Annotated in this window: 54 protein-coding genes (2 of these 54 running past the window's edge); 23 read left to right on the top strand and 31 right to left on the bottom strand. The window is 70.4% G+C overall.

Annotation, left to right across the window (positions count from 1 at the left end; genetic code table 11):
- Window positions 1–839 carry the 3' portion of a substrate-binding domain-containing protein gene (locus H2041_RS11295; RefSeq protein ID WP_293412690.1) on the top strand. Its footprint begins 193 nt before the window's first position, so the window shows 839 of its 1,032 coding nt (coding positions 194–1,032); its start codon lies off the left edge, out of view; its stop codon occupies window positions 837–839.
- Between the two features lie 32 nt (window positions 840–871).
- Window positions 872–1,621: an A24 family peptidase gene (locus H2041_RS11290; protein WP_293412688.1), complete on the top strand. Its 750-nt coding sequence runs from the start codon at window positions 872–874 to the stop codon at window positions 1,619–1,621.
- Here H2041_RS11290 and gspN read toward each other — a convergent pair.
- The 15 genes from gspN to H2041_RS11215 form a co-directional block, all read right to left on the bottom strand.
- The gene (gene gspN / locus H2041_RS11285; RefSeq protein ID WP_293412686.1) at window positions 1,618–2,340 is read right to left on the bottom strand and encodes a type II secretion system protein N; all 723 of its coding nucleotides are present in this window, start codon (window positions 2,338–2,340) and stop codon (window positions 1,618–1,620) included. The genes H2041_RS11290 and gspN overlap by 4 nt on opposite strands.
- Window positions 2,337–2,804: a type II secretion system protein GspM gene (gene gspM, locus H2041_RS11280; protein ID WP_293412684.1), complete on the bottom strand. Its 468-nt coding sequence runs from the start codon at window positions 2,802–2,804 to the stop codon at window positions 2,337–2,339. The genes gspN and gspM overlap by 4 nt, the downstream gene beginning before the upstream one ends.
- Window positions 2,804–3,913 carry a type II secretion system protein GspL gene (gene gspL, locus H2041_RS11275; RefSeq protein WP_293412682.1) on the bottom strand — a complete coding sequence of 370 codons (1,110 nt, stop codon included), beginning with the start codon at window positions 3,911–3,913 and terminating at the stop codon, window positions 2,804–2,806. The genes gspM and gspL overlap by 1 nt, the downstream gene beginning before the upstream one ends.
- Window positions 3,910–4,890 (bottom strand): type II secretion system minor pseudopilin GspK, encoded by a 981-nt coding sequence (gspK, locus tag H2041_RS11270; RefSeq protein ID WP_293412680.1) that lies wholly within the window; start codon window positions 4,888–4,890, stop codon window positions 3,910–3,912. The genes gspL and gspK overlap by 4 nt, the downstream gene beginning before the upstream one ends.
- Complete coding sequence (gene gspJ, locus H2041_RS11265; protein WP_293412678.1) at window positions 4,887–5,468, bottom strand: type II secretion system minor pseudopilin GspJ; 582 nt, start codon at window positions 5,466–5,468, stop codon at window positions 4,887–4,889. The genes gspK and gspJ overlap by 4 nt, the downstream gene beginning before the upstream one ends.
- On the bottom strand, window positions 5,465–5,839 hold the full coding sequence (gspI, locus tag H2041_RS11260; protein WP_293412676.1) for a type II secretion system minor pseudopilin GspI: 375 nt from the start codon (window positions 5,837–5,839) through the stop codon (window positions 5,465–5,467). The genes gspJ and gspI overlap by 4 nt, the downstream gene beginning before the upstream one ends.
- Entirely contained in the window at window positions 5,823–6,314 is a 492-nt protein-coding gene (locus tag H2041_RS11255; RefSeq protein ID WP_293412674.1) for a GspH/FimT family pseudopilin, read from the bottom strand. The genes gspI and H2041_RS11255 overlap by 17 nt, the downstream gene beginning before the upstream one ends.
- Window positions 6,289–6,735 carry a type II secretion system major pseudopilin GspG gene (gspG, locus tag H2041_RS11250; RefSeq protein ID WP_293412672.1) on the bottom strand — a complete coding sequence of 149 codons (447 nt, stop codon included), beginning with the start codon at window positions 6,733–6,735 and terminating at the stop codon, window positions 6,289–6,291. Before gspG ends, H2041_RS11255 begins: the two co-directional genes overlap by 26 nt.
- 22 nt (window positions 6,736–6,757) lie before the next feature.
- Window positions 6,758–7,966 (bottom strand): type II secretion system inner membrane protein GspF, encoded by a 1,209-nt coding sequence (gene gspF, locus H2041_RS11245; RefSeq protein ID WP_293412670.1) that lies wholly within the window; start codon window positions 7,964–7,966, stop codon window positions 6,758–6,760.
- Window positions 7,953–9,458, bottom strand: coding sequence for a type II secretion system ATPase GspE (gene gspE / locus H2041_RS11240; RefSeq protein ID WP_293412668.1), 1,506 nt, complete (start codon window positions 9,456–9,458; stop codon window positions 7,953–7,955). Before gspE ends, gspF begins: the two co-directional genes overlap by 14 nt.
- A gap of 1 nt (window position 9,459) precedes the next feature.
- On the bottom strand, window positions 9,460–11,505 hold the full coding sequence (gene gspD, locus H2041_RS11235) for a type II secretion system secretin GspD (RefSeq protein ID WP_293412666.1): 2,046 nt from the start codon (window positions 11,503–11,505) through the stop codon (window positions 9,460–9,462).
- Window positions 11,502–12,317 carry a type II secretion system protein N gene (locus tag H2041_RS11230; RefSeq protein ID WP_293412664.1) on the bottom strand — a complete coding sequence of 272 codons (816 nt, stop codon included), beginning with the start codon at window positions 12,315–12,317 and terminating at the stop codon, window positions 11,502–11,504. The genes gspD and H2041_RS11230 overlap by 4 nt, the downstream gene beginning before the upstream one ends.
- Before the next feature lie 174 nt (window positions 12,318–12,491).
- A complete protein-coding gene (locus tag H2041_RS11225; protein ID WP_293412662.1) occupies window positions 12,492–15,086 on the bottom strand; it encodes a TonB-dependent receptor in 2,595 nt (864 codons plus the stop codon).
- Between the two features lie 71 nt (window positions 15,087–15,157).
- Window positions 15,158–16,618 (bottom strand): hypothetical protein, encoded by a 1,461-nt coding sequence (locus tag H2041_RS11220; RefSeq protein ID WP_293412660.1) that lies wholly within the window; start codon window positions 16,616–16,618, stop codon window positions 15,158–15,160.
- Window positions 16,619–16,914: 296 nt separating this feature from the next.
- Window positions 16,915–17,724, bottom strand: a complete 810-nt coding sequence (locus H2041_RS11215; protein WP_293412658.1) for a potassium channel family protein — start codon at window positions 17,722–17,724, stop codon at window positions 16,915–16,917.
- A gap of 243 nt (window positions 17,725–17,967) precedes the next feature.
- Here H2041_RS11215 and H2041_RS11210 point away from each other — a divergent pair, with 243 nt between their 5' ends.
- Together H2041_RS11210 and otsA are read left to right on the top strand one after the other, a co-directional pair.
- Window positions 17,968–19,161 (top strand): mechanosensitive ion channel domain-containing protein, encoded by a 1,194-nt coding sequence (locus H2041_RS11210; RefSeq protein ID WP_293412656.1) that lies wholly within the window; start codon window positions 17,968–17,970, stop codon window positions 19,159–19,161.
- Window positions 19,161–20,558 carry an alpha,alpha-trehalose-phosphate synthase (UDP-forming) gene (gene otsA, locus H2041_RS11205; RefSeq protein ID WP_293412654.1) on the top strand — a complete coding sequence of 466 codons (1,398 nt, stop codon included), beginning with the start codon at window positions 19,161–19,163 and terminating at the stop codon, window positions 20,556–20,558. The genes H2041_RS11210 and otsA overlap by 1 nt, the downstream gene beginning before the upstream one ends.
- A gap of 7 nt (window positions 20,559–20,565) precedes the next feature.
- On the opposite strand, the gene H2041_RS11200 is transcribed toward otsA, so the two are convergent.
- The 3 genes from H2041_RS11200 to H2041_RS11190 form a co-directional block, all read right to left on the bottom strand.
- Window positions 20,566–21,816 (bottom strand): SLC13 family permease, encoded by a 1,251-nt coding sequence (locus H2041_RS11200; RefSeq protein ID WP_293412652.1) that lies wholly within the window; start codon window positions 21,814–21,816, stop codon window positions 20,566–20,568.
- Between the two features lie 104 nt (window positions 21,817–21,920).
- Window positions 21,921–22,418, bottom strand: coding sequence for a RidA family protein (locus H2041_RS11195; RefSeq protein WP_293412650.1), 498 nt, complete (start codon window positions 22,416–22,418; stop codon window positions 21,921–21,923).
- 42 nt (window positions 22,419–22,460) lie between these two features.
- Window positions 22,461–24,041 (bottom strand): FAD-dependent oxidoreductase, encoded by a 1,581-nt coding sequence (locus tag H2041_RS11190; protein ID WP_293412648.1) that lies wholly within the window; start codon window positions 24,039–24,041, stop codon window positions 22,461–22,463.
- Window positions 24,042–24,253: 212 nt separating this feature from the next.
- Between H2041_RS11190 and H2041_RS11185 the strand changes: the two genes are divergently transcribed.
- Window positions 24,254–24,907, top strand: a complete 654-nt coding sequence (locus tag H2041_RS11185; protein WP_293412646.1) for a 2-hydroxychromene-2-carboxylate isomerase — start codon at window positions 24,254–24,256, stop codon at window positions 24,905–24,907.
- Here the strand turns inward: H2041_RS11185 and putA are convergent.
- Window positions 24,904–27,984: a bifunctional proline dehydrogenase/L-glutamate gamma-semialdehyde dehydrogenase PutA gene (gene putA / locus H2041_RS11180; RefSeq protein WP_293412644.1), complete on the bottom strand. Its 3,081-nt coding sequence runs from the start codon at window positions 27,982–27,984 to the stop codon at window positions 24,904–24,906. The genes H2041_RS11185 and putA overlap by 4 nt on opposite strands.
- Before the next feature lie 105 nt (window positions 27,985–28,089).
- Between putA and H2041_RS11175 the strand changes: the two genes are divergently transcribed.
- Complete coding sequence (locus tag H2041_RS11175; protein ID WP_293412642.1) at window positions 28,090–28,551, top strand: Lrp/AsnC ligand binding domain-containing protein; 462 nt, start codon at window positions 28,090–28,092, stop codon at window positions 28,549–28,551.
- 7 nt (window positions 28,552–28,558) lie between these two features.
- On the opposite strand, the gene H2041_RS11170 is transcribed toward H2041_RS11175, so the two are convergent.
- Together H2041_RS11170 and H2041_RS11165 are read right to left on the bottom strand one after the other, a co-directional pair.
- Window positions 28,559–29,035, bottom strand: coding sequence for a hypothetical protein (locus H2041_RS11170; protein WP_293412640.1), 477 nt, complete (start codon window positions 29,033–29,035; stop codon window positions 28,559–28,561).
- Window positions 29,032–29,628, bottom strand: coding sequence for a response regulator (locus H2041_RS11165; RefSeq protein ID WP_293412638.1), 597 nt, complete (start codon window positions 29,626–29,628; stop codon window positions 29,032–29,034). Before H2041_RS11165 ends, H2041_RS11170 begins: the two co-directional genes overlap by 4 nt.
- A gap of 386 nt (window positions 29,629–30,014) precedes the next feature.
- Here H2041_RS11165 and H2041_RS11160 point away from each other — a divergent pair, with 386 nt between their 5' ends.
- From H2041_RS11160 to H2041_RS11105, 12 genes are read left to right on the top strand one after another with little or no spacing between them, the layout of a single operon-like run.
- Window positions 30,015–31,967: a methyl-accepting chemotaxis protein gene (locus H2041_RS11160; RefSeq protein WP_293412636.1), complete on the top strand. Its 1,953-nt coding sequence runs from the start codon at window positions 30,015–30,017 to the stop codon at window positions 31,965–31,967.
- 44 nt (window positions 31,968–32,011) lie between these two features.
- A complete protein-coding gene (locus H2041_RS11155) occupies window positions 32,012–32,308 on the top strand; it encodes an STAS domain-containing protein (RefSeq protein WP_293412634.1) in 297 nt (98 codons plus the stop codon).
- On the top strand, window positions 32,305–32,670 hold the full coding sequence (locus H2041_RS11150) for a response regulator (protein ID WP_293412632.1): 366 nt from the start codon (window positions 32,305–32,307) through the stop codon (window positions 32,668–32,670). The genes H2041_RS11155 and H2041_RS11150 overlap by 4 nt, the downstream gene beginning before the upstream one ends.
- A 50-nt stretch (window positions 32,671–32,720) precedes the next feature.
- Entirely contained in the window at window positions 32,721–35,198 is a 2,478-nt protein-coding gene (locus H2041_RS11145; RefSeq protein ID WP_293412630.1) for a chemotaxis protein CheA, read from the top strand.
- Window positions 35,199–35,200: 2 nt separating this feature from the next.
- Complete coding sequence (locus H2041_RS11140) at window positions 35,201–35,668, top strand: chemotaxis protein CheW (protein ID WP_293412628.1); 468 nt, start codon at window positions 35,201–35,203, stop codon at window positions 35,666–35,668.
- Entirely contained in the window at window positions 35,665–36,555 is an 891-nt protein-coding gene (locus tag H2041_RS11135; protein WP_293412626.1) for a protein-glutamate O-methyltransferase CheR, read from the top strand. Before H2041_RS11140 ends, H2041_RS11135 begins: the two co-directional genes overlap by 4 nt.
- The gene (locus H2041_RS11130) at window positions 36,552–37,589 is read left to right on the top strand and encodes a chemotaxis response regulator protein-glutamate methylesterase (protein ID WP_293412624.1); all 1,038 of its coding nucleotides are present in this window, start codon (window positions 36,552–36,554) and stop codon (window positions 37,587–37,589) included. Before H2041_RS11135 ends, H2041_RS11130 begins: the two co-directional genes overlap by 4 nt.
- Entirely contained in the window at window positions 37,589–37,978 is a 390-nt protein-coding gene (locus H2041_RS11125) for a response regulator (protein ID WP_293412622.1), read from the top strand. The genes H2041_RS11130 and H2041_RS11125 overlap by 1 nt, the downstream gene beginning before the upstream one ends.
- Window positions 37,975–38,532 carry a chemotaxis protein CheD gene (locus H2041_RS11120; RefSeq protein ID WP_293412620.1) on the top strand — a complete coding sequence of 186 codons (558 nt, stop codon included), beginning with the start codon at window positions 37,975–37,977 and terminating at the stop codon, window positions 38,530–38,532. The genes H2041_RS11125 and H2041_RS11120 overlap by 4 nt, the downstream gene beginning before the upstream one ends.
- Complete coding sequence (locus H2041_RS11115) at window positions 38,532–38,912, top strand: hypothetical protein (RefSeq protein WP_293412618.1); 381 nt, start codon at window positions 38,532–38,534, stop codon at window positions 38,910–38,912. The genes H2041_RS11120 and H2041_RS11115 overlap by 1 nt, the downstream gene beginning before the upstream one ends.
- 9 nt (window positions 38,913–38,921) lie before the next feature.
- A complete protein-coding gene (locus H2041_RS11110; protein WP_293412616.1) occupies window positions 38,922–39,518 on the top strand; it encodes a response regulator in 597 nt (198 codons plus the stop codon).
- A complete protein-coding gene (locus H2041_RS11105) occupies window positions 39,515–40,003 on the top strand; it encodes a hypothetical protein (protein ID WP_293412614.1) in 489 nt (162 codons plus the stop codon). The genes H2041_RS11110 and H2041_RS11105 overlap by 4 nt, the downstream gene beginning before the upstream one ends.
- A 70-nt stretch (window positions 40,004–40,073) precedes the next feature.
- Here H2041_RS11105 and H2041_RS11100 read toward each other — a convergent pair whose 3' ends face one another.
- From H2041_RS11100 to H2041_RS11080, 5 genes are all read right to left on the bottom strand, one after another.
- Complete coding sequence (locus H2041_RS11100; RefSeq protein ID WP_293412612.1) at window positions 40,074–41,216, bottom strand: hypothetical protein; 1,143 nt, start codon at window positions 41,214–41,216, stop codon at window positions 40,074–40,076.
- 11 nt (window positions 41,217–41,227) lie between these two features.
- Window positions 41,228–41,635: a Zn-ribbon domain-containing OB-fold protein gene (locus tag H2041_RS11095; RefSeq protein WP_293412610.1), complete on the bottom strand. Its 408-nt coding sequence runs from the start codon at window positions 41,633–41,635 to the stop codon at window positions 41,228–41,230.
- A gap of 97 nt (window positions 41,636–41,732) precedes the next feature.
- Window positions 41,733–42,179, bottom strand: coding sequence for a hypothetical protein (locus H2041_RS11090; RefSeq protein WP_293412608.1), 447 nt, complete (start codon window positions 42,177–42,179; stop codon window positions 41,733–41,735).
- A complete protein-coding gene (locus H2041_RS11085) occupies window positions 42,176–43,207 on the bottom strand; it encodes a phosphotransferase family protein (RefSeq protein WP_293412606.1) in 1,032 nt (343 codons plus the stop codon). The genes H2041_RS11090 and H2041_RS11085 overlap by 4 nt, the downstream gene beginning before the upstream one ends.
- Window positions 43,207–44,481, bottom strand: a complete 1,275-nt coding sequence (locus H2041_RS11080) for a cytochrome P450 (RefSeq protein WP_293412604.1) — start codon at window positions 44,479–44,481, stop codon at window positions 43,207–43,209. Before H2041_RS11080 ends, H2041_RS11085 begins: the two co-directional genes overlap by 1 nt.
- 189 nt (window positions 44,482–44,670) lie before the next feature.
- Here H2041_RS11080 and H2041_RS11075 point away from each other — a divergent pair, with 189 nt between their 5' ends.
- The 4 genes from H2041_RS11075 (at window position 44,671) to H2041_RS11060 (ending at window position 49,246) form a co-directional block, all read left to right on the top strand.
- Window positions 44,671–45,756 (top strand): hypothetical protein, encoded by a 1,086-nt coding sequence (locus H2041_RS11075; RefSeq protein ID WP_293412602.1) that lies wholly within the window; start codon window positions 44,671–44,673, stop codon window positions 45,754–45,756.
- 68 nt (window positions 45,757–45,824) lie between these two features.
- On the top strand, window positions 45,825–46,769 hold the full coding sequence (locus H2041_RS11070) for an alpha/beta hydrolase (RefSeq protein WP_293412600.1): 945 nt from the start codon (window positions 45,825–45,827) through the stop codon (window positions 46,767–46,769).
- A 113-nt stretch (window positions 46,770–46,882) separates the two neighbouring features.
- A complete protein-coding gene (locus tag H2041_RS11065; RefSeq protein WP_293412598.1) occupies window positions 46,883–47,851 on the top strand; it encodes a MoxR family ATPase in 969 nt (322 codons plus the stop codon).
- A gap of 18 nt (window positions 47,852–47,869) precedes the next feature.
- The gene (locus tag H2041_RS11060; protein ID WP_293412596.1) at window positions 47,870–49,246 is read left to right on the top strand and encodes a VWA domain-containing protein; all 1,377 of its coding nucleotides are present in this window, start codon (window positions 47,870–47,872) and stop codon (window positions 49,244–49,246) included.
- 52 nt (window positions 49,247–49,298) lie between these two features.
- Here the strand turns inward: H2041_RS11060 and H2041_RS11055 are convergent, their stop codons facing one another.
- Entirely contained in the window at window positions 49,299–50,087 is a 789-nt protein-coding gene (locus H2041_RS11055; RefSeq protein ID WP_293412594.1) for an SDR family oxidoreductase, read from the bottom strand.
- The gene (locus tag H2041_RS11050) at window positions 50,084–50,410 is read right to left on the bottom strand and encodes a nuclear transport factor 2 family protein (protein WP_293412592.1); all 327 of its coding nucleotides are present in this window, start codon (window positions 50,408–50,410) and stop codon (window positions 50,084–50,086) included. Before H2041_RS11050 ends, H2041_RS11055 begins: the two co-directional genes overlap by 4 nt.
- 71 nt (window positions 50,411–50,481) lie before the next feature.
- Here H2041_RS11050 and H2041_RS11045 point away from each other — a divergent pair, with 71 nt between their 5' ends.
- Window positions 50,482–50,889 (top strand): helix-turn-helix domain-containing protein, encoded by a 408-nt coding sequence (locus H2041_RS11045; RefSeq protein ID WP_293412590.1) that lies wholly within the window; start codon window positions 50,482–50,484, stop codon window positions 50,887–50,889.
- A 20-nt stretch (window positions 50,890–50,909) separates the two neighbouring features.
- Here H2041_RS11045 and H2041_RS11040 read toward each other — a convergent pair whose 3' ends face one another.
- The 3 genes in view from H2041_RS11040 to H2041_RS11030 are tightly spaced (at most 57 nt apart) and all read right to left on the bottom strand, a layout consistent with a single transcriptional unit that may run on beyond the window.
- A complete protein-coding gene (locus H2041_RS11040; RefSeq protein WP_293412588.1) occupies window positions 50,910–51,842 on the bottom strand; it encodes a hypothetical protein in 933 nt (310 codons plus the stop codon).
- Window positions 51,843–51,899: 57 nt separating this feature from the next.
- A complete protein-coding gene (locus tag H2041_RS11035; RefSeq protein WP_293412586.1) occupies window positions 51,900–55,226 on the bottom strand; it encodes a carboxyl transferase domain-containing protein in 3,327 nt (1,108 codons plus the stop codon).
- A gap of 14 nt (window positions 55,227–55,240) precedes the next feature.
- On the bottom strand, window positions 55,241–55,583 hold the 3' end of the coding sequence (locus H2041_RS11030) for a xanthine dehydrogenase family protein molybdopterin-binding subunit (RefSeq protein WP_293412584.1). Its footprint extends 1,838 nt past the window's final position; 343 of the gene's 2,181 nt are visible here — the last part of the coding sequence; the start codon falls outside the window, past its right edge; it ends in the stop codon at window positions 55,241–55,243.

The raw sequence follows: 55,583 nt of genomic DNA, 5'->3' as shown, positions 1-55,583 counted from the left end.
GCATCAAGCTCTTCTGCAGCGGCGTCGGCGACAACTTTCCCGACATCGCCAACGCCTCGCGCCGGATGACCGCCGCGGAGTTCGACACCTGCCGGGCCAACGGCGTCAACGACATCGTCGAGATGAAGGTCGGCTTCGACGGCATCGTCATCGCCGCCGACCGCAATGCGCCGACCTATCAGTTCCGCCTGCCGCACCTCTATCTCGCCCTCAGCGCCAAGACGCTGCGCGGCGGCCAGTTCGTCGACAATCCCTACACGAACTGGAACGAGATCGGTCCGGGCCTGGCCGACAACCGCATCCTGGTCTACGGCCCGCCGCCCACCTCGGGCACCCGCGACGCCTTCATCGAACTGGGCATCGAGGCCGGCGCCCTGACCTTCCCGACCGTTCAGGCGCTGAAGGCGCGGGACGAGGACGAGTTCAAGCAGACGACCCATCCCCTGCGCCGCGAGGGTTGGGTCGATGCGGGCGAGAACGACAACGCCATCGTCCAGACCCTGACCAAGACGCCCGGCGCGCTCGGCGTCTTCGGCTATTCCTTCATGGAAGAGAACCAGGACCAGGTGAAGGCCATGCCGATCGACGGCGTCGAGCCCACCGTGCCGACCATCGCCGACGGCTCCTACCCGCTCTCGCGCTCGCTCTACATCTACGTGAAGAAGGCCCATGTCGGCGTGACCCAGGGCCTGCAGGAGTTCGTCAACGAGTTCGCCTCCGACGCCGCCACCGGCCGCGGCGGCTATCTGCAGGGCCGTGGCCTGATCCCGCTGCCGGCCGACCAGCACGAGGCCATGAAGAGCGTCGCCTCCGGCATGACGCCGATGCGCCGGCCCTGACCGGCGTCTGAGCCAGGCGAGGCGGCGCACCCTTGTCCGATCTCGCCTGGCTGATCCTGCCCGTCCTGATCGGCCCCTTCGTCGGCAGCTTCCTCGGCCTCGTCTCGGTCCGGCTGCCGCGGGGGCTTCCGGTCGTCTTCGGGCGCTCGGCCTGCCCCGGCTGCGAACGGACGCTCGGCCCCCTGGACCTCGTTCCGATCGCGTCGTTCATCCTGTTTCGTGGGCGCTGCCGGACCTGCGCCGCGCCGATCCCGCGGCGCTATCTGGCGCTTGAGCTCGCCTGCCCGGCGCTGGCGCTCTGGGCCGGCCTGGCCCATCCGGGCGCCGAAGGGGCCCTGGGCGCGCTCTACGCCTGGCAACTCCTGCTGCTGGCCCTGCTGGACGCCGAGCACTTCTGGCTGCCGCGGCTGCTCACCCTTCCCCTGATCGTCACGGGCCTCGCTGCGGCGTCCCTGGCTGGCGCCGGGGCCCTGGCCGACGCCGCCCTCGGCGCGGCCCTGGGCTTCCTCGTCCTGGCGCTGATCGCCTGGCTCTACAGACGGCTGCGCCGACGCGAGGGCCTGGGCGGCGGCGACGCCTATCTGCTGGCGGGAGCCGGCGCCTGGTGCGGGGCCTGGGCCCTGCCGACCATCATGATCGCGGCCTCGCTGAGCGGGCTCGCCGCCGTGCTCATCCTGCGGCTGATCGGCCGGCCCGTGGCGGGCGACCAGCCCGTGCCGTTCGGCGTCTTTCTGGCCCTCGGGGGCTGGCTCGCCTGGCTTTACGGTCCGCTCGGCCTCTAGCGGCCGAGGCGCCCCGCCTGGGTTCGGCTGTAGCCGTCGAGACCGCGGACATAGCCGGCGTCGGTCAGCACCGCATCGAGCTCCGGCCGCGTGGTGCGCAGCGTGGTGGTGAGCTGGTAGGCGCCGTCCGGGCGGACGATCAGATCGGCCTGCACATCGACGCCCTCGGCCTGCCCGGAAAGCGGCAGGCGCACCGCCCCGTCGGCGCAGGCCGGCGCGCCGCTCAGGACGAGCCCCGGCAGGGGCGCGCCGTCGAGGGCGAGTTCGCTCAGCCGCACCTGGCCGCCCGCCCTGCGACAGGCTCCGCCGAGGACATCGAGGCTCAGGTCCGAGAACTCCGCCAGGCCGGACAGGGGGAACTGTGGCGCGAGCGCCGAGGTGGGCGCGGTGAGATCCATGTCGTGGAAGGCTGCGCCCTGCGGCGCCAGGCGCAGCGTCCCCTTCGCCTGGTCGGCCGAGAAGCCCAGATGAACGCGGCCGATCAGCAGCGTGAAGGGGTTGAGCCCCAGGCGGACCTCGCCGAGGGGCAGGTCTCGGAAGCTGGCGCCCTGCAGACGGCCGCGCCAGACCGTGCCGCTGACGCTCTGGGCGGAAAGGCCGGCGGCGGCGGCGCGTTCGCCGAGAACCAGGCTCAGAGGCGCGGCGGCCAGGAGCGCCAGGACGGCGGCCAGGGCGAAGAGGCCGGCCAGGGCGCGGCCGTCCAGCCGCTGCGGGCTCATGGGGCGGCCCGCACGAAGGTGGCGTCGAGGTCGAGGACGCCGCCCTCGCCCTTCACCAGGGTCAGATGGCGGGCGGCGACCCCCTGCTCCCGGGCCAGGAAGGCGAGCCAGGGGAGGATCGACGTGCTGGGACCCGACACCACCGCCTGGACCCCGCCCTCGGCCGCCTCGACGCGGACCACCTGCAGGCCGGCGACGGCCGCCGTGTCGGCGACGACACGGTCCACCGGTCCGGCGGCGGACGATGCGGACGGCGCCTGTCCCTGGGCGGCGACACGTTCGGCCACCGCGTCCACCAGGGCCTCGTCCGCCCGCGCCTGGGCGAGGTGATCCCGCGCCGATGCGGCCGCCGCCTGGAGCGGCGCGGCGACGCCGAACCAGAGCAGGAAGCCTGCGACCAAGGCGCCCATGACGCCGAGCAGCACCTGTTCGCGCCGAGAACGGCCGTTCCACCAGTCGCGCATCAGCGGGCTCCCAGAATGATGTCGGCGACCACGCGGTCGCCCTCTTCGCGCGAACCCTCCTCGCGCATGGAGAGCCCCTCGGCCTGCAGGGCCTGGGCGAGGGCTTCGGTGTCGGAATAGGCCGCCAGGCTGACCGCCGCGCGGGCCGTGCCGTCGGGCATGATGATCAGGCTTTCGAGCTGCGCCTGGTCGAGCGGCTCCAGCGCGCCGAGCAGGATGGCGGCCAGGCCGCTCGCGCCGCCGCCCTGTCCCACCATCGCCTGGGCGAGCAGGGCTTCGGCCTGGACGGCGACGTCGGTGACCTCCGCCCCCTCGGGCAGCAGGGCGGCGAGCTTGGCCTCCGCGCGGGCCTCGGCGCGCTCGGCGCGGATGTGGAAGGCGGCGGCCTGGGCGCCCCAGATGACGAGGGGGCTCAGCAGCACGGCGGCGGCGAGCGCGGCCACGCGACGGAAGTCCCGCCAGCCGAGCTCGGCCTGCCGCTTCGGATCGAAGGCGCCCTGCAGCAGGTTGACCGCCGGGGCGCCGGCGGCCTCGGCCAGGGCCCGCTCCAACGCCGGCCCTTCCAGGCGCGTCTGCGGACGGTCGGCCGCCACCGCCGCGACGAGATCGGGCTCGCCGCTGAAGGCGAGGCGCGCGCCTCGCACCGCCACGGTCTCCTCGAAAGCCGCCGTCAGGACCGCCTCATCGTCCGGCGGCGCCGGGAGCGCCAGGCAGTCGGGGATCACCACCTCCGGCGAAAGGCCGTGCAGGCGCGCATGGTCGAGCCAGGCCTGAAGCCGACGGGCGGCGATGACGGCGCAGGGCCGCAACCCCTCGGCGTCCGCCGGACCGACGGCGGCGTGGGCCCCCTCAGGCGCCGCCAGCTGATCCTCCAGCGCGGCCAGCGCAGCCCCGCGCGCCTGGGCCTCGCTTCCGGCGCGCAGGGGCAGCCAGCGGACGAGCACCTCGGCGCCCGGGATGACGAGCACCGTGCGCAGCGGGGCGAGCGCCGAACCGTCCTGCACGGCGAGCACGCCGCGGCCGACGACCGAGCCGAGCTCGTCCAGGATCAGATAGGCGGGTTCAGCCTCCGGCGTGTGGCCGGCGATGACGATGCGGGTTCGGTTCATTCGTCGTAGGTCCATCGGCGGGCGGTCAGGCGGACCTGGCCGGAGGTTTCGACCTCGAAGAGGCCGCTGGCGACCACCTCGGCGTCGAGATAGTCGACCTGCGTCTGCAGGGCGAAGAAGCGCGGGCGGGCGGAGACCTGGAGCTCTCCGTCGAGGGGGATGTGTTCCCGCATCGCCGGTTCCTGCCAGAAGCTCGTCTGCGTCCAGCCTTCGGCCGGACGCCCCTCGATCAGGCGCGCCCCGGCCGAGGGGCTGAGCGCGCCCTTGGTGAGCATGGTGATCAGAACGCCCTGTTCCGGGGTCAGCGTGTTGACGTTCACCGGCGAGAGGTCCGTGGTCGGCAGGGCGCAGACCCAGGGCCGCATGCGCGCATAGGCCTCCGGCGTGAAGCCGCGGATGGCGCGCAGTTCGCTCGCCTCAGCCAGCAGGGTTCCGCCGGTGCGGTAGCCGGCCTCGCCGTCGAGATAGGCTGCGTCCTCCGCCCCGCCGGCCTCGCGAACGGCGTCGGAATCGATCCAGTCCGTCAGGGCGGCGGCCAGCATCTCCGCGTCGCGCGGAGCGAAGCGCAGGCCCTCCAGGAGGGCGCGGAACTGCTCGGCGCCGGCGGGGCGGGCGGAGAGTTGCTCGCCCACGCCCTGTACGACGCTGTTCAGGTTGAAGCAGGCGGTGGCGTCGCTGATCCTGGTCTGAATCAGCCCCTCCTCCACCGGGAAGCTGTAGGCCCGGCCGTTCCAGCCGCCGGCGGCCGTGATGCGTTCGGGGGAGGCGCGCAGCAGTCGCTCCACCTGTTCGCGCGCCAGGGCCTCGGCGCCGAGCGCGTACCAGCGGGCCTGGCCCACCGCCTGGGCGTTGGCCGTGCGGCGCAGGCCGAAGCGGATGTCGTCCAGCACCACGGCGGCGAGCGTCGCCAGCACCGCGACGAGCAGCAGGACGGTGAGCAGGGCCACGCCCCGTTCGGCGGCCGGACGAGTCCTCACGACAGGGCCCCCGGCAACAGGACCACCTGGGTGATCTCGCCGAAGTCCTCCAGCTCCATGGTCAGGCGGATCGCCTGCGGCAGGGGTTGGGTTGGCGTGCCGGCCCAGGCCGGCGCCCACTGGCCGCGCGAATAGAAGTCCACCTCGGCGCGGCGCACGCCGCGCAGCAGCACCTGGGGTTCGCCCAGCGGGGCGCCGTCGAGCGCGGCGCGGGCGCGGCGTTCGAGCCGGTCGCCCTCCAGCTCGTACTCGACATATTGCATGGAGGCCCGCGGCGCGGCGTCGGGATTGTCCCAGCCGCGGCGGGTGAAGGCCAGAAGCGGCGTTCCCGGCGCTTCGCCCCCCGTCAGCGCCCGGCCGGCCGCGCCGTCGGCGGTGCGGGTGCGGCGGTCGGCCGCCTGTTCCAGGTCGGCCTTGATCAGGGCCCGGGCGCTCTGCAGGGCGGCCAGCTCGTCCATCCGCTCACGGACCACGGCGCGATTGTCGGCGGCGAAGCCCAGCACCGCCACGCCCGCCGCCGAAAGCAGGCTGAAGATGGCCAGCGCCACCAGCATCTCCACCAGGGTGAAGCCCTTCATGCGCCCCCCCGGAAGACGGTGACTTCCGCCGCCACCTGGCGCTCGCCTTCGGCGGCGACCTGGACGTCGATCCGCAGCAGTCCCTCGGTCGCCGTCACCGTGCGCCGCCAGAGCCAGTCGCGATCGCCCAGCCGCGCGGCGCCGTCCTCCTGGCCCAGCGTCGGCGGCTGCGGCGAGATGAGCGCCTCGATGGCGGCGTTCTCGGCGACCATGGCGGCCAGGGTGCGCGTCTCGACCACCTGGGCCGTCCGCGTGTTCTCGCCCGCCAGGTTCAGGAGGGCGAGCACGGCGAGGCTGAAGACCGCCAGCGCCACCAGCAGTTCGATAAGGGTGAACCCCCGATCGGGGGCCAGGTCAGCGGCTGGGCGCATCGATCCGCACCTCGCCGGTTTCGCTCACCGCCACCCGCATGCGCTGGTCGGCGCGGGAGACCGTCACCTCCGCGGGCTCGGCCGCGCCGGTGGGGTCGAAGCGCACGCCGTCCCGGCCGTCCAGAGCCGTCAGGCGGGCGGTGACGCCGTCGTCCCAGCGGTGGGCCTCGAACGGGTCTGCGGCCAGCGCTTCCCATTCGCCGCGGCGCAGGGTGCGGAAAGCGTAGCCCTCCCCGTCCACCTGCACCTCGACGGCGCGGTTGGTCAGCAGCGCCTCCTCGCGCGCCCGCTGCAGGCGCACGGCGAAGGCCTCGGCCTCGCGGCGCACCTCGCCGCGGCCGTCCGGCGCCGTCATCACCACGGCCGCGCCCAGGAGGCCGATGATGACGAGCACCACCATCAGCTCCACGAGGGTGAAGCCGGCCTCCGAGCCCTGGCGCGGACGCGGCTCAGTTCCAGTTGCCGATGTCCGCATCCTCGCCTTCGCCGCCCTTGGCCCCGTCGGCGCCGAACGAATAGACGTCGAACCGGCCGCGCTCGCCGGGATAGGCGTACTGATAGGGATTGCCCCAGGGATCGTCCGGCAGGCGGCGGATATAGCCGCCGTCGCGGTAGCGCTCGGGCCGCGACAGGCCGGCCGGCGCCTGGACCAGCGCCTGCAGCCCCTGGGCCGTCGTCGGATAGGTCAGCATCTCCAGCCGGTAGGTCTCCACCGCCTGCTCGAGGGTGGAGATGTCGGCCTTGGCCTTTTCGCGCATGGCGCGGTCCTGGCTCGGCAGGACATTGATCATGACCACCGTGGCCAGGAGGCCCAGGATCACGACCACGACCATCAGCTCCACCAGGGTGAAGCCGGCCTCGCTGGCCGGACGGGTGCGGATGTCGCGACGGGTCATGCTTACTCCTTGAATGACGCGCCTAGCCGAAGGCCAGGGTGTTGATCTGCAGGATGGGCAGGAGGATCGAGAGCACGATCACCGCCACCAGCCCGCCCATGAGGACGATGATGGCGGGCTCCAGCAGGCTGAGGGCCACGGCCGTGAAGGTGGCGAACTCCCGCTCCAGATATTCCGCGGCGCGGCCCAGCATCAGGTCCACCCGGCCGCTGTTCTCCCCGCTGGCGGCCATGTAGACCAGCAGCGGCGGGAAGACGCCCACCTTGCGCATCGCCGCCGACAGGCTGCCGCCCTCGCGGATCATCTCGGCCATGTCGAGGGTCGCCTGGCGCAGGACACGGTTGTGGACCGTGGGAGCGGTGATCAGAAGCCCCTCCAGGATCGGCAGGCCGCTGGCGATCATGGTCGAGAGCGTGCGGGCGAGCCGGGCGGCGTGAAGGTCGCGGATCAGGCGCCCGATCAGGGGCAGGCGCAGCAGGGCGGCGTCGGCCCGCAGACGGATCTCCGGCCGCCGCAGGGCCTGGGCGGCCCCGAAGCCCGCGATGACCAGCAGGGCCAGGATGACGAGGCCGTAGCTGCGCACCGCATCCGACGCGCCGATCACCACCCGGGTGAGCAGCGGCAGGGTCTGGCCCATGGATTCGAACTGGTCGACCACCTTGGGCACCACGAAGGTCATCAGCGCCAGGACGACCAGCAGGGCCGTGACGGCGAGCACCGCCGGATAGATGAGCGCGGCGGTGACCTTGCTCTGGGCCTCCTGGTCACGCTCGAGCAGGTCGGCGAGGCGTTCGAGGATGGACGGCAGCGAGCCGGAGCTTTCGCCCGCCGCCACCATGGCGCGGTAGAGCGGCGGGAAGGCCCGGCCCTCGCGCCCCATGGCGTCGGAGAGGCGATAGCCTTCCAGCACGCCGGCATGGACGGCGTTCAGCGCCCGGCGCACGGCGGGCTTCTCGGCCTGGGCGGCGATGGTGCGCAGGGACTCCTCCAGCGGCGCCACGGCGATCAGGGTGGCGAGCTGCCGGGTGACGAGGGCCAGCTGGCGCGTGTCCAGCCGCCCGCCCAGCACCGGCGCGGCGGAGGACGGACGGGCGGCGCCGGGGCTGACCTTCACCGGAGCCAGGCGGCGGCGCTCCAGCGTCTCGCGGGCGGCGGCCTCGTCGGGCGCCTTCAGGCTGCCGGTGCGGGTGCGGCCGGCCAGGTCGAGGGCGACATAGTCAAAGCTCGCCATGGCCCGCCGTCTCCTGGCGCGTCACCCGCAGCGCCTCCTCGACCGTCGTCAGGCCTTCGAGCACATAGGCGCGCGCCTCGCTGGACAGGGTGCCGCCGCCGGCCGCCTGGGCGGCCGCGGCGATGTCGTCCTCGCCGGCGCTCTCGCTGATCAGGCGGCGGATGCGGTCGTCCACCCGGATGGCCTCATAGACGCCGACGCGGCCGGCATAGCCGGTCTGGCCGCACTGGGCGCAGCCCTGGGCGCGGAAGAGCATCTGGCCCTCGGCGACACCGGCGAGCCTCGCCGTCGCGGCGTCCGCCGGTTCGGCGCGGCGGCAGTGGGGGCAGAGGCGGCGCACCAGACGCTGGGCGATGATGACGCGGATCGTGGAGGCCAGCAGGAAGGGCTCCACCCCCATGTCGCGCAGGCGCGTGACGGCGCCCGCCGCGTCGTTGGTGTGGACGGTCGACAGCACCAGATGGCCGGTGAGGCTGGCCTGGACGGCGATCTGGGCGGTCTCCACGTCGCGGATCTCGCCGACCATGACCACGTCCGGATCCTGGCGCAGGATGGCCCGCAGGCCCGCGGCGAAGGTCATGCCGACCTTGGCGTTGACCTGGGTCTGACCGACGCCCGCCACGGCGTATTCGACCGGGTCTTCGATCGTCAGGATGTTGCGGCTGGCGTCGTTCAGGCGCGTCAGGCCGGCATAGAGGGTGGTGGTCTTGCCCGAGCCCGTGGGCCCGGTGACCAGGATGACGCCGTTGGGCTCGCGCAGGGCCGCCTCGAAGGCCGAGAGCACCGCCGGGCGCATGCCGAGCTGTTCCAGCGGAATGCCGGCCTGCTCCTGGTCGAGGATCCGCATCACCACCCGCTCGCCGGCGCGCGAGGGCAGGGTCGAGACCCGCACGTCCAGCGACCGGCCGCCGAGCGCCAGCGAGATGCGGCCGTCCTGGGGCACGCGCCGCTCGGCGATGTCGAGCCTGGCCATCACCTTGATGCGGCTGACGATGAGCGGGGCGAGCCGCGGCGACAGGCTGAGCACCTCGCGCAGCACGCCGTCGATGCGCAGGCGGACGAGGAGCGCCGTCTCGAACGGCTCGATATGGACGTCGGAGGCGCCGCGGCGGATGGCCTCGGCGATGACGCCGTTGATGAGGCGGATGATCGGCGCGTCGTCCTGACTGTCCAGCAGGTCGGCGGCGGCGGGGATGTCTTCGGCCAGGCTGTCCAGTCCGCCCGGCATGTCGAGGTCGTCCGCGCCGGAGGCGGCCAGGCCGTCGCCCGCATAGGCTTCCGACAGGCGACGTTCGAACTCGGTGCGCCCCAGCGGCTCCACCCGGAGCGGCCGGCCGAGCGCGCGGCGCGCCTCGGTGAGCGCCAGCGGGTCGGCGCCCTCGCGCAGGCCCACGCGCGCGGCGCCTTCGGACGCCTCGTCGACGCCCAGCAGGACCACGCCGTGCCGCTTGGCGAAGCCGTAGGGCAGCAGCGGATGGACGGGGGCGGTCATCTCAGTTCGCCGTCGGCGGCGCGGGCGGCGGCGGGATCGCCGGGGCGGCCGTCACGGGCTCCGCCTGCATGTAGTCGCGGACGAGAGCGTCGAGGTCGCTGATCCCGTCGGGACTGCGCGAGAGCTCCTGGCGACGGATGTAGTCATAGCGCGGCGCGGTGACCGCCCGGGCCGAGGCGGCGCTGTCGATGATGGTCGGGCGGATGAAGACCATCAGGTTGCGCTGCACATTGGCGCGGGAATTGGAGCGGAAGAGGTTTCCAAGCACCGGGACGTCGCCCAGGATCGGCGTGCGCTCCACCGTCACCCGCTCGTTGCGGTCCAGGAGCCCGCCCAGCACGACGATGTCGCCGTCGTCCACGGCCACGGTGGTTTCGATCTCGCGCTTGTCGAGGATGAGCTCGTTGAAGTCCTCGCTGACCGGCCCGGCGATGGAGGAGACCTCCTGGCGCAGGAAGAGCGTGATGGCCCCGCCCGCGTTGATCTGGGGCTTCACCTCCAGCTGGATGCCGACATCCTGGCGCTGCACCGTGCGGAAGGGGTTGGTGTTGGCGTCGCCCAGCACCTCGCCCGTGGTGATCGGGATCTCCTGGCCCACCAGGATGGTGGCCTCCTGGTTGTCGAGCGTCATCACCGAAGGCGTGGAGAGCAGGTTCGAGGTCGTGTCCGTCTTCACCGCATTGATGATGAAGCCGAAGATGGCGTCGTCGTTCTGGCCGTAACCGCCGGCGATGATGCCGCCAGCGCCCAGGAGGGAATCGAGGGCGGCCTGGCGCAGGCTCTGGAGCGCCGCGGAATCCTCGTCCAGTTCGCCCTCGGCCGCCGCGGCGGCGCCGAGGGTCAGCAGGTTCGGCGCAGTGTTCGAATAGTTGGTGGCGGCGAAGGGCACCGAGGAGCCGTTCTGGCCGGCGATGGCGAGCTGGACGCCCAGAGCCTTGGCCGCGTTGTCGGACAGCTCGACCACGATGGCCTCGACCAGCACCTGCCGGCGGCGATTGTCGAGCTTGCGGATCACCTCCCCCAGGACGCGCTGGGTCTCGGGGTCGGCGGCGATGATGATGGAATTGGCCCCGGGATAGCGGGCGATGTTGGCGCGCCGCCCGCCGCCGCCGGCCGTGGCCGTCTGGCCCTGCCCCGCCGCGGCGGCCGCCGCCGGCGCGGCGGACGCCTCGCCCTCGCCGCCGGCCGGCGTCACGGCCTGGCCGACGAGTTGCTGCAGGACCGGCACCAGCTGTTCGGCGTCGGCGTGCTGGAGGTTGATGACGCGGACGTCGCCGCTGGTTTCGGCGCGGCGGTCGAGGTCCTCGACCACCGACAGGATGGGGCGGACGGCGTCCGGCTCGCCGCGAAGGATGAGCGAATTGCTGCTCTCCACCACGACGACCGAGACGATGCCGTTGCGGGCGTTGGGATCGGCCCCGGGCGGGTTGAGCAGCTGATTGACCACGCCGGCCATCTCCCGCGCCGAGGAGGATCGCAGCGTCACCGTCTCCGTCAGCGTCCGATCGGTGTCGATCTGGCCGAGCAGGCTGCGGATGCGCGCCAGGTTGTCGGCATAGTCGGCGACGACCAGCAGGTTGCCGCGGGGACTCGGCATGACCACGCCCTGGCGCCCGATCAGGGGCTTCAGCGTCTCGGCGGCCGAGGCCGCGTCGATGCTGCGCAGCCGGAAGACCTGGGTGGAGAAGCCGTATCCGCCGCCGCCCGACAGGCTGGAGGGCTGGGCCGCCGCCCCCTCCTCCGGCGTGATGCGGTAGACGCCGGCGCCGGCCGGCACGGCCACCAGGCCGTTGGCGCGCAGGGTGGAGAGCATCACCTCGAAGAGCTCCGTCCGCGACAGCGGCTCCTGGCTGGTGATGGTCACCTTCCCCTGGACCCGCGGGTCGATGATGAAGGTCTGGCCGGTGGCCCGGGCCACGTCCTGGATGAAGACGCGGATGTCGGCGTCCTGCAGGTTCAGGATCTGCTGCTGAGCATAGGCGGGTGCAGGCGGCAGGCTCGCGCCTGTGGCCGTGACGAGGGCGAGGGCGCAGATCAGTCGTTTCACGGGGCAGTCATCCGCAGGCGTGTGGTCATGACCTGGCCGCCCCGCTCGTAGCGGAGGTCGACGTGGCCGGCCGAGGCGAGGATGTCGGCGAGTTCGCCGACGCGTTCGGGGTTGAGTTCGGAGCCGTCGACGGCGAGCAGCACGTCGCCCGGCTGGAGGCCCGCACGGGCGAGGATGGCGCTCCCCTGTGCGCCGCGCGCCATGACGGCGTAGCCGGCCGGGCGGCCGCCCTGCATGCGCGGGGTCAGCGTCATGGCCGCGCGCAGCTGAGCGCCGGTGACCGCCGCCTGGCTCTCGCCCGTGGCCGCAGCCGGAGGCGGCGGCGGAGGAGGAGCCGCGCCGTGCGTCGCGCCAGGGACCGGAAAGCTCAGGCGCCGGGCGCCTGCGCCCTGTCCCAGCATCACGTGGTCGGCGGCGACGGCGGCGAGGGTCAGGCCGCCCGGCAGCCGTTCGCCGACGGTGTAGAGCCGCTGCTCTCCGCCGGCTGCGCCGATGATGGCCGAGCCGCCACCGGGACCGCCGGTGCGGACGCCGAAGAGCTGGAGATCGCCTTGCGGGGCGGCGTCCGCGGCGGCGGCGGCCGCCAGGCCCTGGCGGAAGAAGGGATCGAAGCGGGCGAGGATGTCGGTGTCAGCGGCGGTCGTCGGCGCGGTGACGGCGGGGGCGCCGAGGGGCCCCGGCGGCGGGGCGGCGAGACTCCAGGCCAGGCGTGCGGCCTGGACGCTCAGGACCACGACGAGGGCCACCTCCGTCACGGCCAGGATCGTCCGGGGCCGAACGGAAACGCCGCGGATCACGGCGGGAAGGTTCACGGAGTTCTCCGAAGTCCCGAGGATCAGGTGGGACGCCAAAAGGGCGCGCCCGCCGGGAGTTCATGTAAACTTTCAGTGACAAACGGATGACAGCGGCCGGGTTTGGAGACGCTTCGCCGCACCTGTCCGAAAATAATCCGGGGACGGCGCATTCGCCGCCCCCGGAGCGACCCGTCAGAAGCGGGTGGAAACGCCGACCGAGAAGGAGCGGCCGAGGTCGTAGGTGTTGTTGTTCACGCGGCCCGAGCCGAGTTCCTGATACTCCTCGTAGTCCTCGGCCAGCAGGTTGCGGGCCTCGAAGGAGAAGGTCAGGTCGTAGCCCATGACCGGGACCATCTTGCGATAGGTGAAGTCCACGATCGTGCCCGGATCCTGATAGAGGTCGGGCTGGCCGGGACGGCCGCGGGCGGTGATGCGCTCGCTGGCATAGGCCACCAGGAGGGTCGCCTGGGACTGGGCGACATCGTCCTCGAAGCCGAACTGCAGGTTGGCCAGATGCTCGGACTGGCCTTGCAGCTGGCTGCCGTCGGTCACGTAGTCTTCGGCCGGACGGGAGGCGCCGCCGCCCGCCAGCGGGAAGACCACGTCGCCCGAGTCCACCTGCACTTCGGACTTGGAGTAGGTGTAGTTGGCCTGGATCAGCCAGCGCTTGTTGGCGAGCCAGGGCGTGTCGACGACGGGCTCGAAGACCTTCTTCACCTCGGCCTCGACGCCGTAGAGCATCGCCTTCGGGGCGTTGATGTAGGTCTGCTGGACCGTCGCCCCGGCCTCGTTGACCACCGACTCGATCGGCTTGTCGATGTCCTTATAGAAGGCGCCGAGCGTCAGATACTGCTGGTTGGCGAAGTACCATTCGTAGCGGGCGTCGATGTTCAGAAGCTCGCTGTCGGTCAGGTACGGGTTGCCGATGAACAGGCGGTCGTTGTCGGGGTCGAGGTACTGTTGCGGCGCCAGTTCGCGGAACTGCGGACGGGCGATGGTCTTGGACGCGCCGAAGCGCAGCTGCATGTCCTCGTAGAAGTTCCAGGTCACCGTCGCCGTCGGCAGCCAGTAGGCGTTTTCCAGCGGATCGGGAACCGCCGGGCTGGAGGCGCCGAACAGGTCGATCGGCGTCACCGACTGGGTGGCGTCTTCGTAGCGGACGCCGGCCGCCAGGCGGACCAGTGGGAAGATCTCGGCGTCGGCCTGGATGTAGGCCGCCTTCGTCTCCAGCGCCGCCTCGTAGGCCGCGGCCCCTTCGGCGCCGGTGGTCTCGCGGATCACCAGACCGTCCGGCCGGATGTTGTAGTCCGACAGCAGGAAGTCGACGCGCTGCATCTGCTCGGCGAGCGACAGCGAGTTGTTCAGCGCCAGGAAGCGGAACTCGCGGGCCTCGGCGTGGCGGTCGTTGTCCATATAGGCCACGCCGCCCGACAGGATCACCTCACGCACGCTGGACAGCGGCAGGGTGTAGGAGAGGTCGAGGCCGGCGCTGAGCACCGAGTCCTCGACTTCGCTGAAGCGGGTGTAGTTCTGCTCCTGCGAAGCGTTGTGCAGATAGACGCCGTTCACCAGGCGGTAGCGGATGCCCTTCTCGTAGGGGGCGTCCCGCGAGGTGCGGGCGAAGGCCGTGCGCCAGTCGACCTGCAGATCGCCGAACTCGTGCGCGCCGGTGAGCTGGGTGTTGATCAGGGCGCGCTCGAACCACTCGGTGTAGTCGTCGCGCACGTCCGCCCCGGCCAGTTCGTCGTAGCCGGCGCGCGAGCGGGCTTCCTTCGTGGTCGAGTGGACGTAGAGGTTGGTCCAGCGGATCTCGTTCTGACCCCAGTCGAGGCCGACGCCGAGCAGGCCGTTCAGCACAACGTCGTTCTGGGTGGAGACGTAGTCGTAGTCGGTGCGGACCTCGAGATCCGAACCCTGGACGATGCCTTCCTGCTGAACGCCGTGCCGGGTGCGCCAGGAGTTGTCGAAGCCGGCGACGGCGACCACGCCGAGCGAACCCCAGCCGAGGTCGACCGAGGTGCCGGCCGAGACGTCGATGGAGTAGTTCGGGTCGATGCTGGAGGAGCGCTGCAGCAGGTTCAGCGGCGCATTGACGAAGGACTGGCCGATGTCCTGGAGCTCTTCGTCGGTGAAGTTGGAGCTGTCGACCCGCAGACCGCTGCGCAGCGCCAGGTCAAGCTCGTCCGGGGTGTCGCGCGTGCCGTCGTCATAGCCCGTCCAGTCGGTGTCGGAGCCGTAGTAGACGAGGCCGTCGTCGAAGGTGGTTTCGGTGTTGCCGCCGACGCTGAAGCCCAGGGACACGAAGGGCTCGTAAGGCACGGCGACCGTCTGCAGGTCGATCACGCCGCCGCCGAACTCGCCGGAATAGGCGGCCGAGTAGGTCTTCTGCACCGTGGTGCCGGCCAGCACGTTCGACGGGAAGAGGTCGAGCGGCACGACGCGCTGCAGCGGCTCGGGGCTCGGCAGCGGCGAGCCGTTCAGCAGGGCCGAGGAATAGCGCTCGCCCAGGCCGCGGACATAGACGAAGCGGCCGCCCACGACCGACAGGCCGGACAGGCGGGTCAGGGCCTCGGCCGCCGTATCGTCGCCCTGCCGTTGCAGGTCGTCGGCGGTCAGGATGGTGGCCACTTCGGCCGTTTCGCGCATGACGTCGGGGATGTAGCGACCCCGGACGACCAGTTCCTCGACCTCGGTCTCAGACCCTTCCGTCTGAGCAAGGGCGGTCTGCGGCGCAAACAGCGCCGTCGTCGCGAGCAGCATCGCGCTCAGGGAAAGGGAGATCTTCATGTTCGCAGCCCTGTGGGAATCGACGTGGACGAGATCGGGCGGCGGGGACGATCCCCGCCGCCCGAGAGCCGTCAGCAGGACGAGCCGGACGTCAGGCCGCAGGTCCAGCCCTGCCACCAGGTGTCGCTCGAGTTCCGCACCGCGCCGATGTAGGTGGTGTTGGTGAAGAAGGACGAGATCGAGGTCAGGTTCGCGGCCGGGACCGCGTTCTCGTTCGCGCCGTTGATGAAGGTGCTCGTCAGGGTCGACGTGCCGTTGGCGGTGTTGTTCGCACCCGCCGCGAAGATGGCCTGGGTGGCCGTCGCGCCGACGTTGGAGTCGTCACGGAAGGCGACCGGGCAGGAGAAGAACACCGAGTTGAACGAACCGGTGGTGTTCGTGTCGTCGATGTCGAGGCAGGCCGCCGTCGTGCCCGAGGCCGTGAAGACCGAGTTGGCGAACACGTTGTTGGTGCCCGAGTTCATGACGATCACGTCCGAAGACCCGCGGCCGACCATGGTCACGTTGGCGAACTTCGGATTGGAGGCCGGGGTCCGGTTGGAGCCGGAGGCCTCGTTGCCGCGGTCGCCGCCGTTGGCGCGCTGGACGACGATGGCGAACTGGATGGCGCCGTTGAAGCCGACGTCGGTGTCCATGCTGTCGTCGTCATTGCCGGTCAGCACCAGGTGCTTGGCGTTCACGGTGCCGCCGAACCACTCGATGCCGTCGTCCGACGAGTTGTGGACCTGGATGTAGTCGAGCAGCGTGCCCGAGCCGACGCCGGCGAAGGTGATCCCGTTCAGCTCGTTGTTCGGCAGGATCTGGAAGCCGGAGTGCTGGACGCGGACATACTTCATCACGCCGCTGTTATCGGTGGCCGAGTTGCCGCCGTAGAAGGCGTTCGTGCCTTCGACCTGGGCTTCGCAGTTGGCCGTGCCCGGGGCGGTCGTGCCGGGGCAGTTGGAGATCGGCGCGCGGCCCAGGACGACGAGGCCGCCCCACTGGCCGATCGAGTCGACGCCGGTCGTGCCCTCGACGCTCTGGCGGCTGGTGAAGACGATCGGCTGGGCCGAGGTGCCTTCGGCGTAGATCTGCGAGCCGCGGTTGACGACGATGTAGTCGAGACCGGCCGAACCGAAGAGCTTCACGCCCGGCTCGATGGTCAGCGTGCCCTTCACCGCGCCGGCCTTCGGCGCAGCGGCGTCGCCGCCCATGTCGTCGCCCACGTCCACGCGGCCGCTGATCGAATAGATGGTGCCCGAGCGCAGCGGAACCACGAGGTTGCCGGTGATCTTGGCCGGCAGCTGGCAGTTGCGCAGGGTGTTGTTGGCGATCGTGCCGACATTGGTGAAGCCGGTCGGGCAGTCGCTGGCCGCCGAACCCGAGCCGCCCGAGCCGCCGCCGCTGCCGCCGCCCGAGCCGCCGCCGTTCGACGGCGGGAAGGCGCCCTCGCCGGGCGAAGCCACTTCCGACGCGCCGCCGCCGCAGGCCGCCAGGGCCATCGCGCTCAGCGACATGATCAGAAGGTTTCTGAGATTGGTGGTGCCGGTCATCTTGCTCTCCGCCGTGGCGATGAAATTCGCAGGCGCCGGCCAGTCCCAAGTCTCCCCCGAGACCTGAACGCCCGCTTGCCCGAGGTCCTTCTAGGTAGCCTCCGTGACAGGTCGGGAACGGTTGTGTGACAGTTCCTTGCAGCCGCGGTTGTGCGGCGCCTGAGCAACGCTACGGTCTAACCGACTGTTTTTCGGTCGTTTTTATCCGCGCCGGAGCGAGGCGAGCCGAGAACAGCGTTCTCCGTTCGGGGCGTTTGAATTGGGGAAGGCCGAAATTTGTCCGGCCGTTTCCGCCCTCAGGCCTCGTCGTTTGGGATGTTGAGAAGCGCCCCGCAGGCCTTGCAGTGCACCGCGTCCGGCTCGTGTCGCATCAGGCCGCAGACGTGGCAGGCGAACCGCACCTTGTAGGGCCGGAAGAGCGCCTGGGCGAACCGCACGAACAGGGTGATGCCCGCGATCATGATCACGATGGAGATCAGACGCCCGCTGACTCCGGGCAGGATGATGTCGCCATAGCCGGTGGTCGTCAGCGAGGTGACGGTGAAATAGAGGGCGTCCACATAGCCGCTGACCCCGCCGTCTTCGCCCACATAGATGGTGTAGACGAAGCCGGTCGCGACGAAGACGAAGGTGATCAGGGTGGCCGCCGCCCGGATCACATCCTCCCATCGGGTGTCGTCGAACCGGTGACCGACCGTGTCCCAGAAGAACTCGCTGTTGAACAGGGTCCAGATCCGCAGCACGCGCAGGAAGGCGAGGTTGATCAGGACCGTCGGCAGCAGCAGGGTGAGGAGCACGAACAGGTCGACCATGACGATCGGCCGCCGGATCCAGTCCTTGACCGTCCGCCAGGCCAGAGCCCGGGCGGCGAGGTCGGTGGCGAGGATGGCCGCCACGGCCAGGTCCAGCGGCAGGAAAAGGCGCGAATCCCGCAGGAAGGGCGCGGCGATGAAGAAGGCGATCAGCGCCAGGTCCACTCCGATCACCGCCAGACGGAAGCGGACCGCCTGCGGCGACTCCCCGTGATAGAGGGCGCGCAGCTTGGCGCGGAACCGGCGGAAGGCGCGGGTCCGGTCGGGCGTCTTTCGGAGTTGGTCTGAGGTCAAGCTGCTTGTCCGCCAGGCATCGGTTTCGCCGCCGTCGCACCCGCCCCCCGATCCGGTTCACAGCTTGGTGAGCCCGGGGCGAGCCGCGTCAGGGCCGTGCTAGCTCTAAACGAGCGGCCCTGAGTTGCTGAACCAAAAACGCGCGCGAGCCATTCTGGATCGTGGCTTCGCCGTAGGCGCGCCGGCCTCGTGCGGCCGCGCCCTCGCCGGCCAGCCCGCGCCAAATCGGAGGAGAGCCGTCCCTTGGACACGACCACCGCCAGTGAAACGATCATCTCCAGCGTACGCGAGAGCTGGGTCGCCCTGATCACCCTTGGCCCCGCCGCCCTGGCCCTGAACGTCGGCCTGTCGGTCCTGGCGGTGGCGATCGCGATCGCACTGGGCGTCCTGGCGCGCCGGCTGCTGCGGCAGGGCGCTCGCGCCGTGCCCGGGCCGGCCGATGCGGAAAAGACGATCCGCACGCGGCGCGTGGCGACCCTGGCGTGGAACGTGGTCGAGGTGGCCCTGGTCCTCGCCGCCCTGGTGACCCTGGCCGGGATCTGGGGCTTCGACGTGCTGGGCTGGCTGTCCGTCGGCCTGGGGCAGCAGATCGTGGAGGCCGCCATCCGGATCGCCATTCTCGCGGTGGCGACCTTCGCCGCCGTGGAGCTGGCCAGCCTGCTCATCAACCGGCTCCTCCAGCGGATGGCGCACAGCCGCGAGGGCCAGGTCCGCCGGACCGCCCAACTGAACACGATCGGGCCGCTGCTGCACGGCGTGGCCAAGGGCGTGATCATCATCGTCGGGGGCATGATGATCCTGGCCGAGGTCGGCGTCGCCATCGGGCCGTTGCTGGCCGGCGCCGGCGTCGTCGGCCTGGCCGTGGGCTTCGGCGCCCAGACCCTGGTGAAGGACTTCCTGACCGGCATCTTCCTGGTCGCCGAAGACATCGTCGCCGTGGGCGACGTGGTGGACATCAACGGGGCCAGCGGCGTGGTCGAGCAGATGACCATGCGCACCATCCGGCTGCGCGGTCTGGACGGAACCCTGCACGTCCTGCCCTATGGCGAGGCGCAGGTGATCCACAACATGACCAAGACCTTCTCCTATCACGTGGCGGAGCTGGGCATTTCCTACGAGTCCGACATCGACAAGGCGTTCGAGGTGATGGCCCAGGTGGTGGAGGAGATGCGCGCCGATCCGGCCTTCGCCGACAAGATCCTCGAACCCCTGGAGATCATGGACGTGCTGTCCCTGGCCGACAGCGGCGTGGTGCTGCGCGGGCGGATCAAGACGGAGCCGGGCGCCCAGTGGGGCGTGGGCCGCGCCTTCAACCGCCGCATCAAGCAGGCGTGGGACGCCGCCGGGATCGACATCCCCTACCCGCACATGCATCTCGTCCTGCCCCGCGGGGGCGTCGGGGGCGGAGAGCCGCCGCGCGCGGCGGCGAACGGCTGATGGGACGCCTGATCGTCATCTCCAACCGCGTCAGCCCGCCGAGCGATGTGGGCGGCGGAACCCAAGGGGGGCTCGCCATGGCGCTGGCCGCCGCCTTGCGCGAGCATTCCGGCGTCTGGTTCGGCTGGAGCGGCCGCACCACGGAGACCTATACGGGCCAGGTGGGCGTCCAGAGGGCCGGGGGCGTGACCGTCGCCACCATGGACCTCGAAGAGCAGGACATCGACGAGTACTACAACGGCTATGCGAACAAGACGCTCTGGCCGCTGTTCCACCACCGCGTGGACCTCACCGCCTACGAGCGTTCCTTCGGCGAAGGCTATGCGCGGGTGAACGCCCGCTTCGCCGAGACCGTCCTGCCGCTGATCGAGGACGGCGACTTCGTCTGGATCCACGACTACCACCTGATCCCGCTCGCCCAGGAGCTGCGCAAGCGCGGGGTGAAGAACCGCATCGGCTTCTTCCTGCACATTCCCTGGCCGACGCGGCACCTGATGACCACGCTGCCGCGCCACGACCGGCTGGTGGAGGCGCTGTTCGACTACGACCTCGTCGGCTTCCAGACCAACGATTCCCTGGAGGCCTTCGAGGACTATGTGGTCCACGAGGCCGGCGGCGAGGTGGGGCCTGACCACCGCCTCACCGCCTTCGGCCGGACCGCCGACTTCGGCGCCTTTCCCATCGGCATGGACGTCACGGAGTTCACCGCCGCGCTGGAGGGCGAGACCGCGGGGCGGGAGCTTCAGCGGGTGCAGGCCAGCCTGCTGGGCCGGCAGATGATCATCGGCGTCGACCGGCTCGACTACTCCAAGGGGCTGGAGGAGCGCTTCCTCGCCTACGAGCAGTTCCTGATCGACAATCCGGACATGCAGGAGAAGGTCTTCCTGCTGCAGATCGCCACGCCGAGCCGGGAAGACGTGGAGGCCTATCAGGAAATCCGCGGCCGGCTGGACGGGGAGTCCGGACGCATCAACGGGGCCTTCGCCACCGTCGACTGGGTGCCGATCCGCTATGTGAACCGCGGCTATCGCCGGGACCAGCTGGCGGGCTTCTACCGCGCCGCCAAGCTCGGCCTGGTCACCCCCTTGCGCGACGGCATGAACCTGGTGGCCAAGGAGTATGTCGCCGCCCAGGATCCGGACGACCCGGGCGTGCTCATCCTCTCCCGCTTCGCCGGCGCCGCCGAGCAGATGGCCGAGGCGCTGATCGTCAATCCGTTCAGCCGCGAGGACGTGTCGGAGGCCATTCTCAAGGGACTGTCCATGCCCCTGCCCGAACGCCGGCGGCGATGGGAGAGCCTGATGGCGGGCCTGCGCGCCACCGACGTCTCGGCCTGGCGCGACTCCTTCGTCTCGGCCCTGATGAAGGGGGGACCGGCGCGGCTGGTGGCGCGCTGACCGCCGTCTAGAAGGGGAAGAATTTCGGGATCGCCCAGACGGCCACGATGGCCGACAGGATGTTGAGCGGCAGGCCCACGCGCACGAAGTCCATATAGGTGTAGCGTCCGATCTGGTGGACGATGGCGTTGGTCTGATAACCGACCGGGGTCGCGAAGGAGGCGCTGGCGGCCATCATGACCGCCACCACGAAGGGGCGCGGCGCCACGCCCAGATTCTCCGCCAGACCGATGGCGAGCGGCGTGATGAGCACCGCCACGGCCGCGTTGGACATGATCTCGGTCAGGATCGAGGTGGCGATGTAGATCACCGCCAGGGCGGCGATGGGCCCGAGCGGCTGCGTCCAGCCGGCGACGATATTGGTGGCCTGGAAGGCGAGGCCCGTCTTGCCGAGCGCCTCGCCCACCACCAGCATGCCGCCGATCATCAGCAGCACCTGGGGCCGCAGTCCCGAATAGGCTTCCTCCGGCTTGAGCACCTGCAGCGCCAGAAGGGCGGTGGCGCCCACGAAGGCCACGACGGCGATGGACAGGCCGCCGGCCGCGGCGCCCAGCACGAAGGCGAAGATGGTGACGCTGACGAGGCCCGGAACGAGCTTCAGCGGCGGCGCCAGCTCCGACAGCGCCGGCGTCGGCTCCGTGCCGTCCGTGGACGGCAGCAGCCGCGGCGCCACGAAGGCCAGATAGAGGGCGCCCACGGCGGCGATGGCCAGACCGACCCCGGTGATCTCGAACAGCGAGAAGGGCGGCAGATGCTGGCGGCGGGCCATGTCGTCCACCAGCAGGTTGGTGGAGGTCCCGATCAGGGTGCAGGCGCCGCCCATGATCGAGGCGTAGGAGAGCGGGATGAGCAGCCGCTTGGGCGAAATGCCCAGCCGCTTGGCCGAATCCTGCATCACCGGCGCGGCCAGGATGACCAGCGGGGTGTTGTTGAGGAAGCCCGAGAGCGCGCCGCAGAGGCTGATGATCAGGGGCGCCGAGGCCCGCCCCAGCCGGTCGGTCATGCTCGCCGCCGAGCGGATGATCACGCCCATGACCCCGGTGACGTCGAGCGCGCGCGCGATGATGAACAGCGAGGCCAGCGCCACCAGGGCGGGGCTGGCCAGGCCGCGCCCGAGATCCTCCAGGGTCACGACGCCCAGGCCGGCGAGGACGGCGGCCGCCGCCATGGCCGCCACATCGGCCCGCACCCGGTCGCTGAGCAGGGCGGCGACGACGGCGGCGAGCACCACGAGGGTGGCGATCTGAGCGTGGTTCAAGAAGGCCCTTCCCCGGTGACGGCGGCCTGCTGCACGCCAATCCGTTCGTCACTTTCGGCCGGCATCCTAGTCAGGCCGGCTGATGCGGGGAAGCGCGCAAAGGCCTAGTCGCGCTTGACGGCCGCCTGCACCTCGATCTCGACCATCATGCCCGGCGCCACCAGAGCGGCCACCTGGGACGTGATCCGCGCCGGCTTGTTGGGCTGTTCGGCGTTGGCGAAGAACTGGCGGTAGCCCTCCATCATGCCGGCGAAGTCCATCTTTCCGTCCAGGGCGGGATCGCCCACCAGAAGGACGCGCATCATCACCACGTCGCCCAGGGTCGCGCCCTGGGCCTCAAGGATCGCCTTGATCCTGTTGAGGACGCCGATGGTCTGGGTCCTGGTGTCGCCGAACTCGCGCGGCGTCCCTTCCGGCGCTCCTTCGTTGGTCACCGGCGGGGTGATGCCGCTGACATAGATCATGTCGTAGCCAGCCGGCACCACGACGGCGCTGGCGATGGGCGAAGTCTCCGACCCGACGCGCGTGATCTCGGCCGCGGCCGGAGCGGCGAAGGCGGCGAGAGCGGCGGCGGTGGTGGCGGCGAGCGCGATGGGGCGCATGGGCGTCTCCTCTTTTGTGGGTCTTGATGGCGGGGGCGCGGCTCAGGCGGCGGGCTGCGCCAGGGCGGCCTGGCGCACCTGGTCGGCGAGCGCGGCGATGGTGCGGTGCGCGGAGAAGACCGCGCCTTCCTGCCAGCCGGGCGTCTGGCTCAGATGCGCGCCGGCGAAGTGGACCCGACCGCTCGGCCGGTTCAGCAGGCGGTAGGCGGGACTGTCCATGTGGCCCTCCTGGCCGGCCTGGCCCTGCCAGTCGGGCCAGGGACCGTAGTTGAAGGGGATCTTGCTCCAGTTGACCACCACCGGCTTGCTGAGTTCGCCCTCATGTCCGGGGTGCACGCGGCCCACGGCGGCGCGCGCCATGGCGATCTGTTCAGCCAGCGGCCGCGCCGCGAACGCCTTCGCGCCGGGGCCGGAGCCGTAGCAGGCCAGCAGCATGCCGCGCTCGGTGTGCAGTCCGTTGCTGGGATACCAGATGAGCGAGGTGTCCCCGCCCACCCAGGAGATGCCGCCATAGATCTGGTCCTTCTCCCAGAACCGGGGGGCCTCGAAGCCGATCTTGTTGGAGAAGGCGTTGGGCACGCTGCCGACGGCGTCCTTCACCGCCTTGGGGAAGTCGTTGTCGATCCGGGCCAGCAGGGCGAGCGGGATGGTGATGATCGTGTAGTCGGCTTCGACGCTCCGGCGCTCGCCGCTGGCGCGGTCGCGATAGGCGATCTTCACGCCGCTTTCGGACTGGCGGATCTGCACCACCTCGGCGTTGCGGACCACCGGGCTGCGGATTGCGCGCTCGAAGCCGGCGACAATCTGATCCATGCCGCCGACAGGCTGGAACATCGTCGCCTGCATGTTGATGTTGTCTTCGAACAGGGTGGCCCCGAGCGTCGGATTGGCCAGCAGGTCCTTCAGCGGCACGGGCGGGCGGGCCACACCGAATTGGTCGGCGGCTCCGGGGACCTGGGCGAAGCCGGAACGCTCCGTGCCCTTGAAGCTCATCTCCCCGTCGAGGTCGCCATAGGCCTTCAGGAAGGGCATGAGCCTTTCGCGGTCCTCAAGGCTGAGCTCGGCGTCCAGCGCGCCCCTGTTCACCGCCTTGGCGAGCAGTTCGGCCACATAGCCGCGGGTGTCGTTGATCCCCTGGCGAAGCTGGATGGGCCTCGCGCCTTCGGGCGCCAGATAGGCGCTCCGGCTGACATTGATTTCCACCTCCAGCGGCACGCCCAGCTTCCGGCAGTAGGAGAGCACGCCCTCGTGGTGGCTGGGGATGCGGGCGGGCCCGGCGTTCATATAGACGCCGTCGGCGAAGGTGACGGTCTGGGCGGCCTCGCCGTCCATCTCCACCTTGTCGCCGCCGCGCAAGGTCCAGTTGCGGCCGCCCAGGCGGTCCCGGGCCTCGAGCACCGTCACGGAGAAGCCGGCGCGCTCCAGCTCGTAGGCCGCCACCAGGCCTGCGACGCCGGCCCCCAGGATCACCACCCTGCGGCCCAGGCCGAAGTCAGCGGGCAGGGCCGGCGCCGCGGTGGCCACGTGAGGCATGAGACCCAGCGCGCCCATGGCTGCGAAGGCTGCGCCCCCGCCGCCGACCGCACCCAGCCGCTGAAGGAAATGACGCCGGCTGACTCCCATGGCTCCCCCCGATGACCTGACGCGCCCATTGGCCGGGGGACGCGGCGCGTCGGCGAGCGGCAAGCCTGCGGCGCGGCGCAGATTCCCTCAGGCGCCGAAGCGGCGGGCAGATTCCACAGCCGCTCCGCCTGCGCTTGCAGCGAAGCTCCGCGCCTGCGACAGGGGAGGCTGGCCAAGACCGCCGATCAGGCGGCGTCCCGGAGGAAACCGCCTTGTCCCTGAGCTTCGACGTCTTCTGGTCGTTCCGCAGCCCCTACTCCTATCTCGCCACGCCACGCCTGCTGGAGATCGCGCAGCGCTATGCGGTCGAGGTCCGCCTCCGCCCCGTCTATCCGCTGGCGGTGCGGGTCGACGGCTTCTTCAAGCGGCAGAACCCGAAGTGGCCGCGCTACACCGGCCTCGACTGCCTGCGCACGGCCGAGATGCTCGGCCTGCCCTTCGGCCGTCCGCAGCCGGACCCGATCGTGATGGACATGGCCACCGGCGAGGTCCCCGCTGAGCAGCCCTATATCCGCCGCATCACGCACCTCGGCCAGGCGGCGACCGAGGCCGGGCGGGGGCTCGAGTTCATCGGCGAGGTCGCGCCCCTGATCTGGGGCGGGCGGACGGAGAACTGGCATCAGGGCGACCACCTCGCCCGCGCCGCCGAACGCGCCGGCCTCGACTTCGCCGCCCTGGAGCGCACGGTCGCCGAGGAAGGAGAGCGGCTGGAGGCGGCCATCGAGGCCAGCCACGCGGCCCTCGAGGCCAGCGGCCACTGGGGCGTGCCGACCATGGTCTTCCGGGGCGAGCCCTTCTTTGGCCAGGATCGCATCGAGACCCTGCTGTGGCGCCTGCGACAGCACGGCCTCGTCGAACGGACCTAGAGGTTCAGGAGCGCCGGGTCGCCGCCCTGGGCGGCGATGTTGACGCTGAGCGCCCGCTCCACCGCATAGCGCGACAGGGCGTTCGGGCCGCCGGCCTTCGGCCCGGTGCCGGAGAGCCCCTCGCCCCCGAAGGGCTGCACGCCGACCACGGCGCCGATCATGGTGCGGTTCACATAGGCGTTGCCCGCCGGGACGAGGGCGCGGACACGATCGGCGAAGGCCTCGATCCGGGAATGCACGCCAAGCGTCAGCCCGTAGCGGAGGCCGGCGAGTTCCCGCGCCAGCCCTTCGAGCTCGCCGGGGCCGTAGCGCACCACGTGCAGGACCGGACCGAAGACCTCCTTCTCCAGGAAGGACGGCCGGTCGATCTCAGCCAGGATGGGGGCGAAGAAGGTCCCGCCTTCCGGCGCGGCCAGACGGTGAAGGATCTTCGCCTCCCGCTCCAGGCGTTGGGCGTGGGCCTCCAGCGCGGCGCGCGCCTCCTCGTCGATCACCGGACCGACATCGGTGGACGGATCGGCGGGATCGCCGAGCATCAGGGCGTCCATGGCGCCGACCAGGCCGGCGATCAGCCCATCGGCCGTCTCCCTGGGCAGGAAGAGCAGGCGGAGCGCCGAGCAGCGCTGACCCGCCGAGCCGAAGGCCGAGAGGATCACGTCGTCGATCACCTGTTCGCGCAGGGCTGTGGTGTCGACGAACATGCCGTTGAGCCCGCCGGTCTCGGCGATGAAGGGCACAATGGGGCCGCGCCGCTCGGCGAGCGTGCGGTTGATCCGCCAGGCGGTGTCCGTGCCGCCGGTGAAGGCGACGCCGTCGCAGTCGGGATGGCCGACCAGAGCCGCGCCCACGGTCTCGCCCGCGCCCGGCAGCAGGGCGAGGACATCCGGCGGAAGGCCGGCCTTGACGAAGAGCCGGACGGCCTCGGCGGCGATCAGCGGCGTCTGTTCGGCGGGCTTGGCCAGCACCGCGTTGCCGGCGGCCAGCGCGGCGCAGACCTGGCCGGTGAAAATGGCCAGCGGGAAGTTCCAGGGGCTGATGCAGACGAAGACGCCGCGGCCGCGCAGCTCCAGCGTGTTCACCTCACCCGACGGGCCGCTCAGCGCCTCCGGCCCGGCGAAGCGCGTCTCGGCCAGGTGGGCGTAGTAGCGGCAGAAGTCGACGGCTTCGCGTACCTCGGCGATCCCGTCGGCCAGGGTCTTGCCCGCCTCGCGGGCGCAGAGCCCGATCAGCCGGTCGCGTTCGGCCTCCAGCGCATCGCCCATCGCGCGCAGGACTTCCGCCCGCGCCGGACCGCCGACGGCGTCCCAGGCGGGCTGCGCCTTGCGCGCGGCGGCGAAGGCGGCGGCGATGTCGGCCTCGCCGGCCTCGCGCACATGGCCCACCAGGCGGGCGCCGTCGCTGGGGCTGAAGGCGGGCCGCCCCGCCCCGTCGCCGAGCAGGGCGCCGCCCACCACGGGTCCGCCGGCCGCGGGCGGCAGGGCCCGGGCGTCCTGCGACAGCCGCTCGCGCGTGGCGGCGATGGTGAGGTCCGGTCCGTGCGAGTTGCGGCGGGCCGGGCCGTAAAGGGCCGGAGGCGGCGGGATCTTCGGATGGCGTCCGCCGCCGGCGGCCTTCACCTGCGCGATCGGATCGGAGACCACCTGCTCCACCGGCACCCGCTCGTCGAGGAGGGCGTGGACGAAGGAGGTGTTGGCGCCGTTCTCCAGGAGCCGGCGGACGAGATAGGGCAACAGGTCCTCGTGCCCGCCGACCGGCGCGTAGGCGCGCAGGCGCAGGGGCCCCTCCGCCTCGGCGGCGGCATAGAGCGCCTCGCCCATGCCGTGCAGGCGCTGGAACTCGACGACGACGCCGGCCTCGTCCGCCATCTGGCGCACCGCCGCCAGCGAATGGGCGTTATGCGTCGCGAACTGGGCGTAGAGGTGGGGCGCGGCCTCCACCAGCGCACGGGCGCAGACGAGGTAGGAGAGATCGGTCGCCGCCTTGGTCGTGTAGACCGGATAGTCCCGCCGGCCGTTCACCTGGGCGCGCTTGATCTCGGTGTCCCAGTAGGCGCCCTTGACGAGCCGGACCATCAGCCGGCGGCCGGTGACGCGGGCGAGCTCGGCCAGGGCCCCGATCACCTGCGGCGCGCGCTTCTGATAGGCCTGGACGGCGAGCCCCAGCCCCTTCCACTCGCCAAGGTCCGGCTCCCGCGCCAGCCGGTCCAGCAGCTTCAGCGACAGGACGAGGCGGTCGGCCTCCTCGGCGTCCAGGGTGAAGTTGAGGTCGTAACCCGCGGCCAGGACTGCGAGCCGCTTCAGGCGCGGATAGAGTTCGGTCCAGACCCGCGCCTCCTGCGTCGCCTCGTAGCGGGGGCAGAGCGCCGAGAGCTTGACCGAGATTCCGTGGCCGGTCTCCGGCCCCGCCCCCTTGGCGCCCTTGCCGACGGTCTCGATGGCCGCGGCGTAGGCGGCCTCGTAGCGCGCCGCGTCGGCGGCGGTGCGGGCGCCCTCGCCCAGCATGTCGAAGGAGCACAGATAGCCCTCCTCCCGCGCCCGCTTGAGGCCCGCCTCGATCGTGCGACCAAGCACGAACTGCTCGCCCATGATGCGGACGGCCTGGGCCACGGCGGCGCGGATCACCGGCTCGCCCAGCCGGCTGGTCAGTCGGCGCAGGAAGCCCGCCAGGTCGCGGCGCGCCTCCTCGTCGGGCTCCACGAGGCGGCCGGTGAGCATCAGCCCCCAGGTCGAGGCGTTGACGAAGAGATTGTCGGACTTGCCGAGATGGGAGGCCCAGTCGGCGCTGCCGATCTTCTCGGCGATCAGGCGGTCGCGGGTGTCCTCGTCCGGCGTGCGCAGCAGGGCCTCGGCCAGGCACATCAGCGCCAGCCCCTCGCGCGTGCCCAGGCCGAACTCCTGCAGGAAGCTCTCCACCACCCCCTGACGGTCGGCCTGGCGGCGCGCGCCGCGCACCAGGCGCTCGGCGGCCTGCCGGACCTCGCCCTGGGCGGCGGCCGACAGGGGCGGATCGGCCAGCAGGTCGCCGACCGCGTCCGGCTCGTCGCGATACTTGCCGAAGTCCAGTTCGTCCCAGTTCATGCTCGCCTCCGCAATCGGCCGATGGTTCGAACTATCGCGCCACGGGCCGAATGTGCTTCGTTAGTTCCGGCTGATTGTCGAAGCTTTGAGATAAAAAGGCCCAATATGGCGAATCTTGACGAGACGGATCTGCGCATCCTGCGCGTCCTGCAGGCCGACGGGCGCATCACCAACCAGGCTCTGGCGCAACGCTGCCACCTGTCGCCGGCCGCCTGCCATGAACGCGTGAAGCGGTTGCGCGACACCGGCGTGATTCAGGGCTTCGCCGCCCTGATCGACCCCGCCGCCATCGATCGCGGGCTGCTGATCTTCGTGGAGGTGCAGCTCGACCGGACCACGGGCGATCTGTTCGACGAGTTCGCCCGGACCGCGCGCAAGGCGCCCGAGATCCTGGAATGCCACATGGTGGCCGGCGGCTTCGACTACCTCATCAAGGCGAGGGTCGCCGACATGGACGCCTACCGGAGCTTCCTGGGCGAGGTGCTGGTGCAGATGCCGGGCGTGCGCGAGACGCGGACCTACGCCGTCCTGGAAGAGGTGAAGAACACCGTGCGGCTGCCGCTCTGAGGAACGCTCAGTTGGCCGAGAGGATGGCGTGGCGCTCGCGCACCCGGCGCAGGCCGTCGAGGATCGGCGCCGCCGCGGTCTCTTCGCCTGGAGGCAGGGTGCGCAGCAGGCGCAGGGCCTGGATGTGGACCTTGATCCCGTCGCGATCCCACTTGCCGGTGGTCCGCAGCCGGTCGAGCAGGTCACAGAGGCTGTGGGCGGCGTTCTCCAGGGCGTCGAGGCCGCAAAGACTCGGCAGACCGATCAGCCCCACGGCCTTCTGGTAATGGTCGCCGATGAGCGTCTCGTCGAAGGCCTCGCCATAGCGCGCGAAGCAGGCCTCCACATCGGCCAGACCCGCGTCGAGCTGCGGCCAGGCGGCTTCCTTCAGGCCTTCCAGATTGGCGTCGGCCGCTTCGACCGCCTCGGCCACGGTCTTGCCGCCCGGTTTCCGCAGCATGGCCGCGAGCGCGTACTTCGGGCGATGGATGCGAACTGCGCTCATAGGGTGACCTTTCGGGCGGCCATCAGGTTGTCGACCTCGTCCTGGCTCATATTGGGTTCCTGCGCCAGGCCGACCTCGGGCGGAAGGTCGTCGCGACGGCGCGGCACGCCGTCGGGCGGGCCTTCGTTCTTGTGCCGCCGCTCGGGCCCCACATAGGCGTCGCATTCGATGAAGGGACGGGCCTCGCGGGCGATCCACAGGATCCGCTCGAGGACCACCACCGGCGTGAGCGGCTTCTTGATGATGTAATGGGCGCCGCAATCGCGGGCCTTGGCGACCATGGAGACCGGCGTGTGCGCCGCCGTCACCACCACCGGGGTGAAGCAGTTCGGTTCGCCGGCCGACTTCCTGAGCCAGGAGACGAACTCGTAGCCCTCCCCGTTCGTCAGGGAGTCGGCGATGATCAGGTCGATCGAGTTCTTCTTCACCGCATCCTGGGCTTCCTCGACGGAGGCGCAGCGGTAGAGCGACTTCGCGCCCAGGCCCGTGACGATCTGGACAAGAATGTCCATGCCCATGCCGCTGCCCTCGAGCATGAGCACAGAGGCCTTTTCGAGGTTGAAGCGCGCGCGCGAGGTCGGTTCGAGGGCCATGCGCCATTCCAGGTCGGGCCGATGGACCCGGATTCCGGGCTGCGGCGATGGAGCAGCAAATGACGGGAGGCTTTAAGAAAGATTTTCCGTCACGCAGCGCCGCTTCGCCACAGGGCGGGAAGCCTAGCGTCCGCCCCCCGCCGGATGCCGCGCGCTAGAATGTCGCACCCGGCGCAATCCCGTAAAAACAAAGCGATTACCCAATTTGCCCAACCACGTTCGGTGACGTCGGGTAACCGTTTGTTCAACGCTTAAGCCTGTTCTCGGCCCAATGTTAACGGGCGCCGGCCATGGTGAATCGCTGCGCCCTTCTCAAGCCTCGACTTGGAGGCGAACTGGCGAGTCCGTCAACCCCTGATGGCGCCAATGGGACTGGGATGGCAACTATGTCGTTCAACGACTGGAAGATTTCACGCAAGCTGATGGCCGGCTTCGCCATCATGGTGCTCGTCATCGCGGCCACCGGCGCTGCGACCTTCTACAATCTGAGCCAGCTCACCGCCGCCCGCTACGAGGTGACCCGAAGCCAGGAGGCTATCGCCGCAGCGACGCAGGCGAGCTTCCTCCTGGCGCGCCAGGAGAACAGCTACCGAGGCTACCTGGTCTCGCTCGACCCGTTCTATCTGGAGCGCGCCGCCGCCCACCGCGCCAACTTCCACAAGGCGCTGGACACTCTGAAGCCGCTGATCGCCGACAAGCCGGAGATGGTCCAGCAGCTCGATTCGGCGCGGGCCGCCGGCGACAAATGGTACACCGACATCGTCGAGGTCGGCTCGGCCCTGGCCGGCAATCCGCTGACCTACCAGGATGCCACGGACATGATCGGCAACGACGGGATCGCCGATCAGCTGATGGCCAACATCGAGACGCCGATCGACGCCATCTCGGCGGCCGAAGCCGAGGCGATCAAGGTTCAGAAGGCCCGCCTCGCCGCCACCAACCGCAACACCTACATCATGATCAGCGCCGCTCTGGCGGCCGCCGTGCTGGTGGCCGTGGCCATGGGCCTGATCCTGTCGCGCGGCATCGCCGGACCGATCGCCGCCATGACCGCGGCCATGCGCCGTCTGGCCGAGGGCGACCATTCGGTTGAGATCCCCGCCCGCGGCCGCAAGGACGAGGTGGGCGAAATGGCCCAGGCCGTCCAGGTCTTCAAGGAAGCGGCCATCGAGAAGGTCCGCCTGGAAGGCCAGACCGACGAGCAGCGCCGCGCCGCCGAGGCCGAGCGCGCCCGCAACGAGGCCGCCCGCTCCGAGGCCGCCGCCGAACAGGCTCGCGTCGTGGCCGGCCTCGCCGCCGGCCTCGACCATCTCGCCCGCGGCGACCTGACCTATCGCATCGCCGAGGCCTTCCCGGACGACTACGTCAAGCTGCGCGACGACTTCAACGCCGCCATCGGCCAGCTCCAGGACGCCATGGGCGTCGTCGCCACCAATGTGCGGGCCATGCGCTCGGGCGCCGGCGAGATCAGCCAGGCGGCCGACGACCTGTCGCGCCGCACCGAGCAGCAGGCCGCCAGCCTGGAGGAGACGGCCGCGGCGCTCGACGAGATCACGGCGACCGTCCGCAAGAGCGCCGAAGGCGCCAAGCAGGCCTCGACCGTCGTCGCCGCCTCGCGCGGGGACGCCGAAAAGACCGGCGTGGTCGTCCGCAATGCGGTGGACGCCATGAGCGAAATCGAGAAGTCCGCCGAACAGATCAGCCAGATCATCGGGGTGATCGACGAGATCGCCTTCCAGACCAACCTGCTGGCCCTGAACGCCGGCGTCGAAGCCGCCCGCGCGGGCGAGGCCGGCAAGGGCTTCGCGGTCGTGGCCTCCGAGGTCCGGGCCCTGGCCCAGCGCTCGGCCGACGCGGCCAAGGAGATCAAGGCCCTGATCAGCGCCTCGAGCCAGCAGGTCGAACAGGGGGTCGGCCTCGTGGGCCAGACGGGCGAGGCCCTGCAGCGGATTGTCGCACAGGTGGCCGAGATCGACAGCCTCGTCTCCGAAATCGCCGCTTCGGCTCAGGAGCAGGCCACCGGCCTGCATCAGGTGAACACCGCCGTGAACGAAATGGACCGCGTGACCCAGCAGAACGCGGCCATGGTGGAAGAGACCACCGCCGCCAGCCATTCGCTGGCCAGCGAGGCCGAAAGCCTCGCCACCAGCGTCTCCCGCTTCAAGGTCGGCGAAGGCCAGGAGCCGGCCGCGGCGGCCGCCGCGCCCGCCCGCAGCCCGAGCCGTGGCGAGTCCTTCGCCGGCCGCTATGCGCAAGCCCCCCGCGCGAGCGCCCGCGACGGTTCGGCGGCCCGCAAACTGGAGCCCGCGGCGGACGCCGAAGGGTGGGAAGAGTTTTAAGAATTTTCACCTTAAGTCGGTGATCAAGTCTGGAGGGGGAACCGATGTCCGACGATTCGTCCGTTGCTGAAGTCAGTCTGAGCCCGGTGCTCGACCTCCAGGCCGCCGACCCGCTGCGCGCAGAGCTCCTGGCCCTGCGCGGGCGGCCCCTGCGGGTTGACGCCTCGCAGGTGAGCCGGCTCGGCGGTCTCTGCCTTCAGGTCCTCCTGTCGGCGCGGACCACCTGGGCCGAAGACGGCCTGCCCCTTCGCGTGGAGCAGGCCTCTGAAGGTTTCCTTGAACAATTGGCCGCCTTTGGCGGACCCCAGATCGACTACGAACCCGAGGGGGCGAACCTGTGACCAAGACTGTCCTGACGATCGACGACTCACGGACCATGCGCGAGATGCTCAACATGGCGCTCGTGCAGGCCGGCTATCGCGTACTGCAAGCCGTCGACGGCGTCGAAGGCCTTGAAGTGCTGCGCGCCGAGGGCGCCGACGTGGTGATCACCGACATCAACATGCCGCGCCTCGACGGGTTCGGCGTCATCGAGGGCGTCCGGGCCGATCCGTCCCACCGCGCCACTCCGATCCTGGTGCTGACCACCGAGAGCGACGCCACCAAGAAGGAGCGCGCCCGCGCCGCCGGCGCCACCGGCTGGATCGTGAAGCCCTTCAACCCGACCAAGCTGGTGGATGCGATCCGCCGCGTCGCCGCCTGAGGCGGCCGACGCCCGAGTCCGAAAACCAGTCCTGAGCCCGGAGTCAGCCCGTGGATCCGTTCGAGAGTATCAAGGCGACCTTCTTCCAGGAGTGTGAGGAGCTCCTCACCGACATGGAGTCGGGTCTCCTCGCCATGGAAGCCGGGGACGACGATCCGGAGACCATCAACGCCGTCTTTCGCGCGGTTCACTCCGTGAAAGGCGGCGCCGGGGCCTTCGGCCTCGAGCAGCTGATCCGCTTCGCTCACGTGTTCGAGACGATCCTGGACGAGTTGCGGTCGGGTCGGCTGTCGCTGACCGAGGACGTGACGCGGGTTCTGCTGCGGGCGTCCGACGTCCTGGCCGACCACGTCCAGGCCGCCCGCAACGACGGTTCGGTGGACGAGACCCGCACCCACGGCATGATCTCCGATCTGCAGGGCCTGGTGGGCGCCGAACGCGCGGCCGAACTGGGCTTCGACGGCGAGGAAGAGGACGCCGGCGAGGAGGACTTCGGCTTCGTTCCCGTGACGCTGAGCCTCGACGAACCGGCTGACGACGCGCCGCCGGCCGATGTCAGCGACCTGATCGCCAGCCTCGCGCCCGCCCCCGAAGCCGAGGCTGAGGCGGAGGCCGAAGTCGCCGCCCCGGCTGCGGATTCGGTCGCCGAAGCCGGCGCGGCCCCCGCCTGGCGGGTGACCTTCCGCCCCAAGACGGAAATGTACGCCAAGGCCAACGAGGCGGGCCTCGTGCTGCGCGAACTGGCGCGGCTCGGCGGCGTGGAGGTGAACCTGGATGCGAGCGCCGTGCCGCCGCTCGACCAGCTGAGCGCCGAGCAGGCCTATCTGAGCTGGACCATCCGCCTGACGGGCGACGCCACCGAGGCCGAGGTGCGCGACGTCTTTGAATTCGTCGAGGACGACTGCGACCTCAGCATCGTCCGCGAGGGCGAGGCCGCCGAGGCCGCCGAGGCCGAGGCCGAAGCTGAAGCCGCGGCGCCCGTCGACATCGCGGCTGAGGACAGCGACGCCCCGGCCGACGCCGTGGAGGCCGCCGCCGCAGCGCCGCTCGACCTCGACGCCCTGCTGGCCCGGGTTCAGAGCGACGCGCCCGCCGCCGAGCCGGCCGAGGCTGAGGCCCCGGCCGAGACGCCGGCCCCTGCGGCCGAGGCGCCGGCGAGCGCCGAGCCTGCCAGCCTGGACGTCGCGGGCCTGATCGCCCTGGCGGAAAAGGCCTCGACCGAACACGCCCTGGCCACCCCGGCCGCCAAACCGGAGCCCAAAGTGGAGACCAAGGCCGAATCCAAGGCCCAGGCGGCGGCGCCCACGGGCGGCTCCGCCGCGCCCGCGCCCACCATCCGGGTCGATCTCGACCGGGTCGACCGTCTGATCAACGCCGTGGGCGAACTGGTCATCCAGCAGGCCATGCTGTCCCAGCGGGTCTTCGAGAGCGGCCTCGCCCGCTCCTCCGACGTGGCGCTCGGCCTGGAGGACCTGGAGCTCCTGACGCGCGAGATCCAGGACAGCGTCATGGCCATCCGCGCCCAGCCGGTGAAGTCGGTCTTCCAGCGCATGCCGCGCCTGGTCCGCGAAGTCGCCGACATGGTGGGCAAGAAGGTCCGCCTGGTGATGGAAGGCGAGAACACCGAGGTCGACAAGACGGTCATCGAGCGTCTGTCCGACCCGATCACCCACATGCTGCGCAACGCGATCGATCACGGCCTGGAACGGCCGGAAGACCGCGAGGCCAACGGCAAGCCGGGCGAAGGCGTCGTGCGCCTGGCCGCCCTGCACCGCGGCGGCCGCATCGTCATCGAGGTCCAGGACGACGGCCGCGGCATCAACCGCGAGCGGGTGCGCGGCATCGCCATGTCCAAGGGCCTGATCGCCGAGGACGCGGTGCTGTCCGACGACGAGATCGACAACCTGATCTTCCTGCCGGGCTTCTCCACCGCCGACGTGGTGTCCGACATCTCCGGCCGCGGCGTGGGGATGGACGTGGTCAAGCGCTCCATCCAGGCCCTGGGCGGCCGGATCTCCATCAGCTCGGAGCCGGGCAAGGGGTCGAAGTTCACCATGAGCCTGCCGCTGACCCTGGCCGTCCTCGACGGCATGGTGGTCTCGGCCGCGGAACAGACGCTGGTGGCCCCGCTCTCCAACATCGTCGAGAGCCTGACGCCGCGCAGCGAGGACGTGCACCTGATCGGCGGCCGCGACGCCGTCATCCGCATCCGCGAGACCTTCGTGCCGCTGATCGACGTCGGCGTGGCCCTGGGCTTCCGCGACACGCCGCTGCCGCCCTCCTCGGGCGTGGCGGTGCTGATCGAAAGCGAAGGCGGCGGCAAGGCGGCCCTGCTGGTCGAGGCGATCCAGGGCCAGCGCCAGGTGGTGATCAAGAGCCTGGAGGCCAACTACCAGCAGATTCCGGGCGTCGCCGCGGCCACCATCCTCGGCGACGGGCGCGTGGCGCTCATCCTCGACGTCGATGCCCTGGTGACGAGTTCGCGCCGCAAGTCGGCGCCCCGGATTGAGAAGCGAATGGCGGGTTGAGCATGAATGACACCGTGACCCAAGGCGCCGCGCAGCGCCGTGAACTGATCGCCTTCCGTATCGGGGACCAGGAGTTCTGCGTCGACATCATGTCGGTGCGGGAAATCCGCGGCTGGGCCCCGGCCACGCCCCTGCCCCGCACCCCGTCCTTCGTGAAGGGCGTGATCAACCTGCGCGGCGCCGTCCTGCCGATCATCGACCTGGGCGCGCGCCTGGGCCTGAAGACGTCCGAGCCGACCGCCCGCCACGTCATCATGGTGGTCCACATCGGCGACCGCACCATCGGCCTGCTGGTCGATGCGGTGTCCGACATCATCAACATGAGCGACGACCTCGTTCAGCCGACTCCGGACGTGGCCAGCGACCAGGTGAAGACCTTCGTGAAGGGTCTGTTCGCCCTGGACGGCCGGATGGTCAGCCTGATCGCGCTCGACCGCGTCCTGCCGGAAACCGAGGCCGAGGCCGCATGACGCAGTCCCCCGATCCCCGGCGCAGCGCGAAGGACGAGGGCCTCGTCGACGGCGAATTCCTGCTGACCGCCGAGGACTTCCGCAAGATCGCCCAGATCCTGCATTCGCATGCGGGGATCGCTCTGCACGAGGGCAAGGCGGCGCTCGTCTACTCGCGCCTGGCCAAGCGGCTGCGGACCCTGGGGCTGCGGAGCTTCCGAGAGTACTGCGCCCTGGTCGAGGACGCCGGGAGCCTCGACGAGCGGCAGGCCATGATGGCCGCGCTGACCACCAATGTGACGCGCTTCTTCCGTGAGCCGCATCACTTCGACCACCTGCGCGACCAGGTCATGCCCGAACTGGCCGCGCGGGCGCGCGCCGGGGGACGCGTGCGCCTCTGGTCGGCCGCCTGCTCCAACGGCCAGGAGCCCTATTCCATGGCCATCACGGTCCTGTCGGTGCTGCCCGAGGCGGCGAGCCTGGACGTGAAGATCCTGGCCACCGACATCGACCCCAACATGATCGCCGAAGGCCGCGCCGGCGCCTATCGCGAGGACGCGGTGTCGCCGATCCCGCTGGAGCTGCGCCGCCGCTGGTTCCAGAAGACGGCGGCCCACGACGGCCGCGTCTGGTCGGTCGCGCCGGAGCTGCGCGAACTTGTCTCCTTCCGTGAGCTGAACCTGATCGGCGACTGGCCGATGCGCGGGCGTTTCGACGCCATCTTCTGCCGGAACGTCGTCATCTATTTCGACGAGCCGACGCAGGAGCGCATCTGGAGCCGCTTCGTCCCGGCCATGAATCCGGGCGCGACCCTCTACATCGGCCACTCCGAACGGGTGACCGGTCCGGCCGTCGCGACCCTGGAGACCGCTGGCCTCACCACCTACCGCCTGAAGGCCGTCCGATGACCGTTCGCGTCCTCATCGTCGACGACTCCGCGACCATGCGGAGCCTGATCGCCGCGACCCTGCGCCAGGATCCCGAGATCGAGGTCCTGGGCTTCGCCAATGACCCCATCGAGGCGCGAGACGCGATCAAGCGCCTCAACCCCGACGTCATCACCCTTGACGTCGAGATGCCGCACATGAACGGCCTCGACTTCCTTGAGAAGATCATGCGGCTGCGGCCGATGCCGGTGGTCATGGTCTCGACCCTGACCCAGCAGGGCGCCGAGGTGACCCTGGCGGCCATGGAGCTCGGCGCCGTCGACTGCGTCGGCAAGCCGTCGGCCGGCCACACCGCCGCGGAGGCCTTCTCCGACCTGGCCGACAAGGTGAAGGCCGCCGCCCGGGCGCGCGTGCGGCCGTTCAGCGGGCACGTGACCCGGGTGGAGGAAACCCGCGCCTACAAGGCCGACGACGTCATCCTGGCGATCGGCTCGTCCACCGGCGGGGTCGAGGCCCTGATGACCATCCTGTCGGCCTTCCCCTCCACCTGCCCGCCGACGGTGATCACCCAGCACATGCCGGCGACCTTCACCAAGAGCTTCGCCGAGCGGCTCGATCGCGTCTCCGGCGCCAAGGTCGCCGAGGCCTGGGACGGCGCGCGGCTGGCGCCCGGCCACGTCTATCTGGCGCCCGGCGGCGAGGCCCACCTGGAGGTGACCGGCAGCACGACGCCGGTCTGCCGCCTTCGCCAGGACGGCCCGGTCAATGGCCATCGCCCATCGGTCGACGTGCTCTTCGAGTCCGTCGCCCGCCTCAACCGCCCGTCGGTGGGGGTCATCCTCACCGGCATGGGCCGCGACGGCGCCCAGGGCCTGCTGACCATGCGCCAGGCCGGCGCCCGGACGCTCGGCCAGGACGAGGCCAGTTGCGTCGTCTACGGAATGCCCCGCGCCGCCTTCGAAATCGGCGCGGTGGAAAAACAAGCGCCGCTGGCTCGCATGAGCGCGGCGATCCTGTCTGTCTGTGCGGCCGCCGAGCCGCAAAGGAGCGCCTGATGCCCGCCCCGGGATCCATCAAGACCTTGATTGCGGACGATCAGCAGTCGATGCGCTCGCTGATCCGCACCAGCCTGCACACGCTCGGCATCACCCAGACCCGCGAAGTGGCCGACGGCGAGGACGCCCTGCGCGCCCTGCTCGCCCAGCCGGCCAATCTGGTGATCACCGACTTCAACATGCCCAAGCTGGACGGCCTGGGCCTGCTGCGGGCGATCCGCGCCCACGGCCCCATCTCCAAGACGGCGGTCATCATGCTGACCGGCCGCGCCGACCGCGAGCTGGTGCAGCGGGCCGTGCAGTTCGGCGTCAACAACTACCTGGTCAAGCCCTTCACGACCCAGACTCTGAAGGAGAAGATCGAAGCGGTGTTCGGACCTCTCGGATGATCGTCGAGAACATCTCCCAGCGGCCGGGCCGCCGCGTGCATGTGGTCCAGGGTGAGCACTACGTCACGGACGATCCGGACGTGGTGCTGACCACCATCCTGGGCAGCTGCGTGGCGCTGTGCCTCTGGGACCCGGTCCGCGGCGCGGGCGGGATGAACCACTTCCTGCTGCCCGAGGGCAAGGCCGAGGGGGCCAATGAGGGCCGCCGCTACGGCGCCTTCGCCATGGAACTGCTGATCAACGACCTGCTGCGCCTGGGGGCGCGGCGCGAGCGGCTGCAGGGCAAGCTGTTCGGCGGCGCGCGCATGTTCAACGGCCTGTCCGACGTCGGCGCGGCCAACGCCGCCTTCGCCGAGCGCTTCATGCGCGACGAAGGCATCCCCGTGGTGGGCACCAGCCTCGGCGGGGTCGGCGCCCGGCGCATCCAGTTCTGGCCCACCACCGGCCGGGCCCAGCAGAAGACCGTCACCGACAACAGCGAACTGACCCGCCTGAAGGAAGTCCCCAAGCCCGTTCCGGCCCCGGTCGACGACGGCGCCGTGGAGCTCTTCTGATGCGCATGGCCCAGGTCGCCGCCCTCGCCCCCCCGGTGCTCGCCGCCCTCGCCGCGGAGACCGAGCACGCCGGCGGCCTGTGCGCGCGCCTGGAGGAACTTGTCAGCCGACTGACCACCAACGCCCAGGGCGAGGTGCGCGAACTGGCGCTCAGCGAAGCCCAGACGCTGGATGTCCTCACCCAGCATCTCGACAGCCTGACCAGCTTCATGCGCGGCCTGTCGGACCAGCTGACGCATGCGCGCAACGTGGACACCGACGCCCTTCTGGCCCAGGTGCCGCTGGGAGACCTGGCCTCCCGTCTCCGCGCGGTCTTGCACGACGCCACCCTGATCCCGCCTCCTCCGGACGCGGAATCGGGCGACCTCGACCTCTTCTAGGGCGCCGCCATGAGCCTGCACCCAGACGTCCGGATGAACCTGGCAAGGTCCACGGTCCTGCTCATCGACGACAACGAGCAGGCGCTGGAGGTTCTGAGCTCCATCTTCCGCGGCTTCGGCGTGCACAGGCAGGTGAAGTGCCGATCGGCCGCCGAGGCGCAGTCGATCCTGTCGCACCGCGAGATCGACCTGATCATCTGCGACACGGCCATGCCCGACATGGACGGCTACGACTTCGTGCGCTGGCTCCGCCGCGACGCGCCGGCCGAGGCCAACTTCCTGCCGATCATCATGCTGACCGGCCACGCCGCGCGTTCGACCGTCGAGAGCAGCCGCGACTGCGGCGCCAACTTCATCGTTTCCAAGCCCTTCACGCCGGAGGTCCTGCTGCAGCGGATCTACTGGGTGGCGAAGGACGAGCGGGCCATGGTCCGCAGCGATTCCTACGTCGGACCCGACCGGCGTTTCCGCAACATGGGCCCTCCTCTCGGGGTGAAGGGCCGACGCAAGGACGATCTCTCCGCCCACATCGGCGCGGCCAAGGATCCCAACATGGATCAGGACGAGATCGATATGCTGCTTAAGCCGCAAAGGGCCGCCCTATGAGCGACGCCGAAGTCTTCAAGGTGAAGAACCGCCTGGCCCAGCACGTGGTCGAGCCGGGCGGCATGACCGCCGGCATGGCCAACACGCGCGCCGCCCGCGAACTCGCGGCGCAACAGGGCAAGTCCTACGAGGCGATCGGCGAGACGCTGGAGACCCTGGAGTGGCTGTGCCAGGACAAGTCCGCGCCGATGGACTCCGTCTACGACCTTTCCACCAGCGTCCTCGATATCGCCGGCCTGTTCGACGACAAGCTGCTGTGCCGTGCGGCCTACAGCCTGTGCGAGCTGGCCGACAAGCTGCGGACCCAGGACCGCGAGGACTGGGCCTCGATCAAGGTCCACGTGGACGGCATGCGGCTGATCTGGAACACTGAGGAATCCGGACGCGAGGCGCTGAGCGCCATGGTCGACGGCCTCTGGGCGCTCACCGAGCGGCTGCAGATCGTCGAGCCCGACGCGCCCGAAGGCGAACAGCCCGCCGCCTGAGCCGCGGGCCGCCGCAGGCTCCATGCTGCGCAGCAAAGGCGCAGCATGGAGTGCGGTAAGACTTTGAAGTCTAAGGCGCTTCGTTCGAGAAGATGATGGTGCCGGAGGCGGCGAACATGCCGCCGACCCCATGGCAGACGCTGATCCTGGCGCCGTCCACCTGGGCCGGCGCTATGCCGCGCATCTGACGCACGCTCTCCTGCAGGGCGTACATGCCGTACATGCCCGAGTGCATGTAGGACAGGCCCCCGCCATTCGTGTTCAGCGGCAGCTTGCCGCCGATGGCGGTGTTGCGCTCGTTGATGAAGTCCTTGGCCTCGCCCGGCTTGCAGAAGCCCAGGTCCTCGAGGCCATAGAGCGGCAGGTGGGCGAAGGCGTCGTAGATCATCAGGTGGTCCACGTCGGCGTGCTTGACGCCCGCCTCGTCGAAGGCCTTCTTCCCCGAGACGCGGAAGGCCTTGGAGGTGGTGAAGTCCTCCATCTGGCTGACCATCGGCGTCTCGACGCTCTCGCCCGTGCCGAGCACATAGACAGGCTTCTGCGGGAAGTCCTTGGCCCGCTCGGCGCTGGTCAGGATCAGCGCGCCGCCGCCGTCGGTGACCAGGCAGCACATCAGCTTGCGGAACGGCCAGGCGATCATGTCCGAGTTCAGCACGTCGTCGACCGTGATCGGGTCGCGATAGGAGGCGCGCGGGTTCTTCGCCGCCCACTCCCGCTGGATCACCGCCACATTGGCCAGGTCCTGCTCGGTCACGCCGTAGGTCTTCATGTAGCGAAGCACGGGAATGGTGAACATGGTCGGCGGCGAGGTGACGCCGTAGGGCATCTCGAACTGGCCCATCAGGCTGGAGGCCGCGCGGCCGAAGCCGCCGACGCCGACCCGCGACCGGCCGGATTCGCCGTGGGTGATCAGCACCGTGGTGCACAGGCCCTCGTTGATGGCGGCCGCGGCATGGCGGACGTGCAGCATAAAGGAGCAGCCGCCGACGCTGGTGCCGTCGGCATAGGTCGGCGTGATCCCCAGATACTGGGCGAGCTCCACCGGCGAGATGCCGGCGCAGGCCACGCCGTCGATGTCCGTGGGCTTCAGCCCGGCGTCGGCCATGGCGTTCAGCGCCGCGTCGGCGTGCAGGCCGATCACGGACACGTCCGGGATCTTGCCCATCTTGGTGGTTTCAGCGGCCCCGACGACCGCGACAGTCTTCTGCTTCATGGTGTCGCCCCTTAGGCCTTCGCCGGTTGGAAGAACGGCAGCGTGATGGTGTCGCTCATCTTCTCGAAGACGACCTCCACCGGCATGTCGAGGACGAGCGCCTCGGGCGTCTGGGGGCAGTTGACGATATTGGTCATCATCTTCGGCCCTTCCTCGAGCTTCACCACGGCGATGGCGTAGGGCTCGGTCCCCATGTCGGGGCGCGGGCGGTGGTTAATGACGTAGGAGTGGAGCGTGCCGCGGCCGCTGGCCTTGAACACCTCGACATTGCGCGAGCCCGTCTTGGGGCAGAAGGGGCGCGGGGGGAAATAGGCTTCACCGGTCTCCTTGCAACGCTGGAGCAGCAGCTCCCCGTTGCGGGTCCCGTCCCAGAAATGCTGGGTCTCCGGAGTCGGCTCCGGCAACATGCGAGGCGGCATTACGTCTCCATCCCTCAATGAATGAATCTGATAAATCCCGGCGCTGACGGCCGGGCGGGCGCCAGAAAAGACGAGAGCGGGCCGCTTGTCGACCGGCTTAGCAGGGCGAGCCCGAGAGCTTCCGGCGTTCCGTCGACCTTGCGAGCTCATCCCAGACCCGCGCCTCCAGGTCGCGAGCAGCCTCGTCGCTCCGCCGCTCCACTTCGGCGTGGAGCGCGATGAGCGCCACCTTCAGCTCGGCGTTGGCGGCCTCCAGGTCGGAGATCCGCAGGCCGCCGTCGCCGCCTGCGGAGAGTTCCGAAAGCCAGCGGCGGCGGGCGCCGTCCTCCGACAGGGCCGCCCCGTCGGCCAGCAGGGCGCGCAGGGCGGCGTTCTCGCGCACGAGAATGTCCGCCGCGCCGTCCCACATCTCGGCGGCGAGCCCGAGCAGCAGGGCCGCCAGGCCCAGCTGGCCCGCGCGCGCGGCCGGCGCCACATCGGGCGCGGCGTTGCGCATAGAGAGGCCGGCCAGGTCGGCCAGCACCTGGGGAGCAGAGGGTTTCATAGACGTCCCATCACTTTCAGCGCCGCCCGGTCCTGGGCGTTGATCAGGGCCCAGGCGGGATAGACCAGGATCGGATCGCGGTTGGCGCCGTCCATCCACGCCCTGGCGCTGGAGACCCAGATGGCCTGGCCCTTCACGCAGGCGAACAGCTCCCACCACTTCAGCGCCTGGGGCTCGGCCCGCAGGCCGGACGCGGCTTCCCAGGCGGCGATCGCCGCCTCGCGCGGCAGGAGGCCGCCCGGCTTGCCCTGGCCGAAGGACCAGACGGGATTGAAGCTCCAGCCCAGATCCTCCAGCGGATCGCCGAGGTGGCACATTTCCCAGTCGAGGATGCCGTGGATGCCGCCGGCCGCGTCGTACAGGAAGTTCCCGGTGCGGTAGTCGCCATGCACCACGCCGACCTTCTGGGCCGGCGGCGGCGGGTTGGCGCGCAACCACCGGATGGCGGCGCGGATGATGGGCAGGGGCTCGGTCTCGTCGGAATCGAGCACGCCCTCCCAGTGGTCGAGTTCGCGCGACCAGCAGGCGTCCGGCGCCACCGCCGGCAGGACGTCGGCCAGGCCGATCCTGGCCGGGTCGGCCTTGGCGATCTCCCCCAGGATGGTCCACTTCCGCCGGCCCAGCTCTGGCAGGGTGTCGAGATAGGGCGGGGCGAACAGGGCGCCCGTACCCGCCTGGAAGCCGGCGATCTCCTCGGCCACGAAGAAGGGGCTCCCGAGGGCCTCGTCGCCCTCTTCCAGCCACAGCATCTCGGGCACCGGCACGGCCGAACCGCGAAAGGCGCGATAGGCTTCGAACTCCACGCGGCGTTCGGTGTCGATCAGGCTGTCGGCCGGATCTCGCCGCAGGATGAAGCCGCGGGAACGCCGCCGGCCCTCGCCGTCGGTCCAGGCGCAGGTGAAGCGCCAGGTCTGGCGCGAGGCGCCGCCGGTGATGCGGTTCATGTCGGAGACGGCGACGTCGCGCGCCTCCGGCATGCGGCCGGCGATATAGGCCGCCAGCCGCGGGGTGAGCTCGGCCTCGTCCATCAGGCCATCGAGAACCGGATGGGCAGGGTCTTGGGCCCGTTGACGAACACCGCCTGGGACATGGCCGGCTCGCCGGCCAGCTCCAGGGACTGAAGGCGCGGGATCAGCTCCTCCCAGAGGATCCGCATCTCCATCTTGGCCAGGTGCTGGCCCAGGCACAGGTGGGCGCCGTAGCCGAAGGCCAGGTGCCTGTTCGGCTTGCGGTCGACGCGGAAGGCCTGCGGGTCGTCGAAGACCTCCTCGTCGCGGTTGCCCGAGGCGTAGCAGAGCATCAGCCAGTCGCCCTTATCGAGCCGGCGCCCGCCCATCTCGGTGGCCTCGGCGGCCGTGCGCATGAAGGTCTTCACCGGCGTCGTCCAGCGGATGGACTCGTCCACCAGGCCGGGGATGAGCGAGGGATCGGCCTTCAGCTTGGCCAGTTCGCCGGGGTTCTCCGCCAGCCCCCAGATGGCGCCGCCCGTCGAGGAGGAGGTGGTGTCGTGCCCCGCCGTGGCGACGATGATGTAGTAGCTCATCGCCTCGAACTCCGAGATCGGCTGGCCGTCGATCTGGCTGTTGGCGATGACGCTGGCCAGATCGTCGCCCGGATGGGCGCGGCGGTCGGCCGACAGCTTGCGGAAGTACTCGAAGAAGTCGGTGATGACGCCGGGCGTCAGCTTGCCGGCGGGATCGGGCTCTTCCTTGCGCGCCAGTTCGGGGTCGGCGGCGCCGAACAGCTCCTGGGTCAGCATCAGCATGCGCGGCTCGTCTTCCGGCGGCACGCCCATGATCTCCATGATCACCCGCAGGGGGTAGTGCAGCGCCACCTCGCGGACGAAGTCGCACTTGCCGCCGGTCGCAGCCATCTGCTCGACCGACGCCCTGGCCACGCCGCGGATGCGCTCCTCCATCTTCCGCAGGTTCTGGGGCATGAACCAGGCCTGGGTCAGGGTGCGGTACTTCATGTGGTCGGGCTCATCCATGTGGATGAGGGTCCGCAGCAGGTGCGGGCTTCCGCCGGTCATTTCGCGGATGCGCTTGTCGGTCTCCGCATTGACGATGGTCGGCGACTTGTCGCCGTTCAGGAAGAGGGCGTTCTGCCGGCTGATCTCCAGGATGTCGGCATGCTTGGTGGCCACCCAGAAGGGCTCGAACCCCTCCGGATAGGCGCGGCCGAACGGGTTGTTCGCCCTCAACCAGGCATAGGTTTCATGGATGCGTCCGTCGGCATACGCCTTGGGATCGACCAGAGTTTGCGCATGCTCATCTGGGATGCGCGCAGCGTCCTCAGTCATGGTCCTCTTCCCGGGCCCGCTTGACGCGACGGAATGCTGACCCTGCGGCAGCCATTTCCTTACGCGACGGCAGCGGACGCCGCCTCCCTTGTCTTGTTATCTTGGTTCACTTGATACTGCGGCCGAGCGCGGCGTCGCAATACCGACAATCGAGCGCCCTAGAACTAATGAGCCATCCGGAGGACGCCCATGCTGACCAAGGCCGACGACTTTCCCATCCATCAGACGCCGGAGCCGGTGGCCTATGCGGGGACGGACCGGAACTTCTACGACCGCTACTTCTTCAACGGCTACAGCCCCGACGGCGCGACCTATTTCGCCGTGGCGTTCGGCGTCTATCCGCACCTGAACGTGGCCGACGCCCATTTCGCCGTGATCCGCGACGGGATCGAACACTGCCTGCACGCCTCGAAGATCCTGTATTCGGAGCGCCTGGACCTGACCGTCGGTCCCATCACCATCGAGGTGGTCGAGCCGCTCCAGGTGCTGAAGGTGAAGGTGAACGGCGAGGGGCTCGAAGCCGAGATCACCTTCACCGGTCGCGCCTTCCCCATCGAGGAGCCGCGCTTCATCCGGCGCATGGGGCCGCGGGCCTTCATGGACTATACGCGCCTGACCCAGAACGTCCGCTGCGAAGGCTGGATCGCCGTCGACGGCGACCGGCGCGACCTGCCGGCCGGCAGCGTCGGCACGCGGGACCGCTCCTGGGGCGTGCGGCCCGTCGGCGCGCCCGACCCGCAGCCGCCAGTCCCGCTCGACCCCGCGCTCATGGGCTTCTTCTGGCAGTGGACGCCGCTGAACTTCGAGCGCGAGAGCGTCTTCTTCCACGTCAACGCCGACCCGCAGGGGACGCCCTGGAACACGCGCGCCGTCGTGCTGCCCGACGGCGCGGCCCAGGGCGAGGGCCATGTGACCGAGGCCGCCCGAATGACGGCGGTCGAGCTTGCGCCCGGAACCCGCCACGCCAAGGGCGGCGTGCTCGAACTGCCCCTGCCCGAGGGTGTCGCGAGGATCCGCTTCGAGCCGATCCTCACCTTCCTGATGCGCGGCATCGGCTATTCCGGGGCCTGGCGGCACGGGGCCTACAAGGGCGAGTTGGTCGTCGAGCGCGAGGCCATCGATCTCGCCGCCGCCGACATGGCCGCGCCCGAGAACGTCCACATCCAGGCCCTGTCGAAGGTGACCATGGCCCGTCCGGACGGCGCCGAGCAGACGGGGACGGGGATCTTCGAGCAGCTCATCGCCGGCCCCTACAAGCCTTACGGCCTGGGCTGAAGACACGCGCGCCGGGGCCGGAAACCTGTCAGGATGGCCGCCCTGAGGGGCAGATCGGGGAGACGGCCATGGCGAACATCTTCCAGCGCATGTTCGGGGGCGCGGCGGCCGCGCCGCAGCCGGCGGCGCCGGCGGCGCCGGCGGGCGTCGCACGCCGCTGGACCTCGCCCGACGGGCTGTCGCTGTTTTCCCGCGACTATGCCGGCGCCGAGGGGGAAGCCCGCCTGCCGGTCGTCTGCCTGCACGGTCTGACGCGCAATTCGAAGGATTTCGAGGGTCTGGCGCCGGCGATCGCCGCCGCCGGCCGCCGGGTCCTGGCGCTGGACATGCGCGGCCGGGGCCAGTCGGCGCGCGACCCGAACGTCAGCAACTACAATCCGGCCGTCTATGCCGGCGACGTGGCCGCCCTGCTGGGCGCGGCGGGCATCTCCCGCGCCATCTTCGTCGGCACCTCCATGGGCGGCATCATCACCATGACGCTGTCGACCCTGCGGCCGGACCTGATCGCCGGCGCCGTGCTGAACGACATCGGGGCCGAGATCGCCGCCGAAGGCCTGACGCGGATCGCCGGCTATGTGGGCAAGGTGGAACCGGCGGCGACCTGGACCGAGGCCGCCATGCGCGCCCGGGCCGTCAACGGCGAGGCCCTGCCCCGCCTGAGCGACGCCGAATGGATCACCTTCGCCCGCCGGACCTGGCGGGAGGAGGCGCCCGGCCGGCTGATGCCCGACTACGACCCGGCCATCGCCGAGGCCTTCAGCCCCCTGCCCCCCGGCCAGTCGCAGCCCTCGGCCGATCTGTGGCCGCTCTTCACCGCGCTCTCGGTGGCTCGTCCGCTGCTGCTCATCCGCGGCGCGACCTCGGACCTGCTCAAATCCGCCACGGCCGACCGGATGCAGGCCGCCGCCCCGCAGATGCGTCGGCTGGAGGTGGCCGAGACCGGCCATGCGCCAACCCTGGACGAGCCGGAATCCCGCAAGGCGATTCTCGACTTCCTGACCGACGCGCCCTGAACCGGTTGGCGAGCGGGGTTGCGCAGAGGGCGCGCCGGTTGGCACAATCGCGGAATTGAACGTCTTTCCGCGCGCCGCTTTGACGGCCGCGCCCATTTTGAAAGTTTGAGACTTTGACGATTTTGGCTCAGGCGGCGAACAGCGAGCCGTCGGCGAACGCCTTCGCCTCCGTACAGACCCTGATCGAGGGCCTCGCCGGCGTCGGCTATATCGCCTCCCGGCGCATCGCCACGGCCCTCTACATGGCCGTGAACCTGCAGAAGCCCATCCTGGTCGAGGGCGTCGCCGGCGTCGGCAAGACGGAGCTGGCGCTGTCCACCGCCAAGCTGCTCGACCTGCCGCTGATCCGCATGCAGTGCTACGAGGGCCTCGACGAGTCCAAGGCGCTGTACGAGTGGAAATACGGCAAGCAGCTCCTCTACACCCAGATCCTCAAGGACCGCATGGGCGCCGAACTGGCCGACGCCCAGGGCATGGACGAGGCCATGGAGCGCCTGCACGGCATGGGCGACATGTTCTTCTCCGAGCCCTTCCTCGAGCCCCGGCCGCTGATGAAGGCCCTGCGCGAGGACGACGGCTGCGTCCTGCTGATCGACGAGATCGACAAGTCGGACGAGGCCTTCGAAGCCTTCCTGCTCGAAGTGCTGTCGGCCTACCAGGCCTCGGTGCCGGAGCTGGGCGTGATCAAGGCCAAGACGCCGCCCATCGTCTTCCTGACGTCGAACAATGTCCGCGACCTGGGCGACGCCCTGAAACGCCGCTGCCTGCACCTGCACATACCGCTGCCGGAGGCGAGCCTGGAGCGCCAGATCGTGGCCAGCCGTGTGCCCGACATCGAAGCGCGCCTGAACCACCAGCTGGTCGGCTTCGTCCACGCCCTGCGCGAACTGGATTTGCGCAAGTCGCCCTCCATCTCCGAGACGGTGGACTGGGCCCGGGCGCTGATCCTGATGCACGCCGACAGCCTGGAGCCGGCCCTGGTGCGCGACACGCTGAACGTGATCCTGAAGTTCGAGCAGGACATCCAGGCCGTCGAGCCGCAGGTGAGCGAGCTTCTGCGCACCGCCGAGGCCAGCGCCTGACGTAAGGGGCCGACGCCCATGCAACATCAGATGGAAGACTTCATCCGCGCGCTCCGGGCCGCGGATGTCGGCGTCTCCCCGGCCGAGGCCATCGACGCCCACGAAGCCGTGGCGCGCGTGGGCTACGCCGACCGCGAGCTGCTGAAGGACGCGCTGTGCGCGACGCTCGCCAAGAGCGAAGAGGAGGTGGCGCGGTTCGACCGCGCCTTCGACAACTTCTTCGCTCGCTCGGCCTTCGACATGGGCGAGCCGCCGCCGCAGCAGGGCCAGGACTCCGAGCCTGAGGCCAAGCTGGAGGACGTCTCCGAGGAGGCCGCCGGCTCGCAGATCGCCCAGATGATCCTGCAGGGCGACGCCAACGGCCTCGCCCAGGCCATCGAGAAGGCGGGCCAGGAGGCGCAGGTCTCCGAAATCCGCCTGTCCACACAGAAGAGCCGCCTGACGCGGCGCCTGCTGGACGAGCTGGGAATCACCGAGATCGAGAAGATCATCGCCCAGGCGCGCAAGCTGGAAGACCCCGGCGGCGAAGGCCTGGCCAAACGGCTGGAGGCCGGCAAGCGGGCGCTGACGGCCGAGGCCCAGCGCTATGTCCAGCGCCAGCACGATCTCTACGCCGCCGAGAGCGGCCGCCAGCTGCGCGAAGAGCTCCTGGCCCGCAAGGCGCTGAACGCCGAGGGCGGCATCGATCCGGTCGACCTGCAGATGATGCAGGCGGTGGTCCGCAAGATGGCCAAGCGTCTGGCCGACCGCTATTCCCGCCGCCGCAACCGGGCCAGGAAGGGCCACCTGGACGTCCGCCGCACCCTGCGCCAGTCGATGGCCTATGGCGGCGTGCCGTTCAACGTCGTCTGGAAGACCGAGCGCGTCGACAAGCCCAAGATCGTCGCCATCTGCGACGTCTCCAAGTCGGTGGCCGCCGCGGCCCAGTTCCTGCTGACCTTCCTCTACAGCCTGAACGAGGTGGTCGACCGCCTGGACGCCTTCGCCTTCTCGGGACGGATGATTCCGGTCAACCAGATCCTGGACGAGCACGGCGTCGACAAGGCGATCCTGGAGGTGCTCAAGCGCATCGGCTTCCAGCAGACCGACTACGGCAAGGCGCTGGAGGACTTCGCCGCGAACCATCTCGACAGCCTGGACCGCCACACCACGGTGATCTTCCTGGGCGACGCGCGCTCCAACTACGCCGACCCGCGCCTGGACATCATGCGCACCATTCACGAGCGGTCCCGCTCGGTCATCTGGCTCAATCCAGAGCCGGAGAGCTACTGGAGCCAGGGCGACAGCGTCATGACCCGCTACCTGCCCTTCTGCCACCTGGCCAAGACCTGCAACACGCTCGACCAGCTCGAACGCATCATCGAAGACGTCCTGCGCCAGTACGTGCCGCACTGACGCGCGTTCCGAAAAGCGGGAATCGGTTGTCGGAACGCGCGTCCTGAAGCTCCTAAACCGTCGGCAGGGTCCCGCCGTCGATGACGAACTCGGCCCCGTGGATGGCGGCGGCCCGGTCGGAAGCGAGGAAGGCGATCAGCTCGGCCACCTCCCCCGGCTCGGCGAAGCGGCCGAGCGGGACGCCGCCGAGCGCCGCCAGCAGGTCCTTCATCGCCTCGGCCTCGCCGCGGCCTGACTGCTCCGCCAGCCGCCGCACCAGCCGCTTCGTCCCGTCGGTGTTGATGCCGCCGGGCGAGACGAGATTGACCCGCACGCCCTTGGGCCCGACCTCGTTGGCGAGCGCCTTGCTGTAGGTGGTCAGCGCCGCCTTGGCCGCGGCATAGGCGATCGTGGCGTCGTAGAGCGGCATGCGGCTCTGAATCGAGCCGGTATGAACCACGACGCCATGGCCCTGGGCGATCAGGTGCGGAACCAGGGCGCGGTCGAGCCGCACCGCCGTCATCAGATTCAGGTCGATCTCGCTCGCCCACTCGGCGTCGTCCAGAGCGGCGAAACCGCCGGCCGGGGCCTTGGAGCCGCCGACCACGTGGATCACGGCGTCGACGCCGCCGAGGCGGTCGAGCGCGGCGTCCACAAACGCTGCGACACCCGGCGCGGTGGTGAGGTCCGCCTGCACGTAGGCCTCAGGCGGGAGCCCCTCCACGGCATCCGACCGCCCGGCTGTCACCACGCGGGCGCCGGCGGCCGAAAGCCTGCGGAAGACGGCGTGACCGGCGCCGGCGCCGCCGCCCGTCAGCACGACCCGCCGCCCCTCGAACTCCAGACCCGGCGCGCCGCTCACGGCCGGATCTCCAGGCGCGAGATGCCGTCCGGCGAGAGGTGGAAGCGGAAGGTCAGCTCGACCGGACTGCCGGGAAAGTCGCCCGACACCGAGGCGCGGACGAGGTGCGCCCCGTCCTCCAAGTCGGCGGAGAGAACGGCCGGACGGGCCTTCACCGCAACGGCCGCCTGGGCGATCCAGTCGGCGATCTCGGCCGTCCCCTTGTGCGTGCGGCCTTCGTCGACCACCACCGCATCGGGGGCGAAGGGCGAAAGCGCGCCCTGCGCGTCCAGTTCGGCGCTGGCCTTCGGATAGCGGGCGACGGGTTCGGGAAGCGCATTCATGGTTCAATCTCCATCCGGTCGGGCCGCCGTGCGGCCTTGTTCTCCGGCAGAGGTGCGTTCAGGCTTTCCGCATGACAAGAACCGACGAAAAAGTGGGGAACCCACAAAAAAGTAAGCGCCCGGACTACACGCCCGCGGGCGGGGCGCGGAGCGTGCAGAACGCCCTGCGCATCCTTGAGGGCCGCTGGAAGCTGGTCATCCTGTTCCAGCTGTTCGGCGGACAGCGGCGGCGCTTCTCCGAGCTGGAGAAGGCGATCCCGGGCGTCTCGCAGAAGATGTTGATCCAGCAGCTGCGCCAGCTGGAGGCCGACGGCGTCGTCGCCCGCATCGTCCACCACGAGGTCCCGCCCCGCGTGGAATACCACCTCACCGACTGGGGCCAGACCCTCTGCCCCGCCCTGGACGCCCTGCTCGTCTGGGCCGAAGCCGCCCCGCCCGAGGTCAGGGAATGGCTGGTGGAGCCGGCCGGCGAGCGCTGATGCTCAACAGCCGCCGTTGATCAGGCTTGCGGCCAGCGTTGAGTGACGTAGATGCGGCGGTCGGGCGCGCCGGTCCTCAGGTAGGCGTCGGCGACCTGGATTTCCTCCCGGGCGCGGTCGAGCGCCGCGGTGATGGGGTCGGCGGGCCCAGGCGGGTAGTTTGAGAGCTCGGCCAGCCGCTTCCAGGTGAAGCGCTTCCAGACCGGCAGAGGCTCCTTCCGCGGCGCGCCCACAAAACCCAGTTCGCCGCGACTGTCGCCGTCCTGCGCGTCGGCGCTCTCAAAGTGGACGCGGATGTAGGTCTCGCGTCCGCTGGCGTACTCGAACCAGATCGTCTGTCGATGGTCGCCAAGCTCGCGGGTGATAACGCCAGCGTCCGCCATCTTCGGCACGGGCGGCGCGCTCCAGCCGAGGTCCTCAAGTAAGGGGATCAGCTCGATCCGCATCCTCTGGAGCAACGCGCCGCCACCATTGGCAGGCCGCGCAGCGCCGCGGCGGACAAGGCGTCGCCAAGCCAACCCCGACGTCTCGCCAGGACGATAGCCGCATAGACTCTCCGACAGGGCGAGCACAGCCTCGAACGGCGTGGCGCAATCCTCGGGCAGCGGCGGCGGCGCACCGGAACGTTCAGAAATGCCCGTCGACGCCCCCGAGGCCAGCGACCACAGCATTCGGCCGGCCTCGTAGCGCTGCAGACGGCTGTAACCGACCGATTCGACGACCTGGCCGCCCAAGCCCTCGCCGCAGGCTTCGGACGCAGGCCCGATGTTGGGGAGAATGGCGGGGTCATCGTGGGGGCCCACCAGGACGAGCCACCCGGAGGGCAGCGTGGCCAGCACCAGTCCCTCGCCGACCTCCTGGCTCACCTCGCCGGCCAACTCGAGATCCAGACGATCGAGAAGCGCCTTCCGCCTCCCCGCCCGCACCGCCAGCCAGTCCAGCCTCACGCCCATTTCGCCCGTCCGCTGCAGCCTATGCGCGGCGAGAACGTATAGAGAACGACGCCTGCTTCACCAAGCGTCGATCCACGGCAGTTTCTTGCCCGTCCTCGGCGGGACCGGCGGCAGCGACTTCAGCCCCGCGACGATCCAGCGGCGGGTGTCGGCGGGGTCGATGACGTCGTCGAGTTCGGGGGTTGTGGCCCGGGCCAGGGCCTTGCCGCGGGCGTAGGCGGCGGCGACCATTTCGTCGAACCTCGCCTTGCGGGCGGCCGGGTCCTCGATGGCGGCCAGTTCGTTGCGGTAGCCGAGCTTGACCGAGCCCTCCAGGCCCATGCCGCCGAACTCGCCCGTGGGCCAGGCGACGCAGAACATGGCCGCCTGATAGGAGCCGCCGGTCATGGCGATGGCCCCCAGGCCGTAGCTCTTGCGCAGGATGACCGAGAAGATCGGCACGGTCAGGTTGGCGCCGATGACGAAGAGGCGCGAGCAGTGGCGGATGAGGCCGGTCTTCTCCGCCTCCGGCCCCACCATATTGCCCGGCGTGTCCGACAGGGAGACGATGGGGATGTCGAAGGCCTCGCAGACCTGCATGAAGCGGGCGGCCTTGTCGGAGGCCTCGGAATCGATGGCCCCGCCCAGGTGCTGGGGATTGTTGGCGATGATCCCCACCGGCCGGCCCTCGATCCGCCCGAAGGCGGTGACCATGGCGAGGCCAAAGCGGGGGCGAAGCTCCAGAACCGAGCCCTCGTCGCACAGGGTCTCGATCAGGGCCCGGACGTCATAGACCCGCAGGCGGTTCTCCGGGATAGCCCGACGCAGGAGCCGCTGGTCGGCGCAGGTCCAGTCGGCGACCGGGCCCTGGAAGTAGGAGAGGTACTGTTTGGCTGCGGCGACGGCGGCGGCCTCGTCCTCCACCAGCACGTCGATGACGCCGTTCCTCTGCATGACGTCGAGGGGACCGATCTCCTCGGGCCGGAAGACGCCGAGGCCGCCGCCCTCCACCATGGCCGGCCCGCCCATGCCGAGCGCCGTGTCCTTCGTGGCGATGATCACGTCGCAGCAGCCGAGGATGGCGGCGTTGCCGGCGAAGCAGCGGCCGGAGACGACGCCCACCAGCGGCACGGCGCCCGACAGACGGCCCCAGAACTCGAAGCCGCGGATGAAGCCGCCGCCCTCGGTGTCGCCGGGCCGCCCGCCGCCGCCCTCGGTGAAGAAGACCGTCGGCAGCTTCCAGCGCAGGGCGAGTTCGGCCATGCGGTCGAGCTTCTCGTGATTGTGGGCGCCCTGGGTGCCGGCCAGCACGGTGTAGTCGTAGGACAGCACCGCGCAGCGGGCGCGCTCCTCGCCGAAGCGCTCGCCGTTCACCTGGCCCAGGCCCATGACGAGGCCGTCGGCCGGCGTCTGGGCGATCAGTTCGTCCATGGTGTTTCGGCGGCGGCGGGCCGCCACCACCAGGGATCCGTACTCGGTGAAGGAGCCGGGATCGCACAGGTCGTCGATATTCTCCCGCGCCGTGCGCTGTCCGGTCTTGCGCCGCCGCGCCACCGCCTCTGGCCTTGCGGCGTCGCGGGTGCGGGCCTGCCGGTCCAGCACCTCGGCGAGGTCGGGCCGGACCGCGTCGAGGTCGACGGCCTCGGCCGCCTCGCCCGCGCCCGCCAGCCCCTCGACCGGCTCGATGAAGGCGAGCGGGTGGCCCTCGAAGACGGTCTCGCCCTCGGCGACCGTGATCTCGCGCACCACGCCGGACGTCTCGGCGGCGATCACGTGCTCCATCTTCATGGCTTCCATGACGAGCAGCCCCTCGCCCCGGCGCACCGTCTGACCGACGCTGGCCGAGAGGCTGATCACCGTCCCCTGCAAGGGCGCACGCAGGGCCTCCGTACCGGCGGGACCGTCGGCGGGCGCCGGCCGTTCCGCCGACGCCGCGGGCTCGACCTTGCCGTGGGCGAGGACGGCGAGGGGATCGCTGGAATCCACGGCGGCGCCGGCCCGGCGCGGACCGCCCGTCTCCTGGAAATAGAGCTGCGGATGCTCGCCGCCGAGGAGGTCGCCGAGATGCTCCTCGACAAAGCGCGTATGGATCTCTCCGTCGCGGACCGCCGGGTGGGCGAGCAGGCTCTGGAGGACGCCGATATTGGTCGCAGCGCCGGCGATGCGGAACTCCGACAGGGCGCGATAGGCCTTGGATGCGGCGGCCGGCAGATCGCCGGCCTGCACGATCACCTTGGCCAGCAGCGAGTCGTAGCGCGGATTGGTGAGGTAGCCGGCATAGCCGTAGCCGTCGACCCGCACGCCGGGTCCCGAGGGCGGATCACAGGCCGACAACGTCCCGCCCGAGGGCCGCACCTGGCCGTCGGGCGTCAGGCTCTCCAGGTTCACCCGCGCCTGGATGGCGCAGCCGCGCGGCGGCGGGACCCTGTCCTGCGTCAGGCCAAGCTCGGCCAGGCCGCGCCCCTGCGCTAACTCAATCTGTAGGCGGACGAGATCGAGGCCGAGGACCTCCTCGGTCACCGTGTGCTCGACCTGCAGCCGGGCGTTGGCCTCGATGAAGACGGCGGTTTCGCCCTCGACCAGGAACTCGATGGTGCCGAGCCCGCGATAGCCGGCGGCGCGGCCGAGCGCGACGGCGGCGGCGAAGAGGCGCTCGCGGACCGCCTGCGGGATCATGGCGGCGGGCGCGATCTCCACCACCTTCTGCCGGGCGCGCTGCAGGCTGCATTCGCGGTCGTACAGGTGGACGATCTCGGTCCCGTCGCCGGCGATCTGCACCTCCACATGGCGCGCGCGCGGCAGAAACTGCTCCACATAGAGACGGGGATCGCCGAAGGCCGCCTGGGCCTCCGAGGCGCAGCGTTCGAAGGCCGCCGCCAGGTCCTCGGCCGAGGCGGCCGGACGCATGCCGCGCCCGCCGCCGCCGGCCAGAGCCTTGACCATGACGCAGGCGCCCTCGCCCAGAGCGGCGAGGAAGGCGGTCGCCTCGTCCAGAGAGGTTTCGCCGTCCGTGCCCGGCAGGACAGGCGCGCCGGCCTGCCGGGCCAGAGCCCGGGCGCGGGCCTTGTCGCCGAAGAGGGCCAGCGTCTCCGGCGAAGGCCCGATGAAGGTGAGGCCGGCCTCGGCGCAGGCGCGGGCGAAGTCGGGGTTTTCGCTCACGAAGCCGTAGCCCGGATGCACGGCGTCGCAGCCGGCGTCCTTGGCGGCCTGAACCAGGGCGGCGATGTCGAGATAGGCGGCCGGCCCCTGCCCCGGCAGGAGCACGGCCGCATCGGCCCGGCGCACGTGCAGCGACTGGGCGTCATCGGCCGGATGGACGGCGACGGCGGCCAGCCCCATCTCCGCCGCCGTCCGGGCGATGCGGATGGCGATCTCGCCGCGGTTGGCGATCAGGATGCGACGCATGGTCTCGCCGCCGCTCAGCTGGCGGCGAGCTGGGTCGGGTCGAGGGGCAGCTTGCGGATCCGCTTGCCGGTGGCCGCGAAGATGGCGTTGGCCACGGCCGGGACCACCGGCGGCAGGGCGGGTTCGCCCAGGCCCGTGGGCGGATTGTCGCTCTTGATGAAGTGGGTCTCGATCACCGGCGCCGCATCGATGCGCAACAGGGGGAAGGTGTCGAAATTGCCCTGCTCGACCGCGCCGCCCGCGATGGTGATCTGGCCGGACATTTCCGAAATCCCGTCGATCACCGAGCCCTCGATCTGGTTGAGCGCGCCCAGCGGATTGATGATCTGGCGGCCCACATCGGCGGCGACCCAGACC

The organism is Phenylobacterium sp. (assembly GCF_013911965.1).
Taxonomy (GTDB): domain Bacteria; phylum Pseudomonadota; class Alphaproteobacteria; order Caulobacterales; family Caulobacteraceae; genus Phenylobacterium.
This window is presented reverse-complemented; position numbering and strand designations above follow the sequence as displayed.

What these genes read in the sequence shown, in the direction of transcription:
- gspN (WP_293412686.1), bottom strand. Translation starts at nt 2,340, where the DNA reads ATGAGCCCGCAGCGGCTGGACGGCCGCGCCCTGGCCGGCCTCTTCGCC.
- gspM (WP_293412684.1), bottom strand. Translation starts at nt 2,804, where the DNA reads ATGCGCGACTGGTGGAACGGCCGTTCTCGGCGCGAACAGGTGCTGCTC.
- gspL (WP_293412682.1), bottom strand. Translation starts at nt 3,913, where the DNA reads ATGAACCGAACCCGCATCGTCATCGCCGGCCACACGCCGGAGGCTGAA.
- gspJ (WP_293412678.1), bottom strand. Translation starts at nt 5,468, where the DNA reads ATGAAGGGCTTCACCCTGGTGGAGATGCTGGTGGCGCTGGCCATCTTC.
- gspI (WP_293412676.1), bottom strand. Translation starts at nt 5,839, where the DNA reads ATGCGCCCAGCCGCTGACCTGGCCCCCGATCGGGGGTTCACCCTTATC.
- H2041_RS11255 (WP_293412674.1), bottom strand. Translation starts at nt 6,314, where the DNA reads ATGCGGACATCGGCAACTGGAACTGAGCCGCGTCCGCGCCAGGGCTCG.
- gspG (WP_293412672.1), bottom strand. Translation starts at nt 6,735, where the DNA reads ATGACCCGTCGCGACATCCGCACCCGTCCGGCCAGCGAGGCCGGCTTC.
- gspF (WP_293412670.1), bottom strand. Translation starts at nt 7,966, where the DNA reads ATGGCGAGCTTTGACTATGTCGCCCTCGACCTGGCCGGCCGCACCCGC.
- gspE (WP_293412668.1), bottom strand. Translation starts at nt 9,458, where the DNA reads ATGACCGCCCCCGTCCATCCGCTGCTGCCCTACGGCTTCGCCAAGCGG.
- H2041_RS11225 (WP_293412662.1), bottom strand. Translation starts at nt 15,086, where the DNA reads ATGAAGATCTCCCTTTCCCTGAGCGCGATGCTGCTCGCGACGACGGCG.
- H2041_RS11220 (WP_293412660.1), bottom strand. Translation starts at nt 16,618, where the DNA reads ATGACCGGCACCACCAATCTCAGAAACCTTCTGATCATGTCGCTGAGC.
- otsA (WP_293412654.1), top strand. Translation starts at nt 19,161, where the DNA reads ATGGGACGCCTGATCGTCATCTCCAACCGCGTCAGCCCGCCGAGCGAT.
- H2041_RS11195 (WP_293412650.1), bottom strand. Translation starts at nt 22,418, where the DNA reads ATGCGCCCCATCGCGCTCGCCGCCACCACCGCCGCCGCTCTCGCCGCC.
- H2041_RS11190 (WP_293412648.1), bottom strand. Translation starts at nt 24,041, where the DNA reads ATGGGAGTCAGCCGGCGTCATTTCCTTCAGCGGCTGGGTGCGGTCGGC.
- putA (WP_293412644.1), bottom strand. Translation starts at nt 27,984, where the DNA reads ATGAACTGGGACGAACTGGACTTCGGCAAGTATCGCGACGAGCCGGAC.
- H2041_RS11175 (WP_293412642.1), top strand. Translation starts at nt 28,090, where the DNA reads ATGGCGAATCTTGACGAGACGGATCTGCGCATCCTGCGCGTCCTGCAG.
- H2041_RS11170 (WP_293412640.1), bottom strand. Translation starts at nt 29,035, where the DNA reads ATGAGCGCAGTTCGCATCCATCGCCCGAAGTACGCGCTCGCGGCCATG.
- H2041_RS11165 (WP_293412638.1), bottom strand. Translation starts at nt 29,628, where the DNA reads ATGGCCCTCGAACCGACCTCGCGCGCGCGCTTCAACCTCGAAAAGGCC.
- H2041_RS11160 (WP_293412636.1), top strand. Translation starts at nt 30,015, where the DNA reads ATGTCGTTCAACGACTGGAAGATTTCACGCAAGCTGATGGCCGGCTTC.
- H2041_RS11155 (WP_293412634.1), top strand. Translation starts at nt 32,012, where the DNA reads ATGTCCGACGATTCGTCCGTTGCTGAAGTCAGTCTGAGCCCGGTGCTC.
- H2041_RS11140 (WP_293412628.1), top strand. Translation starts at nt 35,201, where the DNA reads ATGAATGACACCGTGACCCAAGGCGCCGCGCAGCGCCGTGAACTGATC.
- H2041_RS11135 (WP_293412626.1), top strand. Translation starts at nt 35,665, where the DNA reads ATGACGCAGTCCCCCGATCCCCGGCGCAGCGCGAAGGACGAGGGCCTC.
- H2041_RS11130 (WP_293412624.1), top strand. Translation starts at nt 36,552, where the DNA reads ATGACCGTTCGCGTCCTCATCGTCGACGACTCCGCGACCATGCGGAGC.
- H2041_RS11125 (WP_293412622.1), top strand. Translation starts at nt 37,589, where the DNA reads ATGCCCGCCCCGGGATCCATCAAGACCTTGATTGCGGACGATCAGCAG.
- H2041_RS11120 (WP_293412620.1), top strand. Translation starts at nt 37,975, where the DNA reads ATGATCGTCGAGAACATCTCCCAGCGGCCGGGCCGCCGCGTGCATGTG.
- H2041_RS11115 (WP_293412618.1), top strand. Translation starts at nt 38,532, where the DNA reads ATGCGCATGGCCCAGGTCGCCGCCCTCGCCCCCCCGGTGCTCGCCGCC.
- H2041_RS11110 (WP_293412616.1), top strand. Translation starts at nt 38,922, where the DNA reads ATGAGCCTGCACCCAGACGTCCGGATGAACCTGGCAAGGTCCACGGTC.
- H2041_RS11105 (WP_293412614.1), top strand. Translation starts at nt 39,515, where the DNA reads ATGAGCGACGCCGAAGTCTTCAAGGTGAAGAACCGCCTGGCCCAGCAC.
- H2041_RS11100 (WP_293412612.1), bottom strand. Translation starts at nt 41,216, where the DNA reads ATGAAGCAGAAGACTGTCGCGGTCGTCGGGGCCGCTGAAACCACCAAG.
- H2041_RS11095 (WP_293412610.1), bottom strand. Translation starts at nt 41,635, where the DNA reads ATGCCGCCTCGCATGTTGCCGGAGCCGACTCCGGAGACCCAGCATTTC.
- H2041_RS11090 (WP_293412608.1), bottom strand. Translation starts at nt 42,179, where the DNA reads ATGAAACCCTCTGCTCCCCAGGTGCTGGCCGACCTGGCCGGCCTCTCT.
- H2041_RS11085 (WP_293412606.1), bottom strand. Translation starts at nt 43,207, where the DNA reads ATGGACGAGGCCGAGCTCACCCCGCGGCTGGCGGCCTATATCGCCGGC.
- H2041_RS11080 (WP_293412604.1), bottom strand. Translation starts at nt 44,481, where the DNA reads ATGACTGAGGACGCTGCGCGCATCCCAGATGAGCATGCGCAAACTCTG.
- H2041_RS11075 (WP_293412602.1), top strand. Translation starts at nt 44,671, where the DNA reads ATGCTGACCAAGGCCGACGACTTTCCCATCCATCAGACGCCGGAGCCG.
- H2041_RS11070 (WP_293412600.1), top strand. Translation starts at nt 45,825, where the DNA reads ATGGCGAACATCTTCCAGCGCATGTTCGGGGGCGCGGCGGCCGCGCCG.
- H2041_RS11060 (WP_293412596.1), top strand. Translation starts at nt 47,870, where the DNA reads ATGCAACATCAGATGGAAGACTTCATCCGCGCGCTCCGGGCCGCGGAT.
- H2041_RS11050 (WP_293412592.1), bottom strand. Translation starts at nt 50,410, where the DNA reads ATGAATGCGCTTCCCGAACCCGTCGCCCGCTATCCGAAGGCCAGCGCC.
- H2041_RS11045 (WP_293412590.1), top strand. Translation starts at nt 50,482, where the DNA reads ATGACAAGAACCGACGAAAAAGTGGGGAACCCACAAAAAAGTAAGCGC.
- H2041_RS11040 (WP_293412588.1), bottom strand. Translation starts at nt 51,842, where the DNA reads ATGGGCGTGAGGCTGGACTGGCTGGCGGTGCGGGCGGGGAGGCGGAAG.
- H2041_RS11035 (WP_293412586.1), bottom strand. Translation starts at nt 55,226, where the DNA reads ATGCGTCGCATCCTGATCGCCAACCGCGGCGAGATCGCCATCCGCATC.